The sequence below is a fragment of the Novosphingobium sp. Sphag1I genome (genome assembly GCF_056279125.1).
In genome coordinates this window covers 168,324-222,544 of record NZ_JBWBQS010000008.1, presented here as the reverse complement: position 1 = coordinate 222,544, position 54,221 = coordinate 168,324, and the positions used below count along the sequence as shown (strand labels likewise).

Genomic DNA, 54,221 nt, shown 5'->3' with positions numbered 1-54,221 from the left:
CGCCATTCATATCTGGGCGGCATCAGCCCCCTCGCATTCGAGGCCAAGGTGGCATAGTGAGATAGGTGACCGGCACAAATCCGTTACAAGTCCAGATGGCCAGCACGGTGGCGGCGCGGATCAGCATGGGGGTGGCGGCATTGATCGGCGCGTCGATCAGGCTCGGGATCAGCGAGCCATAGGTGCGGCGCATGACGCGCGAGCCGATAGGCGTGGTGAGGATATCAACTACCGACTGCGCCAGATGCGCATCGCCCGAGAGGGGCTTTCCTGTGGTGGCGTCCATTCCGTTCATGACGGAAGGACATGACCCGACGCGCGCGCGTGGGGTAGGGGGCGGGGGCGTAACCCGGCGGGTTACGGGGGATGCGGTGGGCTATGGGGGAGTTAGGGGGCGGAGTTTGCGACGTTCCTACGGTTTGCCATTCGCAAATCGAACGGCAAAGGTTGCCTTGGCAGCTGCTTTAGCTGCTTCCGAGCGCCATTTGCTCGGCGATATGGCCTCGCCAGACCGCGCAAAGCAAATCAGTTTGGCCGACTATGCCCACGAGTTGACCGGCACAGTCGACGATCAAAGCTTCTTTGTAAACACCGCCCGATAGCAACGGAAGTAGCTCGTCGATGACTGTATCCGGTGAGGCAACACAGGGTGAAGTGTCCATCAAATTCGCCACAGTTTGGGTAATATCCCCTACTAGCAAAGACTCGATACGAATCAGCCCTTCGAAGCGACCGCTTGCGTCCACCACAGCAAGCACCGGTAGGCGGTCTGCCGCAAACATCTGTTGGGCCTGCGCCAGCGTGGCATCTACTGGCAGTCTGGACAGGTGGGTTTGCATGATCTGCTCACAGCGGATTTCGCCATGAAGCCGCCGCCAAGCCCGGCCTTCTACCTGCCTGAACAAAGTGTCGAGATCGGCCGGACTGACATCGATTAACTCGTCATATTGCGCGAGTACGCTTTCGATGTCAGCGACCGAATAGCCAGCCCTGGGCGGCGTGGCGGCAAGATAGCTGGCGGCGCGGTGTGGGTAATTGCCCCTCACCGCGCCATGGTATATCCAACCTAGCGTGACCAGCAGCACGCTGTTCAAGCCCACAGGCACCCATGCGAATTGCCAGCCCGCCGCCGTAATCGCATGCCCTCCGATTACCGCCGTCAACGCGCAAGCGCCGCCGGGAGGATGCAGGCAACGCGCCAAGCTCATGACGGCAATTGCACTGGCAACCGCAGGCGCCGCAGCGAGCATCGGATCTGGCAAAATCTTGAGCCAGAGAATGCCGCATAAAGCCGAGAGCACATTACCCCCAACAATGGCCCAGGGTTGGGCCAATGGGCTGTTGGGCACGGCAAACAGCAAAACCGCCGATGCTCCCATCGGTGCGACCAGGAAAGGCAGCGACGAAGACTTGCCCAGCCACTGTGCGGAGATGACAGCAGTGAGGACGATTCCAAACAACCCTCCAAACGCCGCCAAGCCAAGCCGGGGCGCGGTTGTTGCCGGTTGAATGCCCAGCCACAGCCATAATCTGGTTGGCCAACGCGCAATTGGTTCGGCATCGGTGCTTGAGATCGGAGCGTCGCTCATCAGCAATTCCGCGCTTGCAAAGTTGGCGGCACGTTCAGTGGTTCCTCGGCATGGATTGTCTGTGCCCTAGGCGGCGTGGAACAATTTCACAAGGCCACGGCTTTTGTCCCAATCGGATGACGGTTCAAGTTGAAGCGCTGCTGGAAAGCCGGGCGCGAAGCCAATGTGGTCTGAGGCTATACATTTGTTAAACAGCTACCCCCGATACAGCCGCACCCGCCTGCACCCCGCCATGCCTGTGCCTCTTCAGGCTGATCCCGCCCGCCACCACATCGCCATCGGCGGTGATTGTGCCGGTCACATGCACCATTTCCGCGTCCAGCGTGATGGTGGTGGCCCTGATCGTGGCAGTGGCGGCATCGGGCAAGGTGGCGGCAAGATGGTGGGTTTCGGGATCATAGGACAGGATCGCGCCATCGGCAAAGGCGATCAGCTCGGTCAGCGTTGAGGCGGGGGCGGGGTGGTTGTCATTGTTGAGGCCCGCCAGCGCGACGCCATTGCCGATCTGGCCATTGGGGCAGAGGAGGAGGCATTCCTCGCCCACGGTTGGCGGTGACCAGCGGCGGGTGGCGCCAGCGCGCAGGGCCAGCCAGCGGATGGGCGGGCTTTCGATGGCGCCATCGTCGGCATCGGGATCGCCAAAGCGCACCCGGCAGCGTGGGGGCGAAAGCGTGACCGCGCTGATCACGCCCAGGCGGATCAGGGTCGTGGGATCGAGGGGGATGTCATCGTCGCTCATTCGCCTGCCCCACGCGCCCAGTCATGCGCGGCCTGCGCATAGGCCCAATCCGCGTCACAGGTCAGCCAGTCGGCGCGGGTGATCCAGACGCGGGAGATGTCCGCCATGATGGCGTCGGGGGCGGGGTTTTCAGGAAGTGCGGGATCGTCGGTTTGACCGGCGGCGGCGTGATGGGCGGGGGCGTTCGTCCGCAAGCCGTGGCCAGCAGCATAGGAAGCAAAGCGGCCAGTGGCGCCAGAGGCCAGCGCCGTGTGGTTCGTGTCTGCATGATCGGCGTCCTTTTTCGATTGCGCCTGATAGGCAGCCCGCGCGGCGTGGGCTGTGCGGCGCTCGGCATTGAGCGTGGTTTGCGTGTTCCGGGCGGTGCCTTCCCATTGCGCGGCGCGGTGGGCCTGCCACCCGGCCAAGGCCAGAGCGATCAGCGCCATCGCGGCCCAGATGCGCGCAGGCGAGGCTGCGATCCAGCGCAGGAGCGCCAGCGGCCAGCGCCAGAGCGATCCGGTGATCAGCGACAGGATGAAGCGGGCGATGGCGCGGGTCATGCCGCATCCCTCAGGCAAATCGCCTGCTCCCTTTTGCGGCGCGCCACGATGCCGGGCACGACGCGCCCGCCCGCCTTGTTGAACCAGGTCAGCGCATCGCAGGCCCCGCGGATATTTCCGGCGTTGATCCGGGCGCGCATGGTGCTGGTGCAATAGGTCGGCCACCCCACATTGTGGGCCAGAGACAGCGCCGCGTAGCGCACATTATCCCGGCGCTGGATGGTCAGGGCGAGCCCCGGCGTGCAGGCCATCACCCGCGCCGCATCCGCCGTCAGGCGCGTGATCAGCATTGAGGCGCATTGCTCCTCGGTAAACTCGCGGCCCACCTTGATCCCTTCGCCGGTAAGCCCGTCGCAGGCCGTCGCCACACCCACCATGTCGAGGTAGACTCGCAGATATTGCTTGCCGCTGATATGCGTGATCGTGGCGGTCCCGGCTTGAGGCGAGACGGTGACCGCCACCGTCCGCCCGCTCTCTTCCTTGGGAACTTCGGTCAGCACCAGTTGCGTGGTGGCCGGTCCGATCAGCGCCAGCAGGGCCACGATCAGCACGACAACCCCGCCGCGCTTGGGCTGGGCACTTTCAGGCAGCGTTGCCATGGAATTTCCCCTTCACCCAACGGATCGCACGGCCAGTCGCCAAGTTGACGCCCACGTAAAAGGCCAACCAGGCGCAATGGATCATGATGTCACTGGCCATCGCTCTTGCTCCCCTGCTGGATCAACCGTGCGATCGTGGGCGCGGCAAAGACGGCGACCCCTGCCAGCGCCGAGGCCAGCGGGCGCCAGCGTTCGGGCACATAGGCGACAAGGCCGGTCAGGATCTGGGGCTGGGCCACCAAGGCCCCGGCCACGACGCCTGCCAGCGCGGCCATGCGTACCGACCACCAGCGCCAGCACGCACGCGCATCTTCAACCAATGTCATCGGGAGCCTCCTGTTTGCGGGCGCGGGGGTTTTTGATCCAGCCAAGCTCGATCAGTTTTTGCATGGCGGTCAGGCAGACCACGACAAGGCCGCCCAGTTGGATGAGGTGAGGCAACGCCTCCCAGAATTGCGCCAAAGCCATCACCATCAGGGCAAGAATTGTGTCCCACCAGCCGCGCCAATGCGGCGCGGCCAGCGATGCGGTTGCCAGCGGGGGCAGGGGCGGGAGGTCAGCCATCGCAGAACTCAGTAAATCTGGCCCAGCACGGAAAAGTTCACCGGCCCCGTGATCTGGCCATCCTGCCACGGCCCAAGCTGGCCCTGAATGGCAAGGCTGACGGTTTTATCATCGGGCACCCCGTCAAGCCATTGGGCCACAAATTCGCCCGCGACAGTGGGGAAACCGGGGCTTGTGCCGCTGGCGGCGGTGATTTGGTCGCGGGCCTCGGCGGGCGAACCTGAAACGGAAAAAGCAAAGGGCGTGATCGACACGAGAAGTCTCCTTATTGAAGGCGGATGATGGGCTGGACGTAGAGGCGCAAAGTCACATTGACGGCGGTGGCGTTGGGGATGGCCATGCCGACGCAAGGGCGCACATAGTCCGACCCGGAATTGAAATAGCTGGCGCTGAATGTCCGGCCGAACAGGCGGAATGTGGCGTCGGGCGTAAAGGCAATGCCGCGCTGCAAAAGCCATGTGTCGGCGGAATTGTAACAGGCGGCCTGAAGCACGAACGGCCCGGTCGATCCGTCATAGCCTGCGCTGGCCGTGACGCCGGTAAAGTCGCCCGCCATCACCCGCACACCGACTTGATAAAGCCATTGCGCGCTGGCCACAAAACCCAGCGCCCGCGCCGCTTCAAGGTAGAGCGCCCAGCCGTTGCCGTTGGTCGTGGTGCCTGCGATGGCGATTTCCGCAAAGGTGCCGTATTGATCTTCGCCCACGCGGTTGATCGTGGTCGTCAGCCCGCCCGCCACCGTGCCCAGCGACCAGCCTGTCGGCAAAGTGCCCGCCGCCCCGCCAATCAAGGCGCGGTTGCGCGGGGCCACCGGCCAGCGCTCCAGCATTTTGGCGCGGCCCAGCTTGCCCCGGCCCTTATAGAGGTAAAGCTCGCCCGAAACGAACGTGTCCGCCGTACCGCTGACCACGTTGTACCCATAGACCCGGACCTGCCATGTCGAGGGGCTAGCATGGGGCGGAATGAGAATGTGATAGGTGCCTTTGGTTGTGTTGCCCGACGCGGGCAGCAAGACGCGCCGCTGAAAACCCAGCGTCGAATTGGCATAGTTGAACAGGTCAATCACAACATGCGTCAGCGAACGGCTTGCCGCCTGTGCCAGCGAGATTTCCAGCACCGCAGGCCCGCCCGCCCCGCCATAGGGATCAACAAAGCCCGCCGACATGCCGCCGATGATTGAGGCATATTCCGACAGGCCATAAGGATCGGCCACGGCAACAGCGGTTGAACCGGAAAGATAGGTAAACAGGTTTGCGCTGGGCCACGAAACGATGGGGGTAATCATCGGGTCGTCAATGAATGGGTGGACCGGCATCCGGTTAATATCCCCCGGCCAAAAGCCCGCATAATCGCGCAAGGTGCCAATCTGGGCCGTGCAGAAACGATCCGGCACCCCGCCCGCGTTTTGCGCGAATTCAAAGTCGCTGGACGCGGACAACATGCTTGTCGTCTTGCCGTTGGGAAACTGGATGAAGTCGGTATAGGTGCCGCCAGTGAACTGATTGTCGCGGGCCGACCAGTTGACCAGTTCCGAAACGTAGGACTTGATAAAGGGCGCGTTCGGATTGGCGATGGACACCACCTTGTTGCCCACAAAATTGACCCCGCACAATCGCCCGGTGTCAGCCGTGCCGGGGCGGTAGGTGGCGCGGTCTGTGCCGGTCACGCCATCATAGGCCGCCACCAGAATGCGAGGATTGCCCGCGATCTGGCCTTCGTTGCCCATTTTGTTCCAGCCCACTGTGATCGCGTAGCCAGAATTGCCCAACGAACCGCCGCTGGTGTCAGGCACAAACCAAATATCGGCTTTGGTTTCGATCTGGCTTCCCAAACCGATGAAATCGTTGCGCAGGATGTTGACGTTGCCGCCCACGCGGTTGCCCATGACAATGTGATAGGTGTTCGGGCCAAAGCTGTTGTCGCAGACCATCACCTGATCGCACAGCCCACCCCACGCGATGCCGATGGTGCTGCAGCCGGTCATCCCGCCAAGGAAGCAGTCCTTCACCTTGAGGAAAGGGCTGTCAGACGAATTGTTGCTGAGCGCGCATTCGGTATATCGGTACATCATGCAGCGAGTGAACTGCACAAGGTTCTGCACGTTCGATCCGGTGCGCGTGTTTTTATAGACGCCCTTGCCGCCCAAAAACATGATGCCATCGCAGACCAGCGAATAGGGTGTGCCGGTCTGGTTACAGAAGTATTTGCCGTCAGGAATGCGGATCACCACCGTCCATGGAATGCGGGCAGAGATACGCAGCGAGCCGTTGTCGATGGTAAAGTCACCCGCATCATAGATGCCCGGTTCCAGCACGATGCCGTTCTGATATTCAAGCGGGCCAAAAATGCCGAGTGGTTCGTTAGACCGGCTTGCGATCATCGCGGCGATGGCGGCGTCCATGCCGTCTTGATCCGCCGCCGCGCTGGCCCCATCGCCCACCGCGCCGAGGTCGATGGTGGGCACGAGCACCTTGGGCTTGAGCCGGTCGGCATAGGTGGCGGTGGGAATAACGCCTGTCAGGCTGGACGAACTGGCCGAGTTCTTCCTGTAGATTTGGACCTGTCCATCGGCGACCACGGTGTAGAGCTTGCCCGAAAGCAGCGTGGTATCGGCCTGCGCATCTGCCGTGCTGGCATAGTTGGGATAGGGCAGCGTGGCGGGGACGGCCTGCGTATTGTCCAAAATGGTCTGCGCAGCATCGCGCGCGGCGGTGGCGGTTTCCACCATCGGCGCGGCCAAATCGGACAGGCTGGCGCGTTTGGATTGGCCGAATTTGACCACGGGCAAGGTTTCGGTGCCGTCGATGTCGGCGGCGTCCAGCAGGTCTAGCGAGGTGATTTTGACCATGGGGCTTACTTTCCGATGGCGCGCCAGAAGACCGCGCGGTCGAGGTCGTCGCTGAACACGTTGAATTGGGTGACGGAGACTTTGTTGCCGCCCACGCTGTTGCCGCTGACGGCGCCAGTGTTGGGGGTGCGGGCGGTGACCGACAGGTTGATGCTGGGCAGATCGGTGAAGGGGATGGGGAAGTCGAGCGAGGGCGGTGAGCTGGATTCCCCGGCGGTTACCTCGCCCCATTGTTCGATCAGGCCATTGGACATCTTGCGCCAATAGCCGTTGGCATTGGAGCCGAAGGTGGCGGCATCATCGACCAGGACAAAGGCGGCGGCATGTTTGCCGTCGAGCAGATCGGCGTCGAGATCGCTGCCCGCGCCATCGACGGTTTTGAGCAGGGTGAGGATGGCCGCGCCGGTGAAAGCCACGCTGTCAAAGGGGACATAGCCCAGACGCGAGACGATATCGGCGTACCACGCGCCGTGTTGGCCATCGAGCAGGTCGGCGTTGATGCCGCTGTCTGCGCCATGGACGCGCAGGATCTGCGTCAGCAGGGCGGCCTGCATCGCGGCGGGCGTCAGGGCGCGCTGGGTGTCGGTGCCTGCGCTGGCCTCGGCATCGGTGGCCAGTTCGACCACGCCCTGCCGCGTGGTGGTGGCGGGCGGGTTGATGAAATTGGTGTCGCCAAAGGTGATATTCTCGGCCTGTCCCTGCGCCAGTTTGATGTCGAGGACGAGGAAGGAGGCGGAAGGCTCTGCCTTGGCGGCGATCGGGCCGGGCTGTCCATAGACGGCAAAGAGCGTGCCATCGGCCAGATAGAGCGCAAAGCCGCGATAGGTATAGGCGTCGGCAGTATCATCCAGCGCGATCAGGTGCAGCGTGTCATCGCCCACTTGCTGGCCCGAAACATCGATCCGCTTGAATTCGCCGGGGAGCGCTTCGAGCGTAGAGGCCACGGTGAAGGCAGCATCGGTCAGGCCAAGCTGGGTGATGACCACCGGGCCGAGCGAGGGGCTGTCATCGCCGACAATGGCCGACAGGCCCGCCGCCGTCAGAGTGATGAGCAACGGGTCCATCAGATATACTCCCATCCGGCGCCATCATCGCCTTCGAGCGGTTCGCCATATTCGGTGGTGATTTTAAGAAGGTCGGCGGGGTCGGGGCCGATCATGGTGGCCATGGTGCGTTCCATGGCCCATGCGCGCGCCACGGCGGCCATGGGCAGGGTAACTTTGGCGCGCAGCTGTTGGCGCAATTGAAAATGGGCTCGGGCGGGCTTGACGCGGGTCAGGTCGCGGTAGAGTTCTGTGGCGAAGCTGGCGGTGGCCAGATCATCGAACGCGCCATCGAGCGGCAGGGTGCAGAAGAAGGTATAGGGGAGGCCGGTGCCGCCTTCCTCCCACCATTCCGTGAGCGTGATGCGGGGGTCATAATCGGCGATCACCGCCTGCGCAGCGGCGCGGCTGCCCCGGATCTTGGCATTGGGGATGGCGGCGGCGGTGGCGGCGCGGCGCTGTTCCTCGCTCCAGCTTGGCCGCCAGCGATCGACCGACAGACCCCATGCCAGCCATGGCAGGATGGTGGCGGGGATGGCATCAGGGCGCCACAGGTCGGTGAGCGGGGTGGGGATGGCGGTGATGCGCGCCATCGAGGATGCCAGCGCATGTTCGAGCGGGCGCGCGTTGGGCGGCAGGAGCGAGGGATTATTCGCCACGGCCCGCCACCGTCAGGGTGAGAGCGGTGCAGTGGCCGCATTGGGTGGCGTCCATCGGCATGTCGGTCGCCGGGGAGGTCAGCGCGATATTGGAGACGCCCGCGACGCCGATGGAGGCGAAGATGCTGGCGCGGTTGATGTCGCGGCCAATCAGCCTCGCATTGGCGACATAGGCATCGGCGGCGGCCTGCGCATTGGCCAGAACGACATCGCCATCCGGCCCGTCAAACAGGGTGAGCGCGGCGGTGATGGCGTAAGGGACGATCTGGGCGGATTGCACCAAGACCTGATCGGTGAGCGGGCGGGCGCCGGAGAGCGCGGCTTCAACATTGGCGATCTGTTCGGGCGTGGCGGCGCCGTCGCCGGAGGCCGACAGCAGCGAGACCAGGACAACACCGGGGCTGGGGCTGGTGACGCTGGCATCGGCGATGGTGCTGTCGGCGGAGCGGGCGTGATATTCGTAAGCGGATTCCGGGCCAGCCACGCTGAAAGCGTCGGGGGCAAGCTGGATGCGGGCCTTGAACGTGGCGTCGAGTTCGTCGGTCAGGCGGGAAACGCCCAGCAGCGCGCCCAGATGGTCGAGGTTGGTGCCGGTGGCATAGGCGAGCAGGCATTGCAGGGCGCGCTCGTTAAACTGTTGGCGGATCAGCAGTTCGCGATAGGCGGCAACCTCCAGCACTTTGACGGCGGGGTCGCTTTCTACCGTCGCGTCCCAAGTGGGCAGCAGCGTTTGAGTGTCCGCAATCAGCGCGGCGCGGATCGTCTCATAATCCAGCGCCTCCACCACCGTGGGGGCGGGGAGTTGCGATAGGTCGATTGCGGTGGTGCTGGTGGCCATGCGCAACCTGTGCATGGCCTTCGCGCGCGCGGGGAGAGGGCGGGGGCGTAACGCGGAGGGTTACGGGGGAGGGGGGAGGTTCGTCGGCTTCGGCCAGCGATCGAAAGCCGCATCGTGGGACAAAACGGTCGTTCGTCGCGTGAGCAGATCGCGTCTGACTACACTGAAATCCGCCATTCCTCGGAGCGAGTACACCCTTTCCTTGACCACCAAGCCGTAAAACGAACTGAGCGTGCAGGCGTGGGAATTGCAAAGGGATGTGAGTGACCTTTGCTGCGATGAATAGTCAGAGGACGTTGCCGGCCAACTGACGTTCTTCCGTTGGCCAATTCTGGCTATCGGAGAATGAACATGGAAATGCCTGAACCCCAACCCACATCCCCCACGCGTCAGGCCTGGAACGCTGGGCGCGCCGTTGGCGCGAAGCGGGCCCTAAAGCCTAAGCAAATTTGGGAGATCCGCTTCTACCTCAATCAGCGTCATCGCTTACGGGATCGGGCCCTGTTCGACCTCGCAATCGACAGCAAGTTGCGTGGCTGTGATCTCGTGCAGATGAAAATCGGCGACATTGTCAGTGGCGGGCAGATCCGAACACGCGCCATCGTGATGCAGCAGAAGACTGGCCGACCTGTGCAGTTTGAATTGCTGCCTGACGCCCGAGCCAGTCTGTTGGCATGGCTTGAACGCCGTGGAGGCACGGTGGACGATTATGTCTTTCCAAGCCGGGTCGATCGCAACGGCCATCTCAGTACCCGCCAATATGCTCGGCTTGTCGATGAATGGGTGACCGGGGTGGGCCTGATGCGAAGCGAATATGGCACCCACTCGCTGCGCCGGACGAAGGCCTCGATCATCTACCGGGCGACAGGCAACCTGCGCGCCGTTCAGATTTTGCTCGGCCATAGCAAGATCGAGAATACGGTGCGCTATCTCGGGATCGATGTGGAAGACGCGCTTGCCCTTGCCGAGAATACCGAAATTTGACCAAGTAGCTCCTCGCTGCTGGCGAGGAGCTAACTTTTATGCCCTGCAACAAAACCACGTTCCAAGCGAACAGTTCGAATGGAGGGTTCTGGACTGCCCGCTGCCACTTCCGTTTAGTGTGCCTCGCGAATGGATGAAGACTCAGACCCTGCCGTCAGGCGGAAAGTCAAATTGATGCGTTCACCAATCGGTTTGGCGGTGCGCATGACGGCGTGTTGCCAATGGCGTTGCATTGTGCCAGCCATGATCAGCAAGCTTCCATGTTCCAGCGTGATGCGTTTCACCTGCGTATGATCGTCTTTGCGGCGCATGTGGAAAACCCGTTCCGCCCCGAAACTGAGCGAGGCGATCACAGGCGCAGGCCCCAGTTCCGGCTCATCATCCGCATGCCAACCAATCGCGTCCTGGCTGTTACGATACAGGTTCGCCAGCATCGAGTTGAAACGCGCCGCGCAAAAGGCCTCTACGCGCTCACGCAGATGCGCAACCACGCCGCCCCATGGACGCGGCACCAGAACATGGGCCAGCGTGGAATAGGTGTGGACCACCTCGCCATGCCAACTGCTCAGGCGCGGCTGGGGGATGATCTGACCACGGATGTTGACGCTATGCTGCTCCCACGGGATTTCCGCGCGCAGGGCCGCAAAGATCGCGTCTGGGTGCAGGCCCAGATCGGGGCTGGGATGATAGACGACCCGCGCATCTGCCAAGACAATCGGGCGGATTTCGTTGAACAGGTCCATGGTCAGTCATTCTGCCCGATGCAGGGTGTCGGCAAGAAAGGTGGCAAAAGCTTCAACGCGGGGCAGGCTGGCGCGGTGGGATGGACGCACCAACCACAAGGCGCCGCGTTCACAGTGCTGATCGGGCAGCAGCGCAACCAGCCGACCATCTGCCAACGCAGGCGCGGCTGCATAATCGGGCAATTGCGCCACGCCCATGCCTGCCTGCGCCGCCAGCACCACCGCCTCGCCATCGTTGAACACCGCGCCCGCGCCCAATTCGCGATCCATCTCGTGGCCATCGAATGACCAGCGCTCCAATTGCCCGGTGGAAGGGTAGCGAAAGCGGATGCAGGCATGATGCGCCAGATCATCCGGAGCCAGCGGCGCGTCCCGGATAGCCAGATAGGCAGGCGCGGCGCACAGCACAAAACGGTGCGGCGCAAGGCGGCGCGCAATCAGTCCGCTGTCTTCCAATGTGCCGGTGCGCACCGCCAGATCATAGCCGCCCTCGACGAGATCCACCTTGCGGTCATCCAGCCCGATATCCAGTTCGATCCCCGGAAAGCAGGCCACAAATTCCGCCAAATGCGGAATGATGACCATACGCCCCAGCGTTGCGGGCAGGCTGACCCTGATCCGTCCCACAGGGGCGCCGCGCTGGGCCGCCATCATGCTTTCCATATCGCGCAAATCGTCGATCAGCCGCGTGGCGCGGGCGTAAAGCTGCTCACCTTCAAAGGTCATCACCACCTGCCGGGTAGTGCGGTTGAGCAAACGCAGACCAAGCCGCGCCTCGACCCGCGCCACCGCCTTGCCCACGGCAGATGGCGACAGGCCAAGCCGTCGCGCAGCCGGTGCAAACCCGCCAGCTTCGACCGTCGCTACAAAGGCGGAGAGGCCGGACAGCGATTCCAGATGAGAGATTGAGGACATCATGTCATGACTGATCGGATTTTAGGCGCCATTCCGTCAAGTGTGGAATTGCGACATAAGCAGGTTCTTCCTCTTTCTCCTTGGTGACTTATGCTGCGATCCTTGTTGCTGGCTTTGAGCATTGGCCTGACAGGCCTAACGACGGCGCACGCCGAACCGGCCATCAGCGTGCTGGGCCGCGATTATGTCTTTCCCAATGCCATCGCGGGGATGCCTGCCAAGCTTTCGGACTTTCCTGCCCTGCAGATCAAACATTTCACCACCAGCGACGGCGTGCGCATGACGTGGTGGGAGGCCGGAACAGGGCGGCCCATCGTCATCATTCCCGGCTGGTCGTCCAATGGGGCGGAATACGTGAATGTGATGTGGCTGCTGGCACGTAACCACCGTGTACTGGTACTTGATCCACGCAATCAGGGCCTGTCAGGGCGCGTGGACTATGGCGCGCGGATTGCCCGCTATGCCGCTGATTTGCATGAATTTCGCGCGGCCGCACAGGTGGGCGAGGCCGATTACGTGGGCCATTCGATGGGCGCCAGCGTGATCTGGAGCCACATCGACCTGTATGGCACGCAAGGCATGCGCAAGCTGGTCTTTATAGACGAAGGGATCTCCTTGATCGCCGGATCGGATTGGACCGACGAGCAACGCCGCGATGCAGGCGCGATTGCCGACAGCTATGATGGGTTCCGCTCTGCTCTGGCGCCAAAACCGGATGGCAGCGATCTGTTCACCCGTCTGATGCGGGATCGCACACCCTATTTCGAGAATTCACAGGGCTTTTCCGATGCCTTCATCCACAATGACATGGTGCATATGGGTCTGGTGATGCGCGACCATGCGGGCAACGATTGGCGCGACGTGATCTCTCATAAGATCGACCGTCCCACTGCCTTCTTTACCGGCGAATTGAGCGCCAATGTGGCCAGCCAGCACTGGGCTGCGCGCCAGATCCGGGATGCCCGCGTGTTTGTCTACACCGCCGCCGAACATGGCGATCACCTGCTGGCTTATAAAAACCCGGTCAAATTTGTGGCCGACCTGACCCGGTTTCTTGATCAGTAAAGGAGCATCCCATGCCCGTCGTTCGCGTCAGTTGGTTTGAAGGCAAAGACACCGCCCAAAAGGCCAAGGTAGCCGCCGACATCACCGACAGCATTGCCCGCAATACCAGCACGGATCCATCCTATGTCTATGTGATTTTTGAGGATGTGAAGCCTTCGGATTGGGCAGGAGCGGGGAAGCTGTATGCGCAGGAATAGCGCCATGGGTGTAGTCGCCGCGTTAGCGCTGGCTACCTCGGCACATGCCGCCGATCCAGCGCCGTCCGCGTTTCGGGTCAATGGGGTGGAACTGGCCAAAGATTCCGAAGGTCTGCGCCTGTCTATGCCGCGTCCATATTGGCAGGATCCGGCCCGCGAAGCCTTGGCCGACCGGGATTTCATGGCGTGGTTGCCGGTTGACTTTCACGATGGCGTGATCGAGGCCGAGGTGAAGGCGGGCCTTGCCCCCGACGCACCCGCATTTGCCCGCGGCTTTGTGGGGCTGGCGTTCCGCTATGATGGTGCGCGGTTTGAAAGTTTTTACCTGCGCCCCACCAATGGCGTGGCTGATGATCAGGTGCGGCGAAATCATGCCGTGCAATATGCGGCCTTTCCCGATTGGCGCTTTGACCGTCTGCGCCGCGAAAGCCCCGAGCGATACGAGACCGCCGCCGACATTGCCCCCGGTCGCTGGGTGCACATGCGGATCGAGGTAACGGGGGCGCAGGCCAGGCTCTATCTCGATCACCGTGCCTCGCCGGTGTTGATCGTCAATGATCTGAAGCTGGGTGCGGATTTGCGTGGCGGCGTGGGTCTGTGGATCGAAACGGCCACCATCGCCCATTTCCGCAACATCAAGGTCAAGCCGAAATGATCAAAAAGCTGGGGTTGGGCGGCGCGCCGCTGGGCAACATGTTCGCCCCCATCGACGAGGAAACCGCCGATGCCACCATGCAGGCCGCGTGGGACAGTGGCGCGCGTCATTTCGATACCGCGCCCGTCTATGGCGGCACGCTGGGTGAGCATCGCTTTGGCCGTTTCCTGCGCCAGATGCCGCGCGATGACTTTGTGATATCCACCAAGGTCGGACGACTGATGCGCCCCGGCCGGGAAAAATCAGCCGTGCCAAAGATCATCCACGGCCCCAGTTCGGACGAGGCGGGACTGTTCAAAGGCGGCCTGCCATTCCACGCGCATGTCGACTATGGCTATGACGCTGCCATGCGCAGCTTTGAGGACTCGCTTCAGCGCCTTGGATTGGACCGGATCGACATCGTCTATGTGCATGATCTGGGCGCAGATCATCTGGGGCCAGAGTGGGAAGAACATTGGCCGATCGCGATGAATGGAGCCTTCCGCGCCTTGCAGGCGTTGCGCGATCAGGGCGTGATCCGCGCATGGGGCATGGGCAACAATGTGATCGAGCCATGTCTGCGCGCGCTGGAGCAGGCCGATCCTGATATCATCCATATTTCTGGACGCTATACATTGCTGGATCGTAGCGCGGAGGGCCTGCTGGCGCAGTGCCTACGGCGTGGTGTGCCGGTGGTGCTGGGCGGGTGCTATAATTCCGGCATTCTGGCCGATGGGCCATATGACGATTACCGCCCCACCAGTGCGCAGCGGATTGCGCAGCGCGATCGTCTGGCGCAGGTGTGTGCGCGTTATGGAGTCAGCCTGAAGGCCATCGCGTTACAGTTCTGCGCCCGCCACCTTGCGGTTCAGGCCATCGTGCCGGGGGCCAAATCGCCGCTCAAGGTGCGCGAAAATGCGCTGATGCTTCAGGACACAATCCCGCCAGATCTTTGGACGGAGATTGAAAAGGGCGTGTCCTAAGCCGTGTAGGCTGGATTTCCAAAGGCAGATGTCGAATAAAACCGCCATTCCCGGTGCGGCATTGAAACGGCGTGATCTGGTCGCCTGCTGCCAGCGACGATCGCCGCGTCGTGGGACTTTCCTGCCGGTCGATGCCGCTACTGGTATTCTCCGCCTATGCCGGAACCAGCCCGTCAACGAAAGCATGCATGTTCTCTTGCTTCCGGTTTGGACCGAGGACATACCACCTTGGACGCTCGATACGGCCGCTCGATGATCCTCAGTGACTTCAGTTTGGCCCCTCGGCTGCTTCTAACCGGATATAGTCATATTGCATGGTGCCCTTCTTGCCCGAAGGAAGAACTAGCGAGAGACTGATCGTGTTTGGCCCGCGCCTCAACACGCCCGCAGGAATGGCCACCCGCGTTTCGGCGAAAGCACCATGGCTGCCCAGACGGATGGGCGCATGGCTGAGTTGCGGGGCCGTATAGGTGGCGATGGTCCGGCCATTGACGGCAATGCTCAATGGCGCCTCCGCCGAGGCCAGCGCGATATAGAGCGAAGCTGGTCCGGCCTTGGCCATGGAGAACCTGATCGTCCATGGCTGCGAACCGGATTGGGCATAGCGCCAATCTTTGCGCCAGTCGCTCTTGCCCACGGTATAGGTCACAGGGCCTTGCGCCATGGCCTGCGTGTATTTCGCCCATTGCGTGTAATCGAAGGCGCCTCCGGCAAATTCATGCGTGTCGCGGTCCGGGATGCCGATGTCCCACAATGTCTTGCCCAACCGTGGCGGGGTCCATTGCACAACGCCCAGATCAAGCGCAGCGCCTGCGGCCACCACGACATCGCGGCCCGTGAAAGTGCCAATATTGCCCGCACCAAACGCATGCAGATGGTAAGTGCCGGGCAGCACATGGGGAATGCGGAAGGTGCCATCGGCCGCGGCCCTGACCCAGAACTGATAGGTGCGGCCCTGCAATTGAAAATCGGTGCCGTCATCGTCGGGTGACAGGCCGATCCATGCCCCGGCAGCGGGTTTGCCTGAATCGCCGACCTTCAACCTGCCGCTGACGGTGCCGCGCCCCGCTTCCTGCGCATAATTGGCGCTGCGGAACCAGCGATAGGGCCATGCGGACTGCTCGGCGGCAGCCTGCGCCTGTGCATCGCGCCACAGCGCAGCTGTCACCTTGGACGACGGATCGTCGGTTGGGCCATCATAGCGGTTGGCGTAAACGAAATAAGGGCCGTAGGTCTTTTGGAACGCGCTGCCCTGCGCCATAATCAGCTGATTGCCCATGCTGTAATGCGACCCATTGAGCATGTTGAGCAGCGTGTGATCCATATGCGCGGTCAGTTCGCGCTTCATCGGGCCGCCATTGTAATATTCGTGGCTGGGCACTGTCATCCATATCCCGACGCGTTTGGTCGTGCTGCTCCAGCCCCACACGTCAAGGTCGCCCAGATCGGCGCTATAGGCATATTTGCATTCAAACTGGCCCGCATAATCGCCGGTGGTCAACAAGGTGACCTCCTTGGGCGCGCCGGGAACGCGTTGAGCCGCCGCCATATCCTCCACCGTTGGCATCTTGCGCTGATGCAGGGCATCCACGCTCAGCCAGTCGAAGATCGGGCTGACATAGGCGTTGGAGCGAAATTCGCCCAGATCGGTGCGTGGATAGGCAGCGGGATGATCGAGCATGGCGGAAACGTAATAGCCCTGCGCGCCGCGTGTCAGGCTGTAATGAACATCAAGATCCATCGCCGCATCGCCGCTCTTGCCCGACCATGGGCTGTGGATGACCACTTCGGCATAATCGCCATGGCTGGCGGCGGGGCTGACGCTCAGGCTTGCCGTCCCATGCGGGCCGCCATAGGTCGGGGCGTTCCAGCTCCAGTAGAATTTGCCCCCGCCATGGCCGCCTGCAAACAGGTTTATGCCTTGATAGGTAAAGCTGGTGATCGAGGCATCGCTCTTGTCGATACGGATCGCCACAATGCCATTGTCGAGCAGGATAGCGCCGCCCTCGTCGCGGACCGTCACATCGGGGCCTTTGCCAGTGCCGCCGCCGGGAATGTTGGCAAGGCATGGGCTGGCCATCAGCGCGGCGGCGACCAACAGGGATGGGAGATGTCTCATCATTTGTAGCGGTAGACCTTGAGCTTCTGGATACCGAACTGGTCCGGCGGCAGGCGCAGATAGCGGCCTTGCCCGCTCTCATCGCCATTGAGCCAGCGACCGCCCCGCCATTGGCCATCGACAAATTCGCCCTCGACGATCTGCTCTATGCCAACGCGGTATCCCGAAGGGGCGGCATCGGCAAAGCGCAGAATGATGCCCCGGCCCGCCACCAGAAATTCGTCCTTGCCGGTCTGGATGATCAGGCCGCCATGCGCGCGAATGTCCTGCGTGTCCTTGGGCGTGCGGGAATCGACCATGGAGGCGGTGATCGTGAAACCGCCCAGAGTGAAAGTCTGCGGCGCCTCGTCCAGCGTCCCTTCATAGCTTATCGGTGCCCGTAAACCGCGCATCGTGCCCTTGCCCTGATGGGCCAGCACCAGCGGCGCAATCTGGTGCAGCACCCGATAGGCGTTGGTCAGCGGATCGCGTTCCGGATGCGGCATCAACTCGATGGCAAAGGGGCCAAAGCCGATGCCGTCGAGTTCGCCCAGCGTGTAAAAGGCATTGCCGCCGGCATCGGGCTGGCCTGCGCGATTGGCTTCGGGCACAAAGACGGGATTGTCGGGCCGTTTGAACTGATTGGCCCAATAGACATAGTTCGGAAAATAGGCGTCCAGCCCGATCATGTCGATGGCGGGGCCGCCCGCCTTCCAGATGTCGAACAGATGCGGCAGCGGACCGGCGCTGGGATATTGCCCCGGCTTTTGCGTCGGGCGATTGAGCGCCACATTGACATACATCGGCAGATCATACGCCGCCTTGCCCGCGCGGGTCAGATCGTTGGTAAAGGAGGCAAAGCCCCATGCCTGAAAGATTTCCTGTGCGGCAATGCTCTGACCAAACACCTCGGCCCAGGTGCCCGTGGTCTTATAGCCCCCGGCGGCCCAGGCATCGCGGACATAGGGGTGAAGGCTCGCCTTGTGCTTTTGCAGATAGTCCGTCAGGGACTTGGGCACCTGCGCCGCATAGGCCCGCTGCGCCTGAGGGCTGTAATCGCGCACCACCGGCAACATGCCGATCTCATTCTCCACCTGCATCATAACGACGGTGTGGTTGGTGTCGAAGGCCTTGATATGCGCCATCAAGGCGCCAAAAGCCTGCTGGTCGGCCTTGAGCGTGTCGGGGTCATAGGGGCTGAGAATATCCTGCGCCACGCCCTTGTCATCCTGCGCTCTGGCGTAGGTCTGATAGTCTTGCTTGATGAAAGCGGGTGCATAGCTGGACATCGAGTTTTTCCACGCGCCGAACCACAGGATCACCAGCTTGACGTGATGGGCTTCGGCCTGCCGGATCAGACCTTCGACGGGGGTGAAGTCGAAATGGCCTTTGCGAGGCTCGATCTGGTCCCATTCGACCGGGGCAAAGATCGTGTTCACGCCGATGGTCTTGAGCGGCGCCCAATGCGCGTCGAGATAGTTGAGGTCCGAAGCCGTCGAATTGGCCAGTTCCCCGCCCAATATCAGCAGCGGCGCGCCATCAACGACAAGCTGCGTCGCGGTGCCCTGCCTGCGCAGATGCGGCGCTTCGCCCGCGAGCGCGTGCTGGGACGCGGTCAAGCTCAGCACAGCGAGTGCGGTTATCAAGCGGTGTTTCATTATCCTCTACCTCGTAATTGCATATGAATTATTATTTTTCAGCAATTTATAATTTTTCTGCGTCAGCTTGGCGCAGCCGCAATTTCAAAAGCAATGGCCAGCGAACATCATCATTGTCGGAGCGGTAAAGTGGGGAATGGGGCACATCACGAGCTCTGCGGCCCGATATGTGTAGCATCCGTCATCCCTAAATCAACGCAGCCAGCCCTTTGGAAGTCCTTATCAAAGTTTCATATTTCGACACAAGATTCCGATTTATGGGATTTGTGAGGCCATGGCAATCATAAATCACAAACCGATCATCACAAAGGAATCCCGCGAATGATCAGTCCGCGATTTGGCGGAAGTGGAATGACAAAAATGACGGCGGGGAGGATTTTCGGTGGGCCAGTCGAAGATCGTGAGGGACCGCTTTGAAGGCGGCAGTGATCGTCATTGCGAGGTGCGCGGAATGGCCGGTGTTGGCGTAGACTGACGTACCCGGCACTACACCGGAACGGCTTGATCTGGTCGATTCCCGCCTCAACCCTCCAACATTTCCCCGGCCACCATCAGCGCCAGATCCTCATCCTCGCGGCCAAAGCCCAGCAACCGGCGCTCGGCATATTTGGCGCGGATCTTTCGGCCATTGCGCAACCGGCCCACGGTGACGGTCTGGCCGAACTGGCTGACTGAGCCGACGCGATCGGCGGTGTTGGAGACTGGGCTGATTTCGACGCCATCGGGGGCGGCATCGATGCGCCATTTGGCCAGTTTGCGCAGGCCCTTGAACATCTTGCCGCCCGCGCCTCTAAGCAGGCGCCCGCGTTGATCGAGGCGGGGTTTGCGCGGGGCGAAGGGGGCGCCGTCGGGATCGACATTGGCGCCGATGCGTTTGAGGTTGGCGCGGCGCAGCAACTGGCCCAGCTTGCGGGTGGCTTTGCGGCGCTGGGCCGGTTCAAGCCCTGCGATGATCTGGCCGAACCATTCCTCCAGCCGAGCGAGGTCATTCGCCATCGACGGTATCCCATGGCGGCAGGTCTTCGCCATTGACGGTGATCGAGGTGAGCGTGGGCATGGCGTCGAGGCCGCCCAGCGGCAGGTCATCGCCAAAGAGCGGGGTGGGTTCGGGCAGATAGGTGGCGGTGACGCCGGTGCTGGTCAGCGTGGCGGCGACATTCTGGCGCAGTTGGAGACGGAATTGGACATCGGATTTGCCATTGTCCAAAATATCAACCTCGAAGTCGAAGGCGTCGGCGCCCATGGCAAACAGGTCGGGCTGGTGGGTGCGCAGCCAGATCAGGATGGCGAGGGCAAAGGCTGCGATGTCCCCAGCGAATTCGATCAGCAGAACGTTCAACTGAAAGCTGAAGGCGAAGGACAGGTCGGATGTGTCGCGCGATTGGACCGCGCCGCGATCAACCCACATGATGAGGTTCTTGGGGGCCTTTTTCAGTTCGGGCATGGCCTCCATCAGGGCGGCGCGCAGGAGGTTGATTTTGAGCATGGCCGGAGTCCTTTGATGGTTGCGTGATTGGCGGCAAAAACCGGTGCCCACTTTTTGCCATCACGCTTCAATCCCAAAGCTGCACGATATCGATGGTGGCGGTCTGGGCGGCGCTGGCGTCGGGCAGGGTGACCAAGGTGCCACCCGGCAGGCGCGGGCCGATTTCGGCAAGGCCGGGGTTCATGTCCAAAACCTGTTCGGTCACCGCCGCCGTTTTGCCCAGGACGCGGTGGCAGATTTCATCGACGGTTTCGCCGTCCATGGCGTTGGCCGTTTGGGTCATTGGCCTGACGCCTGCATTTCACGAAGGGCCGGGCGGGCCATGATGATGCGTTGGGCCATGTGGATGGCATGCAGCATTTCGTGTTGATCCTGTGGATGCTGGGTGGGAAGGGCTAAAAAGGCATTCCAAACATTCCCCAACTGCTCGACCACTTTTCGTTCGTCGTCGGTCATTGGCCTATTTCCCGCGCTGGGAGGTGGGGGTATCCGCTTTCCACCAACAGCAACACCGCGCAGGGCGAAAGCGGCGACTTCTATTTCGACGAATTCTTCTGGGTCCACGGCTTTGCCCAGCTGCGCAAGGTGGCAGCGGCCATGGCGACGCTCACCATTTACAAGCGCACCTATTTCTCGACGCCTAGCACCAAAACCCATGAAGCCTATGCCTTCTGGAGCGGCGAGGAATGGAACCGGGGGCGCAGGAAGGGCGATCAGCGGGCTTTTGATGTCAGCCACCGGAACCTGCGCGCGGGCGCGCTCATGCCCGATGGTTCGTGGTGCCAGATGGTCACGCTCGACGATGCCATTGCGGGCGGGGCCCTTCCTCGATGTGCAATTTATACCGCATGCCTTTGCTGTGCCGTTCGAACAGTGCGCGCCCAAGGCGCATTTCCATCTCATGGATCATGCGGCTCAAGGCCGGCTGGCTCAGGTTTACCTGATCCGCGGCGCGGCCCAAGCTGCCCGTGTCGGCGATGGCGATGATGGCGCGCAGTCGATGTTCATCAAATGTCATGCAGAATTGGTATGCCTTTGGCCAAATAATGCAATGGCCGTTATGACATGAGCGCGCTAGTTTCGAAGCATAAAACAAAGGCGCGCCGGTTCGGGCCGCGCTGCATATTGCGGAGAGAATGGCCGACCATGACCACGGTCAGACAGATCACTATCGATGTGTTGCGAAAGCTGCGCATGACCCATGTTTTTGGCAATCCCGGTTCGACCGAACTGCCGATGTTCCGCGATTTTCCGGCGGATTTCCGCTATGTGCTGGGGCTTCAGGAATCGGTCGCGCTGGCCATGGCCGACGGTTTTGCGCAGGCCACGCGCAACGCGGCGTTGGTCAACCTGCACAGTTCGGCGGGCACGGGCCATGCGCTTGGCAATCTGTTTACCGCATATAAAAACCAGACGCCGCTGGTGGTGACGGCGGGCCAGCAGGCGCGCTCGATCCTGCCGTTCGAACCGTTTCTGTTTGCAGAGCGGGCCTGCGAATTCCCGCGCCCCTTTGTCAAATGGGCGTGTGAACCGGCGCGGGCGGCGGACGTACCGCGCACGATTCTGCGCGGCTATCGCATCGCCATGACGCCGCCCTATGGCCCGGTGTTCATTTCGGTGCCGGTGGATGATTGGGATCAACCCTGCGATCGGCTGGACTTCGGTTCCTTTGCGGCCAGCAATCCGGGTGATCAGAGCGAAATGGCCGAATTGGCGCAAAAGTTGAGCGAGGCGCGCGCGCCCGCGCTGGTGCTTGGGGCAGGGTGCGCACGCCAGCAGGCGTGGGATGCGGTGGTCCAATTGGCGCAGGCGCAAGGGATGGCGGTCTATGTTGCGCCCTTTGCCAGCCGTAATGTGTTTCCCGAAGATCATCGCCTGTTTCAAGGTTTTCTGCCCGCGTCGCGCGAAAGGATCGTGGAAACACTGGCGCGGCACGATCTGGTGATTGCCGTGGGCGGCCCGCTCAATCTCTATCATACCGAGGGCCATGGGCCTCATCTGCCCAAAGATACCAAGGTGTGGTTGATCACCGATGATCCGGGCCTCTTGTCCTTTGCGCCGGGGGACAGGGCTGTTCTGGCCGATCCGCGCCATGCGGTTGAAACCTTGGCGCGGCTTGCCCCTCCGCCATCCGCGAGGGTCGAGGTGGAGCGGCGCGATACGCGCCGTGCGCCCGATGCCCTCAACAGCGGGTTTGGCGAAGACCATATGATGGAGGCCATCGCAAGGCTGCGTCCCAAAGGCTCCGTCATTGTTGAGGAGGCCCCTTCCAGCCGCCCTGCCATGCAGCGCGGTTTGCCGATGCTCGATCCCGACAGCTTTTATACGACGGCCGGTGGCGGGCTTGGGTTTGGATTGCCGGCGGCGGTCGGCATCGCGCTTGCCCGGCGGCAGGATAAGGTCATCGCGCTGCTGGGCGACGGTTCGGCGATGTATGCGATTCAGGGCCTGTTTTCCGCCGCAAAACTGGGTGTCGCGGTCAGCTTCCTGATCGTCAACAATCGCTCCTATGCCGCGCTGCGCCAGTTTGGCGGGCATTTCGGGCTGGAAAAGGTCGAAGGTTCGGATCTCGATGGGCTGGACTTTTGCGCCATCGCACAGGGCCATGGGGTTGAGGCCCGGCGCGCGACAACACCCGAAGAGCTTGAAGCTGCGCTGCAATGGTCGTTTGACGCGCCAAAGCCGACGCTGGTCGAAATGGTTTTGGCATGATGCGCGGGGAGGGTTTGGATATGCATCAATTCTCCCTTGGCGCCTTGATCGACGATCGGCCCGAAGACGGCGTATTCCGGGTCAATCGTGCGTTGTTTCGGGATGCGGCACTCTTCGATCTGGAAATGAAGCATATCTTCGAAGGCGGCTGGGTGTTTGTCGGCATGGCCACCCAGGCCGAGCAGCCGCATGACTATTTCACCGCTGCCATCGGGCGGGTGCCGATCCTGGTCAGCCGGGATGGCGAGGGGCAATTGCATTGTTTCATCAACGCCTGCCCGCACAAGGGCGTACGCCTTGTGCAGCGCCAGTGCGGACAGGCGCGGCGGCATGTCTGCCCCTATCACAGCTGGACCTTTGACAGCGCCGGGGCCAATCGCGGCATCAAATGGGAAAAGCGCGGCTGCTATGGCGAAGGTTTCGCGCGTGAGGATCACAATCTGGCCCGTGTGGCGCGTTTTGGCGAATATCGCGGCTTTCTGTTCGCCAGCCTGAATGCCGATGTCCCTTCGTTGGATGAGCATCTGGGCGAGGCGCGCAAGCTGATTGATCTGGTGGTAGATAAGAGCCCCGAAGGCGTTGAACTGGTGCCGGGGCGCGTGCGTTTCACCTATGCGGCCAATTGGAAGATGCAGCTTGAGAATTGCTCGGATCAGTATCACTTCACATCAACCCACCCCAGCTATATCCGCATTCTGAACGAGCGCGCCCAAGAGGAAACCGCGCAAGTGGTGACCGCCAGCCTGAGTAATGCCGACTTTTGGAAAGAGGATGCCAGCGGGATCACCGGCGGCACCTATTGCTTTGACCATGGCCATGTTCTCAACTGGGGGTTGATGGGGGTGACGGCTGCGCTGCCTGAATTCGAGCGGGCGGATGCTTTGGCCGAGGAACTGGGCGTGGCCCGGCGCAACTGGATATTCAACATGCGCAACCTGACGCTTTTCCCCAATATGCAGATCGCCGAAAACGCATCGAGCCAGTTGCGCATGATCCGGCCGATTGCGCCCAACCTGACCGAAATGCAGACATGGTGCATCGCCCCGCGCGGCGAGAGCGCCAAGGCACGGCAATTGCGTATCCGTCAATATGAGGACTTCTTCAACCCCACCGGCATGGCGACGCCTGATGACACGGTGTGTTACGAGGAAGCCCAGACCGGCATGGCCGAGCAGGCAAGTGAGTGGCTGCAAGGCCATTCGCGCGGGCTGGGCGCATCGGTGGCGGGCGGCAATGATTTTTCCGAGGCTTTGGGCATGGACCCAGCCTCCAGCGTGCTGGCCGATGCGCAATTGTGCGACGAGAGCTTGTTCCGCAATTACTATCGCGCTTGGGCGCAGCGCATGGCGCCGGTGCTGTCATGAGCGGCGAATCCACCCAATTCGCAGAGCTTCTGACCCGTGAGGCGCTGTTGCTTGATCGCGGCGCTTATCAGGAATGGCTTGATCTCTACACGCCCGACTGCGTGTTCTGGATGCCGGCATGGCGCGACGATGGCACGCAAACCCAAGACCCGGATAGGGAACTGTCCCTGATCTATTATCGCGGGCGCCGCAATCTGGAGGACCGGGTCAAGCGCATACAATCCGGCCTTTCGGTCGCCTCCTCGGTCATGCCGCGCGTGTCGCATATGATCGGCAATGTGCTGGTCGAGGCGTCGGATGGCCAGCGGGCGCGTATTGCTTCGGTTTTCACGGTCCATGTCCATGATGTGCGCACGTCGCGGGCCCATGTGTTCTTCGGGCGCTATGAACACGAATTGGTGTTTGTGGAGGGCCGCTGGATGATCGCGGGCAAGGTCATTCGCCTGATGAATGACGTCATTCCCACCTTACTCGATATTTACAGCATCTGACGGAGCCGTGATGACCCAATTTCCCCAAACTGTCGCAATCATTGGCGCGGGCGCGATGGGCTGTCTGTTCGCCGCGCGCATGGCCGAGGCGGGGGCGCAGGTGACGCTGATCGATGTTGATACCGTGCGGCTCGATGGGATTGCCCGCGATGGTATTCGCCTGACCGATGACCGTGGAACCCGCGATGTTGCTGTTGGCGCCGCGCTGGCAAAGGACGTCATACAGGCGCCGGATCTCGCGCTGTTGTTCACCAAGAGCAACCACAGCGCGGCGGCCATTGCTTCGCTCGCGCATTGGCAAGGGCAAAGCCCCTTGCTGATGACCTTGCAAAACGGGATCGGCAATGCGGAACGTCTGGCCGAAGTTTTCGGGGCGGACCATGTGTTGCAGGGAACCGCGCATGTTCCGGCCGATTTCCTGCCGCCCAACGGTGTGGTGACACATGGGTTTGGACATATCCACTTTGGCGGCCTGACGGCGCAGGCCCATGCGGCGGCGTCCGGCATTCGCGACTTGCTGGAACGGGCCGGATTTGAGGCGGTTCTGGCGCATGATGTCGAGCGGGTTGTCTGGGAAAAAGTCGCTTTCAATGCCGCGCTCAATGCCACATCAATGATTTGCGAGGCCACCAACGGTCAGATCGACAACCCTTCCGGTCGGCGGATCGCCGGGGCGGTGGTGCATGAGACGGTCGCTGTTGCAAAGGCGCGGGGCCTGATACTGGATTCCGATGTCATAATGGCTACGGTCAGCGCTGCGCTGGTCGACCATCGCCACCACAAGCCCTCGATGCTTCAGGACCGCGAACATGGCCGCGCGACCGAGATAGAGGCGATCAATGGCGCGATCCTGCGTGAGGGCGAAAGGTTGGGCGTGCCAACCCCGGTTTGCGCGACCTTGGCCGATCTTGTGCGGCTGATCGAACAAAAGAGCGCTGTTTAGAGCGTTTTCCGATCATTCGGGATCGAAAAACGCGACTAGCCCGCGCGGCGCTTGAGCGTCGCTTTCCCGTTCGCGTCAGCTTGAACGGAAATCGCTCTAGGGTGTGAACTGTTCCTGCTTTCCCGGCGGCTGGGATGTGTGAGAGGGAGCTTTTGTCATGAGCAAGACCCATAAGCGGCATTGATGGGTGTCGATGGTTTAAACGATACTGCAATGACATCTTGCTCTGCTAGAATGCGGCAAAGCGATAAGCATAAGCCAAGCCCCCAAATTTCGCCGCGTTCAGGCAAGGGGGCTTAATTTTGCCGGGACGGGATGGATGGCGCAAGATTGCCTTACAAATTGCGGGCATAGCAGACTTGGCAGAGCGGTCATCAAACGCCGTGAGGAGTTGGTTGTTGACCTGCACTGCCACCTTAATGTGGCCGCCGCCGAACAATATGTTCGCAAGGAGGTTCCCGATGCCCCGGATCCACTGACATTTGTGTCTGCGGCATCGCGGGCAACCAACGCCAAATTGTTTGCCGAAATCGGCGCAAAATTGAACGGCATCAACGAACGCTTGCTGGACATGGACCGTTTAGGGGTCGATGTGCAGGCCATCAGCCCATCGCCGGGGCAATATTACTATTTCGCACCCCCGGAAGTAGGGCGTCAGGCCGCACAATTGGTCAATGACCGGATGGCGCAGGCAGTGACCGAGCAGCCCGATCGGCTGGTGGGCATGGGGACCGTGCCCCTGCAAAACACCGATATGGCGATTGCCGAAATGCGACGCTGTGTCTCGGACCTTGGGCTTCGTGGTATAGAGATCGGTTCGAATGTCGCCGGTCGCGAACTGGCCGGTGACGATCTGCGCCCCTTCTTTGCAGCGGCAGAGGAACTGGGCGTATTGGTGTTTCTGCATCCGCTTGGCTTCACGCATGGCGAGCGGTTGAAAGAATATTATCTCGACAACATTATCGGCAACCCGCTGGAATCCAGCATTGCGCTTAGCCACCTGATCTTTGCGGGCGTATTGGACGCCTATCCGCGCCTCAAGCTGTGCGTGGCGCATGGCGGGGGTTTCTTGCCGGGCTATTGGGGGCGTATGGATCATGCATGGCGCGTGCGCCCGGAATGCCAAATCCATGCGCGTCGCCCACCGTCAGACTATCTGCGCCAGATCTGGCTCGACACGCTGGTGTTCGACCGCAAACAACTCGACGCCTTGATCGATAGCCATGGGGCTGATCGGCTGTGCATGGGAACCGATTATCCCTTCGACATGGCCGAACCCGATCCGGTGGGGTTCCACAGCCACCTGGCCCCTGATGTGCGGGCCAAAATCCTTGGCCTGAACGCGGCCGAACTGTTGGGGCTGGAAGTGCGCAGTCTGACCGATAAAAGCGAAACATAGCGCGGCCGGGCGCAAGCCGTTGACGGGATATGCGCATGACTTGTGTTAAAAAGCCGAATGCGATTCGATAAACTTGACCTCAACCTGCTCGTCGCGCTCGACGCGTTGATCAGCGAGCAGAGCGTGACCGAGGCTTCACGGCGCCTCTACCTCAGCCAACCGGCCGTGACATCGGCGCTGAACCGCCTGCGGCAGTATTTTGGGGATGACCTGCTGGTGCTGGAAGGGCGCCAGATGCGTCTTACCTATAAGGCGGAAGAATTGGCTGCGCCCGTGCGGCAGGCTCTGGAGCTGATCCGAAGCGAAATCACGCAGCCCGGTCAATTCGATCCAAAGGAATCGTCACGTAAATTCGTGATCATCGCCTCGGATTACATTCACATGATCCTGCTTGCCGAGGTGATTGCCACTATCGCGCGTGAAGCGCCCAAAGTGATGATCGAAATCATCCGGCCCAGCACCGATGCCACCGAGCGGTTCGAGCGAGCCGAGGCTGATTTGATGCTGACCGTTGAGCCTTTCTCGCTGGCCCAGCATCCCAGCGTTCCGCTCTTTCAGGACGAACACGTGCTGATCTCATGGGTGGGATCGGGCCATGGCGATGTCATTTCATCCGAACAATTCCTGGCCGCAGGCCATGTCGCGGCGTCCTTTGGGCGCGACAGGCGGCCCGCGCTATCCGAACTCTCGCTTGAAAAATTCCGCGAACAGCGCCGGATCGAACTGGTCGTGCCCAGTTTTTCCGCGCTGGCCCAATCCGTGGTGGGGACCGAGCGGCTGGCCACCATGCATAGTAAACTGGCCCAGCATTTTCTGCCCTTCTACCCGATCCGCATGCACACATTGCCTGTGCCCATTCCACCCATCCAGCAGGTCGTGCATTGGCATAGGCTTAGAAACCGGGACGCCGGGATGCAGTGGTTGAAAGACCTGATCGTCGCACGCAGCGCGGCCAAATTCGGCCAACCCATAAATAACGCAGATAGATAGGGCGCAGCCTTTCGATTAGACGGATGAGAGCGCCGCCGCCATTGTTTCTTCCATCGGGAGAACAGATATGGCGATCAAAGGCCTCCATCACATTCATCTTGCTGTTCAGGATTTACCGGGCGGCGTTGCTTTTGCACAGGATTTCGGACTTCATATTGCCGATGTCCTGGGCGCTCGCACTTACCTGCGCGGTCTTGGACGTCATCCCTACCTTGTCGTGCTGGAACGAGCGGCCCAATCGGATTTCCGCGGTCTTTCGTTTGAAGCCGACAGCCGGGCCGATCTCGACAGAGCCATTGCCCGGCATGGCGCGGGTGCGATCCGCGAACTGGACGGCCCGGGGGGCGGCATTGCGGTGGATCTGCGCGATCCCAACGGCTTTGCCATTTCGCTCGTCCATGGTGTGGCCGATCGCACGCCTGATCCGTTGCCTCCGTCGCTTTTGCTCAATCAAGGGTATGAAAAGCCGCGCATCGGCAACGCTCAGGAAAAGTCGCCGCTGGGGCCGCCGCCGGTCATCCGTCTGGGCCATGTGGGCATCTATGTTCAGGACTGGAAAGCCGCCGACGCATGGTATCGCGACGTTCTTGGCCTGATCCCCAGCGATCTGATCCACGTGGGCGACGAGAACGTCAAGGTCGGCGGCTTCTATCGCCTTGATCGCGGCGATGAATTTGTCGACCACCATGTCGTTGGCATGTTCGGCCTGCCCGGCAAGCAAGGGCTGCACCACCTGTCATTGGAAGTGCCCAATTCCGAGGCGCAATTCATGGCGCACCGTTGGTTGGCCCAGCGCCAGCGCAACGAGGTCTGGGGCGTAGGCCGCCACCCGTTGGGCAGCCATGTCTTCGACGTTTGGAAAGACCCCAACGGCTTTCGTTACGAAACCTTCTCCGACACCGATTTGCTGAATGCCTCAGCGCCTGCGGGCCTGCACGCCATTCAGCAGATGGAAATGGACCTATGGAGTGACCGCGATGTCCAAATCTACTTTGCATGACCTCAAGCCGAAGCCGGCGCCCCAGCCCGAAGGCATCCATGAAGCCACAGGCCTGATCAAGGGCAGTTTTGGCATCGGCACTTACCGCGCCCATGGCAAAGTGTTCCCCGGTCTGGTTCAGGCAGACGGCGGGGTCCACGACCTTTCCTTGCACTATGCCGACACGCTGGCGCTGTTCGAGGATTGGGACCGCGCGCTCGATCTGCTGGCCGATATGTCGGCCAAGGATGCCGGGACCGACCTGCGCTTTGGCGATGTCGAATGCCTGCCCCCGGTCTCGCGCCCCAACATGCTGTGCGCCGGGTCCAACTATCGCCAACATGTCGCCGAGATGATGACCTATAACAAGTTCAATCAGGACAAGCGCTTGCCCGGCGAAAGCGATGAAAGCTTCTTCCTGCGCAATCTGGAGGAAGTCGACCGCCGCGCCCGCGAAGGCATGCCCTTCTTCTGGACCGGGCTGCACAGTTCGCTGTGCGGCGCGAATGACGAGATCCCGCTGCCGCTGGTGGGCGAACATCCCGATTGGGAACTGGAATTTGCCGCCGTTGTCGCCCGCACCGGCCGTTATATCCGCCCCGATGATGCGGGCGATCTGATCGCGGGCTATGTGATGGTCAACGATCTGGGCACCGTGGACGAATTCCGCCGCGCCGACGTGCGCTGGGGCCATGATTGGGTCAGCAAGCACCAGCCCAACTTCAAACCCGCCGGGCCCTTCATCGTGCCCAAGCAGTTCGTGGACCGCTCCAAGGTCCAGATCCGCATGAAGCTGAATGGCCAAATCATGCAGGATTGGCCGATCAGCGACATGATCTTCGAGCCTGAACAGATCTTGTCTTATGCATCGGAACGTATCCGCCTGATGCCGGGCGATTTCCTGCTGACCGGCTCGCCTCCGGGCAATGGCGCGATGCACAACAACCGCTGGATGCGTCCGGGCGATGTGCTGGAAAGCGAGATTACCTATCTGGGCCGTCAGACCAACAAAGTGGTGGCCGAAGAAACGCAGGGCAAGCCGACCTATGGCCCCTTCATCACGGAATGGACGACGTGACCGGCGCCATCCTGCCAGAAGCTGAGCCGACTTTGTCGGCTCAGCAATATACAAAAACCGCCGCGCTGCTGCATTGGATCATCGCGGCGCTGATCCTGGCCAATCTGGTCCTGGGTTTCATGTGTGGCTGGCTGGAATTGGCGTTTGAAGACACAATCATGAATCTGCACAAGGTTATCGGACTGCTGGTTCTGGCGTTAAGCTTTCTCCGGCTGGCATGGCGACTGAGCCATCGCCCGCCCGAACCGGTCAATACCGCGGCGTTGCAGCGCAGGGCCGCCGGGGCGGTCCACTTTGCGCTCTATGCTTTGATGTTGGCCCTGCCGTTTTCGGGATGGTTGGTGACATCCAGCTTTCCCAAGCGGCATCCCATCAGCGTCGGCCTTTTCGACCTGCCGTTCCTGCCCGTCGGCCCCAGCCTTGCGCGCGCCATGTTTGCCCATGGTGTTCACGAGGCGCTCTCGTTGGTCATGCTGGGCTTGGTGATGGGCCACATTATGGCGGCGCTCTATCACCAATTGGTTCTGCGCGACGGGCTGATTGCCCGCATGCGCTTGGGGAACGATGGCTGAGTGCATCCACCTATCCACGCCATCTATAAATGGGCTCTATGTTATCGATTTGACTGAAAGCGGCATCGGCCGATTAAATAGACCTGCAAAAAACGAACCGAAATGATCGGCGCAAAACCCGTTGGGAGGGAACAATGAAAGCATTATTACTGGTATCGACCGGTTTGGCATGCGCACTGTCGTTTGGCATGCCCGCTTTGGCCCAAGACAGCAAGGCCAATGCAACGCCAGCCAGAGATGGGCTGGCCGAAATCGTCGTGACGGCGCAGCATCGCTCGGAATCCTCGCAAAGGGCTGCGGTTCCGCTGGATGTGGTTTCAACCGCCAAGCTGCTGAATGCGGGCGTAACGTCAAGCACCGCGCTCAATGCGGCTGTCCCCTCGCTGTACGTCAGCCGGGGCGGCGGCGCGAACACCAGCTATTTCATTCGCGGCGTGGGCAATTTCACCAACAATGGCTATACCGATCCGGCCATCGCCTTCAACGTGGACGGCGTCTATTATGGCCGCCCCGGATCGACCATCGGCGCTTTTTACGATCTGGACCGGATCGAAGTTCTCAAAGGGCCGCAGGGCACCCTCTATGGCCGCAATGCCACCGGCGGCGCGATCAACGTGCTGACCGCCAAGCCGATATTGGGCAAATGGGCGGGGCGGGTTGCGTTGGGCTATGGCAATTACAACGCCATTGACGGCGAAGCCTTCATCAACGCGCCGCTGGGCGAAAACGCGGCGCTGCGCATCAGCGGCAAGGTGCTCGACCGTGACGGTTATTACAGCGACGGCACATCCGATGAAAAAGGGCACGCCGTGCGGGCACAGGTTCTGGCCAACCTGTCCAGCAATCTGACGGTCCGGATTATCGGCGATTATTCCCATATCGGCGGCATGGGGCCGGGCGCTACCTTTACCCACAGCATCAGGGCAACGCCCGGATCTGCGGCCACGGCCACGTCGCCGGCCAATTACACGATCACGCCCACCGGCCTTGATCCCCGCTCCGGCCTGCTCTCGCCCAGCAATGCTGCGTTCTTCTCGAACGTGTTCATTGGCGGGCCGGGCATCAACCCCGCGCCTCTGAACAGACCGTTTGTCCACAATGACTATTACGGCATCAGCGGCGAGTTGACATGGCGCACCGGCCTTGGCGATCTCACCGTCATTCCCGCCTATCGCAATTCCAGAGTGCGCAGTCTGTTCAACGGTCCCGCCTTTCGCGGCGGCCTGGTCCATGAAGATTCCGATCAATTCACGTTGGAAGCGCGCATCGCGGGCAAGCGGATCGGACCGGTCGATTGGCAGATCGGCGGGTTTTATTTTGACGAACACGTCAACGGTTCGCAGGTATTCAGCCAATATACCGTCAATTCGTTCCAGATTTTTCGGGCCAACAACAAATCCAGCGCCGCCTATGGCCGACTGACCCTGCATGCCAGTGATCGCCTGCGTCTGGTCGGCGGGATCCGCTTTACCAACGATGACAAGACTTTTGCGGGCGACGGCAAGAACCTGATCCAGATCTGCTCGACCCAGCCTTCGACCACATGCCTTGGCGGCCCGTCGGTTCCCGTTGCGCTGACCTATGCAGACCTCTCACGGATGATAACGCTGCCCACTTTGCCCGGACCGGCTAACGGGGTGGCGTTTGGGTCCACGGGCAATCGGCTTTTCTATACGCCGGTGGTCAACAATCAGAAGCTGAACCGTAACCGGACCACTTGGCGCGGCGCGGTGGAATTCGATGTTGCCCCGCGCTCGTTGCTTTATGCCAGCTATGAAACCGGCTTCCGTTCGGGCGGCTTCAACTTTGCGCTGGGCCGCGAAACCTATGAGCCGGAATATATCACCGCGTGGACGTTGGGTATGAAGAACCGCCTGTTTGACAACCGGCTTCAACTCAACCTCGAGTTGTTCCGCTGGAATTACACCAATCAGCAAGTGGCCCATTTTGGGCTCGATTCCACCGGCGGCAATTCGTTCTTCACCGAAAATATCGGCAAATCCCGCATTCAGGGCGTCGATGTGGATGTTCAGTTCAAGGCCGCCGCCAACACGCTTTTGCGCGGGTCGGTGCAGATCCTCGATAACAAGCTGACCAGCTTTACCTACAATACACAGCGCAACGCCACCAACAACGCGCTGCCCCCGGTTGTGGGCTGTGCCACATCGCCGGGCACCGCGCCGATCCCCGGATCGACCACAGGCGCCACAAGCACGGTTTGGGTCGTAAACTGTTCGGGCAATCCGGGGTTCAATTCGCCCAAACTGGCGTTTAACGTCGGTATAGAACAGACCTTCCCAATTGGCGCCTATGATGTGGTCGCCACCGTTGATGGCCGTTATCGGTCGAACCGCGTCACGTCGTTCGAATATCTGGCCTTTGAAAACTCAGGCGCCGATTTCACGGCGGATGCCTCGCTGCGGTTTGCGCCGCGCGAGGGCAGGTGGTCCATCACGGCCTATATGCAAAATATCGGCAATCGCCTGATCCCGACATTGTCTCAGTTTGCAGGGACAACCGGCAATGTCGTCGTGACCAGCTATGGCGCGCCGCGCACCTATGGCTTGAGGGCAGGCTACTCGTTCTGAACGAGCAATCGCGGCCACTTGGGGGGGGGCAGGTATTTCGAGGCCCGGCGCGCACATCGCCGCCGGGCCTCGGATCAAATGGCTTTGCCTAATGTTGCGAACCAGATTACGTGCTTGGCGCCCTTGCCGTTGCCGTGCTTGTCATAGCGGGCAAAGACCGTAACCTCGTCCACCGTAAAACCGGCGGCCTTGAGGCGTCGCGTAAAGGCTTCGTCACGCGCCGCAGACCAGATGGCCAGCACGCCGCCGGGCCGCAAAGCCCGGCCCGCCGTGCGTAAGCCCGCGCTGGCATAGAGCCGATTATTGCCCGCGCGCACCAATCCGTCGGGTCCATTATCAACGTCGAGCAGAATGGCATCAAACCCGCCCGGTGAGTTGGCGATGACATCGACAACATCGCCCTGCATGATTTCAACGCGTCGATCATCCAGACATCCGGCCGCCACCTCGGCCATCGGCCCGCGCGCCCAGGCAAGGATCTCGGGCACGATTTCCGCCACAGTGACCCGCGCGTCATCGGGCAGCTTGGCCAGCGCGGCACGCAAAGTGAAGCCCATTCCATAGCCGCCGATCAACATGCGCGGCCGCGCCGCACCGGCGATGCGCGTACAGGACATGACGGCCAACGCCTCTTCGGAGCCGCGCATCCGCGTGCTCATCAATTCGTTGCCGCCCAGCACGATCATGAAATCGCCGCCATGACGAAAAAGGCGTAATTCCTCGCCATCGGGCACCTGTGCCGTGCCAATCAACTCACGCGTAATCATACCGGTTCTCCTGCCGGCTGCCCGGTCGCTGCGTCCTTTGGCCAAGGTCAATGGAAATTACAATCGTCCAGTCAGTCGATGGATCGCACAGCTTTGCCTGTTTGGGGCCGTCACACAGGCAAGGCGGCGACTTCCTCAAGGCAGGCTGTTTGTCTGACGCAGCGCTTCGCCAAGGACGATGGCCGCGGTGGTGGCAAGGTTCATCGAGCGCACCTCTGGCCGCATGGGGATGCGTATGCGGGCGTGACAGATGTCGGCCACTTCGGCCGGAACGCCCGCGCTTTCCTTGCCAAATAACAGAACGTCATCGGCCATGAATTGGAAATCATAGGCAGAGGCAGAGCTTTTGGTGCTGAGCAGGACGAGGCGGCTGTTGCCTACCGTGGGCAGGAAGGTCTCGAAACTGGCATGGCGGACAAAGGTGACATGGTCGATGTAATCCATCGCCGCGCGGCGCACGCGCCGGTCGTCCCAGGCAAAGCCCATGGGTTCGATCAGATCGATCTGCGCGCCAAAGCACGCGCCAAGGCGCAGGATGGCGCCGACATTTCCCGCAATTTCCGGTTCGAACAGAGCAATACGCATGGCGCTTCCTTGGCCTTGGCCGGGCGGTCAGGCAAGATGGGATGCGGCATTTATTCACCATCGGGCGGCAGGATTTTGCAGGCCGACGCCGGAATCAAGCACATTGTTAACTGTCCTACTATATCGATTGTCATCGATGAATGCTGACCGATCTTCTTCCTTTGGATTGCCTTATGGTCTTGGTCGCGCGCTTTGGGCGGGGCTGGCCTATTTCTGTCTGGCGGCCATCACCATTGCCCTGACCAGCGATGGGCGCAATGATGCGACGATCTGGGTGGCCGATCCGGTTATCCTTGCGCTTTTGCTGCATTTACCGCGGGCGCAATGGAAGCCGGTGCTGATTGCAGGCCTGATCGCAAACCATCTGGCCAATGACGTGATGCGTGGGTTTGAATGGGGCCATATCCTGTACGGCGTCATCAATATGGGGCAGGTATGGGTCGCGGCCACCTGTCTGCGCCCCAGACTCACAACGCCCAGCCTGTTGTCGGATGTGCGCTCGCTGGGTGATTTCGTGCTGTGGGCGGGGGTGATTACGCCCGCGGTCGGGGGCGTTTTGGGGTCATTGGTGACCTTGGTGATCTATCAACAACCCTTTGTTCCATCCTTTGTTCGCTGGTTTTTCAGCAACGGGCTGGGCTTTCTGGTGGCGACGCCCTTTTTCAAATCGATCTGGGATGGGTCCTATGTCGAATGCTATCGCATAAAAACCGCGAATGAGCGGATGCGGATGATGGGCTTGCTGGCCGGATATACGGTGTTGGTAGCCCTCGTCTTTATGCAAACGGCGATGCCTTTGCTGTTCCTGCCGGTCAATGCGCTGGTCTTGCTGACCTTTCCTTTGGGCCGTCAGGGGGTCAAGGTCGCGATTGTCATTACCGCGCTTGTCGGCGCACTGGCCACCATGGAGGGGCATGGTCCGATTTCCTTGATGCATGGCGATCTTCTGGCCAAGTCTGTCTTCTTTCAATTCTATCTGATCATGACGTTGGCCACGTGTTTCACGGTGGCGGCGATCATTGCCTCGCGCGCGGAATTTTCGGCCAAGCTCAAGGATCGGGAAAATTCCATCCAGATGATTCTGGCCAACAGCCCCGATGCGGTTCTGGGTTTTGATGCCGAAGGTCGCTGCATCTTTGCCGGTGGTCCGACGACGGCGCTGCTGGGTGAGGATTCGGAAAAGCTGACGGGGCGGTCGCTGTGGCAATTGGCCGAAAAATGGCCCGATCTGGCCCCGTTCCTGCAGCGCAGGGAAACAGTGGTCGAATTGCAATCCCCACAGGGGCTTTGCGTCGAAGCCTCCTTTACCCCGCTTGATCAAAATGCGGGCGGATCCGGGGCGGTGGTGACGTTCCACAATATCACCGTGCGGGCGCTGCGCGAACGTGAACTGGAAAAGAAGGCCTATACCGATGACCTGACCCAGGTTCTCAACCGCGCCGGTTTCCACCACAGCGTTCAGGAAGCGATCCTTGAGGGACGCAAATGCACGCTGGCGCTGATCGATGTCGATCATTTCAAATCGATCAACGACCGCTTTGGCCATAACAGGGGCGATGAGGTTCTGGCCAAGATTGGCGAGTGCCTGCGCGTTGAGACGCGATTGACCGACGTTGTCGGGCGTATCGGCGGCGATGAATTCGCGGTTCTGTTCAACACGGATGCGCAAACCGCCGAAAAAGTGTGCAACCGCATTCTGGATAAATGCGGCATTCTGACGGCCTCGGTGCGCGACGGCCAGATGATGCACGTGACGCTCAGTTGTGGCCTTGCCGAAATGGTGCCGGGCTGGACCAAGGCTCAACTTTTCCGCAATGCCGATGAAGCGTTGTATGAGGTCAAGGGCGCGGGGCGCAACGCGGTACGCCTGCGAGCGTGAAGTATTCAACATGCGCCGCAAGGCCATGGGCGACGACATAGTCGTGGTTGCCATCACGCATGTTCAAATCCGGCATGATGTGGCTATTTGGGGATAGTCTATAGTTAGACTTGCCTTGATGGACCTATTGGCACTAGGCGCCCGTCAAGTGGATCGCGGCAACGCCGATCGCAGCCAGACAAAGGGATCAGCATGTTCAGTTTCTTGAAGCGTTTTTTCGGCAAAGTGGTGCAGTGGGCGCAAGCTCCGGCCATTGACGCGCCTGAAACGACACAGGATGACGTGCAGAGCGAAGGTTCGCGGATCGATACGCTGCGCCGCGCTTCGGTCCTTGCCGAAAGCCAGCCGGTTGAGTTTGCGCAGTTTCAGCCCGAACCGGCTGTGATTGAGCCATATATTCCGGGGCCGGGCGCTCATACGGAAGCCCCGCAGCCCACGATTTCGGACGATTTCCTGCGCGGTTCGGTCTTTGACGATGATGACGAAGAAGAAGAACTGCCCGGCGACAAGGCCAATCTGGGCATGGTGCCCAGCATCGGCAATCCCTATGCCTATATGATCGGTCTGGTTGATGAACAATATCATGCCGAAGCGGTCCATGACCTGCGCGAAGGCACGGTGGTGACGCTGGAACTGGAACCGGGCAATCCCCATGATCCCGCCGCCATTGCCGCGGTTGACCCCTATGGCCGCGTGATCGGTTATGTCAGCCGCGACAGTTGGCTGCGTGAGGCGGTCTATGGCGGCGGCTCGGGCTTTTCGGCCAAGGTCCTTGCGGTGGAAGAAGGCAGCCGTGGCTTTGCCGAAGTGGTGCTGGAGGTTGAGCCCAGCGAACAGCCCTTGCTGGAACGCGCATACGAAGGTTGAGCATATAGGCCCCCGGCGCGACGGGGGCCATTGTATGCGTCATGCGGGGCAAACCGGCACATCTTTGAGCGCATCGGTAAAGCGCTTGAGCCACCACATGACGTCTTCCTGTTCCACGCCCGCCATCAGGCGTTCCCAGCGCTGAATCCTCTCGGCCAGAGGCATGGTCAGCGCGCGGCCCAGAGCGTCGGAAATTTCCTCGGCGCTGTGGGGGTTGACCAGAATGGCGTCGGTCATCTGTTCGGCCGCCCCGGCAAAGCGGGACAGGATCAGGACACCCGGATCGGCGGGGTTTTGCGCGGCCACATATTCCTTGGCCACCAAATTCATGCCATCGCGCAGCGGCGTGACCAGACCCACCCTGCTGGCGCGATAGACACCGGCCAGCATGTCGCGCGGATAGCTTTGATTGACATAGCGGATCGGCACCCAATCGAGCGCGGCATGGGCGCCATTGATCTTGCCCGCCAGACTTTCCAGCGAACTGCGTATGCGCATATAGCTTTCCACCGCGCCGCGTGATGGCGGAGCGATCTGGAGCAGGACGACATTCTTGCGCTCGTCGGGATGTTCGGTGAGGAAGCGTTCATAGCCGAGGAAGCGTTCTTCCAACCCCTTGGAATAATCGAGCCGATCAACACCCACGATCAGATTGCGTCCGACCGCGCTTTCACGCACCCGTTCAAAAGTTTCCCGCGCCTTTTCACTGGCGGCCAGTCCGGCAAATTCATTGGCATCAATGCCCACCGGACAGACGATCAACCGAACCCGGCGCCCGTTGAGCGAGAGAACCTTGTTCTCATCCACGACCCCGCCCAATTCCTCCCGCGCATAATCGCAGAAGGATTCCAGCCATTCATTCGTGTGAAAACCGATCAGGTCATATTCCAGCAAGCCTTCGACCAGTTGCCGCGCTTCGGGCAGGGTGGAGAGCAGGCGGCGCGCAGGCCATGGAATATGCAGGAAAAAGCCGATGCGATTGGCCACGCCCCGCTTGCGCAATTCCTTGCCCAGCGGGAACATGTGGTAATCCTGAACCCAGACAATGTCCTCATCCTCGATCAGGGGGCGGACGGTGTCGGCGAAACGTTCATTGGCCCGTTGGTAGCCACCGGCAAAACTGCGCTCATATTCGGCCAGATCGATGCGGTAATGGCACAGTGGCCAAAGCGTGCGATTGGCATAGCCGTTGTAATATTCGTCAATATCCTGTTCTTCCAGATCGATCGTGGCGGTGGTGACGCCATCGACCCGCTGGAAATTGATATGGCCGGTGAATTCGGGCGTTTCCTGACCCGACCACCCGAACCATATGCCCCCATGTTCGCGCAGGGCCGCCGAAAGCGCGACGGCCAGGCCGCCTTGATTGCCGCCGCCGGGGCTGACGCGGTTGGAAATGACGATCAATCGGCTCATCGGACACTGTTCCATGGTTTGCTCAACAGGACGGCACAGTTGATCAAGCCGACAAGCGAGTAGGTTTGCGGGTAATTACCCCAGAGTTCGCCGGTGACGGGATCAATGTCTTCGGACAGCAGACCGGCCGGATTACAGCGGCTCAGCATTTCCTCGTAAAGGGCGCGGGCCTCGGCGCTGCGTCCGGTCAGATGCAGCGCTTCGATCAGCCAGAAGGTACAGACGTTGAACGCCGTTTCGGGCAACCCGAAATCATCCTCCGTCGCATAGCGCAGCATATGCGATCCGCGCCGCAGCCCCGTTTCAATCGCCGCCAAGGTCGAAACAAAGCGCGGATCATCGGGGGCCAGAAAACGCAGGTCCAGCAACTGGATCACACTGGCATCCAGATCATCGCCCGAAAATGTGGCGGACATGCGCTGTGTTTCGGGGCGCCATGCGGATTCTTCGATCCGGTCGCGGATATGGGCTGCGCGTTCGTTCCAATGGGTTGCGCTCGCCTCCAGCCCCAAGGCCGCGGCCGCATTGCCCAGACGGTCGCACGCGGCCCAGCACATGGCCGCGCTATAAGTATGGACCGATTGGCGGGTGCGCAATTCCCAAAGACCTGCGTCGGGCTTGTCGAACAATTCCCACGCACGTTCGCCGATTTTTTCCAGCGCTTCGAAATCGGCCACGCCGGATTGGCGCAACAGGCGTTGATCGAAAAAGGCTTGCGTGCTGGACAGGATGATCTGGCCATAGGCGTCGTGCTGGCGCTGGATATAGGCGGCATTGCCCGCACGCACCGGCCCCATGCCGCGATAGCCGCCCAGCTTGTCAGCAAAGCCTTCCTCCAGCCGCGCTTCGCCCAGAACGCTGTAGAGCGGTTGGACATCGCCGCCCTTGGTCGCGTCCACAATGTTGCGCAGATAGGTGAGATAGGATTCCAGCACATCCAGCGCGCCAAGCCGGTTGAGCGCCTGAACCGTATAATAGGCGTCGCGGATCCAGCAGTAGCGATAGTCCCAATTACGCTGTGACCCGGCATGTTCGGGGATCGATGTGGTCAGCGCGGCAACGATTGCGCCCGTTTCCTCATGCTGGCACAGTTTCAACGTGATGGCCGAACGGATCACCACATTCTGCCATTCCAGAGGGATGGCCAGACCGCGTACCCATTTGCGCCATTCATCCTTTGTCGCGGCCAGCATTTCATCCAGCGTGGCCGGTATCTCGCCCGAAAAGCTTTCATCCGGGCCAAGGAAGAAATGGAGGGGATGTTCAAGGCGGAACGTCAATTCCTGCGCCACCAAACCGACAGGCGCCGTCGTGCTGAGGCGCAGCGTCGTCGCTTCGGTGGGATAGCGGATATGGTTGGACCCGCCAATGCGGGCCTGTGACGGGCAGCCCCAATCGCCGGTCGGGCGAAGGCGCACCGTGATCCGGGGCGAGCCGGACACGGGCCGCACGATCCGGGCAAAGGCGCCGGGGCGATAGCTGCGCCCCAGTCGGCGGAAATAGGGGCAGAAATCGGTAATCTCGATCTCACCCCCATGCTCGTCGCGATGGCGGGTGATCAGGATGGGCGTGTTGCGCACATATTCCTGCGTGGTTTCAACACAGCCTTCCAGATCGATGGCCCAGAAGCCCGTGTCGGGCTCCTCACCGCCGACCAGAGCGGAAAAGACCGGGTCGCCATCCACGCGCGGCACACAGCCCCAGACGAAGCGCCCCGCCGTGTCGATCAGCGCGGAAACCTGACAATTGCCGATGGGCCAGAGGTCGAGGGTCTGGGTCACGCTACAGCCTCCTGCAGCCATGCCTTCAGCGCATCGGGCGAGGGCAGGCCATATTGCGCGGCGGTGCTGCGATGCGGCCCGATCAGAATGCCGTAACCGCCCAGCGCGCGAACCGCGCCGAATCCGGGTTCATCGGTCAGATCGTCGCCGGCAAAGACCGGCGTCGTGCCCTGCATCATCGGGCGATCCATCAGGCGGGTGATCGCGCTGCCTTTGTTGCCGCCGGCGATGCGCAATTCGACCATCATCCTGCCATGCTGGACCATCAGGCCAAATTCTGAGGCCAAGGCCTCGGTCAGAGCATGAGCCGCGCCTTCGGCCTGCGGCATCAGGCGGTAATGCAGGCCGACGCCGAAACTCTTTTCCTCTATCAGAACCTGCGGATAGGCTTCCACGAACAGTTTCATGCGTTCGGCGGCCAGATCGAGTTCATGGGGGCGGTTGGGGCGGGCAGAAATGCCATGCCATCGGTGTTCACAACCATGGCTGCCGGAAAGGGCCAGTTCGGCCGCCATGGGGCCGATGATGCGGTCGATCTGCTCAATAGAGCGGCCCGATATGATGGCGAGGCGACCGTGCAATTTTTGAGAAAGCTTTTGCAAAAGCTCTAATAGATATTCATCTGCCCGAACAGATTCCGGATCATCGACCAGGTCGAGCAAAGTACCATCGAGATCCAGAAAAAGTGTAGCTTCGTCCAGAAGGTCGGCTGGCGGGGGGGACAGCTTGTCTTGTACGCTAGCGATTATTCTTCTCCGGCTGAGGGCGAAAGAGTCGGGAAGCGACATCTTTTGCCAAAGGCGATGCTGGGTGTTGCAACTGCCTGCGGATAGGAAATGCGACGAACCGTTGAATGTTCCCGCCCGTCGCCCTTTGCGACGATGGGGTGAGCCTTGGGCGCGATCAACCGAGCCCAAAAGAAAAGCGCCCCGCACAAGGCGAGGCGCTTTCCTGTTTCAGCTATGCCTATCCGATTACCAGTTCAGGCTCAGCTTGGCATAGAGATAGCGGCCGTTGAAACCCCAGGGCGAGTAATACGGGAACGCAACCGCGCCATTGGTGGCCAGCAGGTTGGCCGGGGTCTGCTTGGGATAGATGTCGAACACATTGTTCGCACCCACCGACAGGCTGGCCATCGGCAGAACCTTGTAGCGCGCTTCCAGATCGATGATCGTCTTGCGCCCCGTGCTCAGATCGCCAGCCGCCGTCGAGGAAGGCTGGATCACATTGCCATAATAGGACGCACGGGCCGTCGCGCCCAGCTTGTCAAACGACCAGTCGACGCTGCCGACCAGCTTTTCGCCCGGCGTGCCATCGGTGATGGTCAGGATACGCTGACGCGCAAACAGAGTGGAAAGCGACGAGGTGGGATAGCTGTCAACGGTGATCTTGTTGATGTTGGCCGCCGCCGTCAGGTCAAACGTGCCCACCGATGCGGTGCGCAGCTTGTAATGGCCGACGATGTCGATACCCTTGGTCGTGGTGTGCAGACCATTGATAAAGAAGCGGGCTGCCGACACGCCATAGGTTGCCTGATCAGCGCTCGACAGGTTGATGTTTTCCGACAGGCCCAACTGGTCGCGGATCTTGATGATATAACCGTCGATGGTCAGGTCAAAGCCACCCTTGCGGAACACCGCGCCTGCCGAGAAGTTGGTCGACTTTTCAGGACGCAGCGCCTGACCGCCCAGCGCGCGCGCGATGTTGCTGGTCGAGGGGAAGGTGCCGGTTTCCACGATCGTCGGCACGGTCTGGCCGGGCAGCGTGGTCAGGACCGAAGCGGTCGAGGTGAAATACTGCTGTTGCAGCGAGGGCGCGCGAAAGCCCGTCGACACCGTGCCGCGCAGCGCGAACCAGTCGGCAATATCGGCGCGGGCCGAAAGCTTGCCGGTGGCAATGTCGCCAAAGTCGGAATAATGTTCGCCGCGAACCGCTGCGCCAAAGGTGAAGATGCTGGGCAGCTTGGCTTCGAGGTCCAGATAGATCGCGTTGCTGATGCGGCTGGTCTTCAGAGCATTGCCCGCCTGAAAGCCGATGAAGCCCTGCGCGCCGCTGGTCAGAACAGCACCGCCGTTGGGGCTGTTGTTGACCGGACCGCGGTTGTACGAGGTCGGCTCGCCCGCGATGATGCGATAGCCTTCGCGGCGCACTTCCACGCCCCATGCCACGTTCAGGTCGGTCCCGCCCAGCTTGTACAGCTTGGCCAGATCCATGCCGCCAAGAGCCTGATCATAGATCATCGCGCCGTCATAGAAGCTGGTCTGCGAGGCCGCGCCATAGGTCGAGTTGAGCGAACCCTGGGTGCGATAGTCCAGACGGTTGCGGCCATAGGAAGCCTTGATCGTCGCGTTCCAGTCGCCCATCTGGCCGCGCACGCCCGCCGTCACGGTCAGGTCCTTGGACAGGACCTTGATCTGGGGCAGGAAGCCGTTGGGATAGATCGAGAGAACATTGTTCACATTGCCCGGCTCACGCGCAAAGGCCGAACTGGTGCTGTCACGGAACTGATAGCCGCCAAAGGCAAACGCGGTCCAATTGGTGTCGCCGATCGGCAGCGCGGCGTTGACGTAGCCGGTGCCCTGCAAAACCTTGGGATCGCCGATGCGCGAACGCACCACCGCCGGGGTGGCCGGGGTCAGTGCGGTCGCCGTCTGGGTGCGCGTGTCGAGGTCCGAACGGGCCGTCAGGCCGCGATCCAGATATTCGCCCGTGACGGTCAGGAAGCCGCCATTGTTGCCCAGCTTGAAGCCCTGCCATGCGCCAACGGTCAGCGTGCCGCCGTCCGAGATGTGACGCGACGAACGGGCGCCGTTGAACTGCGTGTCATACTGACCATAGGAAACGGTCGCGCCGCCGCCATGGCTGGCTTCGCGCAGGCGCAGGTTCATCACGCCCGCGATGGCGTCCGAACCATACTGTGCCGAGGCGCCGTCACGCAGCACTTCGACCTGCGACAGGGCCAGGGTGGGGATGGTGTTGAGGTCGACAGCCGCCGAACCGCGACCCACCGAACCGTTCACGTTGAGCAGGGCCGAGGTGTGGCCGCGCACGCCATTGATCAGCACCAGCGTCTGGTCAGGCGAAAGACCGCGCAGCGTGGCGGGACGGATCGAGTCCGTGCCATCGGTACCGGCCGGGCGGGGGAAGTCGATCGAGGGGGCGACAGCAGCCAGCGAGGCACCCAGTTCGGTCGAACCCTGATGCGAAAGGCTTTCCAGCGAGAGGACATCGACGGGGGCGACGGAGTCAAGCTTGGTGCGGTTCTGGGCGCGGGTACCGGTCACGACGATGTCGGTGGCGGGTTCATCGGCGGCCCATACGGGGGTGCTGACGGCCACCGCCAATGCGGAGCCGACGCCAGCCAGAAGGGCTTGGCGGAGGTTGGTCATAGAAATGTCCTCATTCACTTGGCGAAGAAATTTATGTTTTTTCGATCGCTTGCCGGGGGGCGGCTCACGACCGGCATCTCTCCTAGACCCCGTTTGTCGGGCAGGACAACCAACAAAACATGGATTGTTACCAAGGAATCGGCTTGCAAGCGGAAAAAGGCGTATAAGGTGACATTTTTGCCGCAATTTTTGTTCTTTTGGCAGAATCCGTTGCGGCTTTATGCGCCAATATACGATTGCACATGAGGATAGATGTGCGACATATATGAACGGGATGACAGGTTTGTCGCGCTGTTCATCCGCTCTGTTTCCGGCTTTTCACCGCGTCCCGTGTGACGGCGCGTGCCAGGCGGCTTGACAACCCATAGCATAGACGGTCGAAACGGGGCCTTCCCTCAAGCAGGATGTCCACCATGAGCCACACCGACTTTCGCCCTGTCGTCTATCTCAAGGATCGTTGCCCGTGGTCGCTTAAATTCCGTCTGTTCCTGCTGGAATCAGGTCTGCGCGATAATTTCGAATTTCGCGAATTTGCCCCCGGCGATGATCGTGAAACGGCTATCCGCGAGGAATTGGGCCAGCATTTTGAACGGCCCACATTCCCCACGGTTCAGGTCGCACCGGGCGTCTATATGCGGGAATCGGACGATCTGATCGCCCATTACGCCGCGGCAAATGGTGTCAGCCTGACCGACCTGCCCACGCTGGACCAATATGTGCGCGGGCCATTGGTGACGATTGCCGAATTGCGTGCCGAGATTGCGCAATTAAAGAACTGACCGATCAACCTTGGGCCAGAAATGCCTTCAGGTCGCGCATGAAGGCGTCAAAACGATCATGGTGGGGCCAATGGCTGGCCTCATCATATTCGATCAGGCGCGCGTTGCGGAAATGATTGATGCGGCCATCCGTGACAGGATTGGGCATGAAACTCTCGCTGCCCTGAATGAACAGGATCGGGCATTCGACGGCCTGCCACAGGCTTTCGACATCAGCCTGTTGAAAATCGACGGCGGGAAAGATGTTGAGCCGGGGGTCGAATTTCCAGCTATAGCTGCCGTCCTCATTCCGGCGCAGCGCGTGATGCGTCAAGTGGCGCACCAGTACCTCGCTCAGATGGCGGTTCTTTTCCCGCATCCTTTCGCGGGCTTGCTCCTCGGTTGCATAACGGCGGACCTTGCGCAGCGGCGCGGCGCGGTGCAGGGCCACCCATTCGCGCATCCGCGCGGCAAAAGGTGTGATGGAAAGCAGCGAATTGGCTTGCTGCGGGACACTTAACCCTTCGATATTGACGAATTTGACCACCCGTTCGGGATAGATACCGGCAAAGCGCGTGGTGATCATCGCGCCCAGAGAATGGGCGCAGATCGTCACTTTGTCCTGTCCCAAAGCCTCGATCAGATTGGCAAAGTCAAAAATATAGGCCGCCATGTTATAGGCCGCATCGACCGACCAGGCGCTGTCGCCATGACCGCGCAGGTCGGGCGCGATGACATGCCATTCATCGGCCAATTCGCGCGCGATCCAGTCCATCGAACGGGCATGATCGAACCCGCCATGCTGAAGGATCAGCAATGGCGCGCCATGGTTGCCCCAGTCCAGATAATGCAAACGCAGGTTTTGGCTGGTGAAGAAACAGGATGTGGGTTGCCGATTATCAGTCATTGACCACCCATGGGCGAGACGGCAACCGGCGTCAACCAAGACAAAAATCGCAGATTTTCGGCCTTTTGGCCCCGTGGAACCCATTGCACGAGGGGGTGACGAAGGTTAACCTGACACTGTAACAGGGGGAAATGCGATTCCGATTCAGGCTTTGGCGGAGGCATTTCTTGCCGCGCCATTTTCGGATGATGGGTGGGACAAGGCGTTGCGGGCGCTGGCCAGCGCGACAGGATCGTCGCGCGCGCACTTGATTGCCATGAATGAGCGCCACGCCCGGTTCAACTGGATGACCGATGCGCCGCTTGAATATGGACAACTTTTCCTTGAAATCGAGGCTTATAAGCCCGAAGTCAATTACCGCATCGGCGCCATGGCCGCGCCGATGGAGGTTTCGTTTGAACGCGACTACGACCATTCTCGCCAGATAATGGGTACGAACGAGGTCTATCTGGACCATGTGCGCGAGATGGACGGCGAATTTGGATGTCAATCGGTCCTGATGCGCAATGATCAGTCCATGATCGGTCTGGCCATGTTGCATGGCCAAGCCGATGGGCTGACGACGATTGAGCAGCGTGATTTGTTTGCGCAATCCTTGCCCCATGTCCTTTCGGCGGTCAGGTTGCAAAACGCGATCGATCATCAGGGGACCGATCTGCTGTGCGGTTCGCTCGAAACGATGCGGGCGGCTGCGGTGTTGATTGATGGGGTGGGGCGGGTTTGCGCGTGTACGCAATCGGCCGAACGTACTTTGTCCGCAGGGGTGCTTCAAATCGTTCACGGACAATTGCATGCGGCCTCTGCATCCTTTGACCGGCATCTTCAAAATGCCATTGGCGCGGCCATTGCCTTGCAGCCTATTCCTGCCCATGATCTTTGGGTGCCGCAGGTTTCCCCGCCTCTGTTGGTAGAGGTCAATGCCTTGCCCATGCGGCCGTGGAGTTTGGGCTTTGCCCCGGCGGCCATTGTTACTTTGCGATCGCCGGTTCGCGCCGATCAGATCGACGGCTCGGTTCTGGCCGATGCTTTGGGTTTGACGCAGGCCGAAGGGGATGTGGCGGCGATGGTTGCGTTGGGCCAAAACCGCCAGATGATTGCCGCGGCCCGTAACACCAGTGTTCAGACAGTGACCACCCAATTGCGGTCGATTTTCCAGAAATGCGGGGTCAGGCGTGAGGCCGAACTGGTCAGCCTTGCGCTTCAGGTCGGGCAATTGGCCCGCGCCGTAAACAACGTTTGAAAACAGAGCCTTCCGCGCGGGGGCGGAAGGCTCCTCGGTCTTGGGGTTAAGCGGCGTTCTTGCCTTCGACCACGGTCAGAGCAGCCGGGCCGGCGGTGCCGATGGCGATCTTCTTGGGCTTCATCGCTTCGGGCACTTCGCGCAACAGGTCGATCACCAGCAGGCCGTCCTCAAGGTTGGCGGCCTCGACCCGGACAAAATCGGCCAGTTCAAAGCGGCGCTCAAACCCGCGCTGGGCAATGCCCAGGTGGAGATATTCGCCTTGCGGGGCGGTGTGCTCGTCATGCTTGCGGCCCTGGATCACCAACAGGTTCTGCTGTGCGGTGATGTCGATGTCGGCGGGTTTGAACCCGGCCACGGCCAGCGTGATGCGATAGGAATCCTCGCCCTTGCGTTCGATGTTGAAGGGGGGATAATTGTCGCCCCCGCCCGCACGATTGACGTTTTCCAGCAGGTCGAACAAGCGGTCAAAGCCAACGGTGTTGCGGCGATAGGGGGTGAAATCAAAACGGGTCATATCAAAAATCCTCTTGCGTTTGAGCAATTTTCGGTTCGACGAAAGCCCTTGTCGGCGCTTTCTGATTGTGGTCATGCCCGGTGCGGCGCATGACACGGATCTTGAGATATGTTAGCCGCGACCTATTTCAAGACCCGGACAAACGACAAAGAAGGACTTGTTTGATGACCACCCCCAAGGTCGAAATTTATACCCAATGGGGTTGCCCCTATTGCGTGCGTGCCAAGGCTTTGCTGGACAGCAAGGGCGTGGCCTATACCGAGATCGACGTGACCATGGATACGGCCAAGCGCCGCGAGATGGGCGAACGCAATCCGGGCGCGCGCACCGTGCCGCAGGTTTTCGTCAATGATCAGGCTTTGGGCGGCAGCGATGACATTCACGCGCTGGACGCTGCGGGCAAGCTGAACCCGCTGCTGGGCCTGTAACATGGCCCGCGTCGCCCTGCTTCAAATGACGAGCGGGATCGATCCCGCCGCCAATGCCGCCACGATTGTCGAGGCGGCGCGCGCGGCCAAGGCCGGCGGGGCGACGATGCTGTTCACGCCCGAAATGTGCGGTTTGATTGACCGTGACCGGGCGAGGGCGGCGCCCCATATCGTTCCGGCATCGCAAAACCCTGTCTTGGCGGCGGCGCAAAATGTGGCGGCGGAGCAGGGGATCTGGGTCGTGCTTGGCTCCTTGGCCGTCAAGGTTGAGGGCGAGGAGCGCGCCGCCAACCGCACCTTTGTCATCGATGCAACGGGGCAGATCGCCGCGCAATATGACAAGATCCACATGTTCGACGTTGATCTTGCAGCCAAGAATGGAGTGGGGGGTGAGAGTTGGCGCGAAAGCCGCGCCTATCGTCCCGGTGATCAGGTGGTGACGGTTGAAACGCCTGCGGGGCGGTTGGGGCTGGCGATCTGCTATGACCTGCGCTTTCCGGCCTTGTTTGAGGCTTTGGGTCGTGCGCGCTGTGATCTGATCGCCATTCCGGCTGCCTTTACGGTGCCCACTGGGGCCGCGCATTGGCACATCATGCAACGCGCCCGCGCCATCGAGGCCAGCGCCTATGTCGTTTCCGCCGCGCAAGTGGGCCAGCATCAGGATGGCCGCGCCACCTATGGCCACAGTCTGGTGGTTGACCCGTGGGGCGATGTCCTGCTCGACATGGGCGGGGATGCGGTGGGGCTTGCCTTTGCCGAAATCGAGCCGCAGCGCTTGGTCGAAGTGCGCGCCCAATTGCCCAGCCTTGTCAATCGCCGACCCATTCTTACATCCTGAACGCCATGATTGTTTATGATCTTGCCTGCCGTGAAAACGGCCACCGTTTCGAAGGGTGGTTCGCCTCTTCGGATGATTTTACGCGTCAACAGGCACGCGGTTTCGTCACTTGCCCGCAATGCGACAGCCATGATGTGATCAAGGCACCGATGGCGCCCCGGTTGAACCGCAAGGGCAATCAACAGGTGGTGGCGACGCCATCGCTTCCCGCGCCGACGCAGGCGATGGTTGCGCCTGCTGCTGGTCCGGCCCCGACGCCACCATTGCCGCCCGAAGTGCGCGAGAAATTGCAAGCCGCGATCAAGGTTGTGGTCGAGGCGCAGGCCGAAGCGCTGAAATCCTCGCGCTGGGTCGGCAAGAGTTTTGCCGAAGACGCCCGCGCCATGCATTATGGCGACAAGGAACCGGCACCCATTCACGGTCAGGCCAGCCCCGAAGACGCGCGCGCTCTGGTCGAAGAAGGGGTTGAGATCATGCCTTTGCTGGTCCCGGTCGCCCCGCCCGAAGAGATTAACTGAACCTTTTGTGCGCGCCAGTGGTTGCAAGTCAGACGACGCGCCATTATGGCCAAGCCGAGTGCATCCGTAGCTCAGCAGGATAGAGCATCAGATTCCTAATCTGAGGGCCATGGGTTCGAATCCCGTCGGGTGCACCATTTTTTCAAAGACTTAAGCCGCATTAGCGATTGGAATTCCAACATATTCAAAGTTGGAATTCCAACACGCATTGCCAAATTCGCTTAATGCGACTCTGCCGACACCTCATATTTCGCCCGCGTGGCCGCTTCATCCCAATCATCCCCCGCCTCATTCAGCACCTGAAACACGGTGCCATCCTCGGCGGTGATGTGGGCAATGTTCGGGTCATATTCCATTGCACTTCTCCAATCAGTTGGCCGAAAACGCGGATGACAGGTTCAGCAACCCTTGCGCCGACGCGCCGTTCACCAGTTTGACGCGGTACAGATTCGTCGAGCCATAGGCGCCCGTGACATCAACCGACAGGTTCGCGGCCACACCTGCCGATACAGCCACACTGCCCACCGTTCGCCAATTTGTGCCGCTGTCCACAGATTGTTCAATGGTCAGCGTTCCGGCCTGATCCGTAAACGCCCGCGCCTTGAATTTCGCCGCCCAACCCAAACTGGCCGTGCTTCGGCTTGTGCCGGTATAAGTGGCCGAACCACCCAGCGCCGTTGTGCTATCGGTATAGCCCACTGAATTGAGGACATAGCCAATCTGCGCGCTGGCCGCCGACAAGGCGACATAACCCGTCTGGTCCGGTACTGGACGGGCGCGCTTCTGGGTTGCGCTGATCGCAACGGTCCCGCTGCCATAGGTCGATACGCGGGCGCGGACATAGGCGCAAACCGACACAAATTGATAGATGCCTGTTGCGGTCGCTCCGGTGACAGGGTTGGAATAGGTATTGCTGGCAATATTCACCGGCAAAACCACCCAATTGGTGTTGTCGTTTGATTGCTCAAACGAAACAGTATTGCCGCTGCCGATATTGGTAATTTGGAAACTTCCGCCGCCAAATCCGGCCGTGTTCAACGTCATGACGGTTGCCGCACTGGTCACGCTGCCGGTGGTAACGGCGGCATCGCTGACGCCATCCGATGATGTCGCCAATGGATTGCCCGGTCCAAACGCTTCACCTGACGCATTCGTCAGCGCTGCCGCTGGCACCCGCGCAAAACCGCCCCGGCTGTCAGTCGTTTCAAATTCCACATACTGGCGCGCGTTGGGCGCGGCGAAACCCGTTGTCGTCATATCACTTTCCTTCCGAAGGTTTGGCCACCCCCGCCGCGATCAGGGCTTGGGCGTCGTTATGCACCTTGGCGATGCGGGTAATGGCTCTGGTGCAGCGGTCGAAGTCGTCACGACTGACCGCAACCATGACGTCACCAAATCGTCGATCCTCTCCGTCATCGACCGGGGCAGGGTGATCGGCTCCGGGCAAATCGGTATGGCCGGGGCCACACGAATTTTGGGGCCGCAACTGGTGAGCAAGAGCGTAAGCAGCGCCAGCCCGCAGGCCAGCCTGATAAAGCGACTGATCGGCATTGGATTTCTCCGCAATCGCCGCCGATGCGGCGGCGGGGCGATGGTTGACGGCGGCCTGATCCTTGGCGGCCTTATCGGCTGCGCTCTGCGTATCGGTCACCAGCTTGTGATAGGCGCCCTCCCACCTGGCGGCCGCGCGATGCTCGATCACGCCCCACACGCCCAGCGCCAGCGCCAGCGCCGCCATGGGATGGGCAAACAGCCATTTCAGCCCGCCGCCGATGCGCTGCCATCCCTGCCAGAGCTTGATGGCGGTCCAGATAGCAGGGATGGAAAACATAGCCCGCTCCCTTATGCCGCCGGAGAGAAATCGACGTAGAACTTCTGGCCCGGTTCGAACTGGCCATGCAGTGCCGGATTGGCGATCAGGATTTCCAGCGATGCCGAAGGGCTGTATTTGGCGAAGGTATTGTCTTCATCCAGCCCATCGGTTTCGGCATAGGATTTTGCGGCAACGGCATGGAACTTGATGGTTTCATTGCCGCCGTCATGCTTGGTCACGCTGGCAATCTGCAACTTGGCACGCATATTGGTCATGGGGTCATTCCTTTTTCCGTGAGACGAAAGCGGGCCGATTTGCGGCCGCCCTGATCGACATATTCCGCTAATCCAGCATCGATCAGCTGCCGGGCGGTTGAGGGCATGAAGGGCGCATGTTCGCCCTGGGCGAGGTAGATCCGGCCACCCTCCTTGCAGCGGGCCACGGCGGCATCGCCGCCATGATCGCGCATCCATTTCAGCGCGGCAGAGGCGGCGGCCTTCACACCGCCTCCTTCCGGCATTCCCGCCGGTCCACATTCCCGATCCGCAGGTTGATCCAGCCGCGGTAAAACACCTTCTGGCTGGGGTCGGCGCGCACGATGGCGTCGTACCGCTGGCGCTGGCGCGCATCGAGGTAATCGAGCATGGCAATGCAGGTCCAAAGCCCGCCCTTGCGCGCGCGCAAACGCGCCAGCGCGCCGACATCATCGGCCATCAACCGAGCCTTCGTCACCGGCAGGCGATAGCCGCCCAGCGCGTTCAACCCTTCGCGAAACCACGGCAGCGGCGTCTGCGGTCCCATGTTGACGCCGGTATCGACCAACTCGGCCGTGATCGCGGGCGAAAGCTCGATGATCGCCAGCGCTCCATTGTCGGCCATATACCGCCGGGCATAAATCTGATCGGCGCAGACCGGATGAGCGTCGTCGCAATGCTTGGGGAACGCCCGCATATCGCCCTGATAGCCTTCTTCCCGCGCGACCACCTCGGTCACGCCAAACCGGGTTGCCCCGCCACGATCCAGCTTGTGATTGGAAAAATCTCCTTCGCGGCCGTAAACCCCAAAAAGGATACCCGCTATCGCGGCCGTGATGACAATGGGCTTGCGCGCAACCTTGCGCGTGGCTGCGGGTTTACTGGCCATCGGCTTTCCCCTTCTCGCGAAACGCCACCAGCAACGCGCCGGCCACAATCCCGACATAGGCAATGCGCCGATCAAACCCGGCGTATTGCGGGGCCGCCTCGGCAACATAACCGGCCAGCGCGATCAGCACCGTTCCCGCCTTGGTCGAAACCTCGGCCCATTTCCGCTTGATCCACGCCATCATTCGCCCACACTCCTGCCCCGCCACCGATCGACAAACCGCAAACCCCACCATGCCAGCGTGGCCAACCCGACAAGCAGCGTGACGATGGGCGTCAAAACCTCGGCCCAATGCGATGCGGCCATGACCAGCGCCCCCGCGCTGGCCATCACATCGCCCGCCATCGCGATGCTTTTTTGATGATCCAATCTCATGCCCCTTTGCCCGCCATCACACCGTCCCCAGCGAAACACGGATGAACGCTGATCCGGTAAACTTGAATTGCGCGTCTGCGCCCGCCGCCATCGTGGCCAGCACTGTCCCCGCGCCGTCCGCGTTCCTGACGACGAAATTGAATGCTGCCGCGTCCACGCGCGACACACGGACAAGATCACCGCGCAATCTGTTGGCCGTCGAAAGGATCTGTGTGCGGTCTGCGGTCAACGGCGTGATCGTGGCGATATGCTCCGGCGTAACCCCTGCCGTCGCGGTGCTATCGGCATCGCCCGGATCAAACAGGCCCATGATGCGCCCGTCATGCGCGTTCTCGCACTGATAAACCCGCACAGTGCCGATATCGAAATTCTGCGCCGTCCCGCTGGCCCACGATGCGGGCAACGCCTGCACGTTCAAATTGAACCCGGTGTCCGACAGCGCCTTGAAATCGAAAACCTTATGCACCGTGCGCCAATTGGCCGTCAGTTCAACCGGGGCATAGGTAGCCAACAATGCGGGCGAGGTGCGCGACAATCCGATCTGCACATAGGGCAAGGGATTGCTGGCCGACTTGCGCAGTTCGATTTCCACATGCAACGGCTTCGTCTGGTCAAACCCGGCGATATTGCCGACATAGATCGCGCCTGTGCTGGCATTGTTGATCGTCACCGTGCGCGCCAGACCGGCCGCCCCGCGCGCATCCGCAATCACGCTGGCCGCTGTCGATCCTCCCCCCGCAAGGCTCATGGTCGATGCATGCGCGGCCAGCAGCAGCTTGTAACCGCATCCCTGCGTCCCGCCCACAACCGACTTGGCCGTGTCCAGCGCATCGCCCATCGGGTCGAACAGTGTGGTCGCCGGGTCGTAATTGGTCGCTTTACAGATCTGCCCGTTGACGTTCTCGAATGTCTTTGGCGTGGCCTCGATAATGATCTTGGGTACACTGGGGCTCAACAGCCCGGACGCAATCACCGCATCGGAAAATTGCAGGATATAGGGCTTGAGCGCACCGCCCAGCGTATTGGTGCGCTCCCAATGCATGGCGAACTGCGCGATGCAGGCTTTGACATAGCCGCCGCTCTCGCCCGAAACGCCGAACATGCCATTGCTTCGGATGATAGGCCGCACCACATATCCGCTGGTGTCGGTTTCGCTATGCACCCGCTGTGTGGGCAGCAAGGCCGGATTGCTGACGTCCTCGCGCGCAAACAGGTATCGCGGCGTACCCGGCTCGGACCCGATGCCGCGCCCCTCATTGCCAAATTTGCTATCGGCAAGGATGCAGCCAACGCCAGTGTTGACGTTCGAATCCGTGGCCACGCACCAGATATTGGCCGCGCGATAGGAAACGCCGCCCGCGTCCCACCCGTCGAAGTGGGCGCAGCGCAAAACCTTCAGGTTCGAGATATTGCCCGCATTCTGGCCGAACTTGAAATCATAGCGGACATTGCCAACGGTGCAGTCCTGGATCGTGACTTCATCGGTATAGCCGCACCACGCAATGCCGAACAGCGCGCCCGTTGTGCTGCTTGCGCTGGCCGTGCCCGCCGTGGGCGCGCCGTTGAAATTGCACCGCGACACCTGCAATCCGGGATGGTCCGGGCGATCCGATCCGATGGCGAAATCGCGAAAGCCGACGAAGGACACGTCGATGAACACCGGCTTGCTGGCCGTGACCAACCCGGTGGTGCCCTCCCAA

General features: G+C 60.9%; 59 protein-coding genes, 1 tRNA gene and 1 pseudogene (1 of these 61 only partly in view). 24 read left to right on the top strand and 37 right to left on the bottom strand.

Going from position 1 to position 54,221, the window contains the following annotated elements; translation table 11 throughout:
• Nucleotides 1-22: 22 nt before the first annotated feature.
• The 12 genes from ACZ9HU_RS11705 to ACZ9HU_RS11650 all read right to left on the bottom strand — a co-directional run bounded on the left by ACZ9HU_RS11705 (nt 23) and on the right by ACZ9HU_RS11650 (nt 9,421).
• A complete protein-coding gene (locus tag ACZ9HU_RS11705; RefSeq protein ID WP_476105120.1) occupies nt 23-295 on the bottom strand; it encodes a GPW/gp25 family protein in 273 nt (90 codons plus the stop codon).
• 169 nt (nt 296-464) lie between these two features.
• Complete coding sequence (locus ACZ9HU_RS11700) at nt 465-1,589, bottom strand: HPP family protein (protein WP_476105118.1); 1,125 nt, start codon at nt 1,587-1,589, stop codon at nt 465-467.
• A 187-nt stretch (nt 1,590-1,776) separates the two neighbouring features.
• Nucleotides 1,777-2,328: a phage baseplate assembly protein V gene (locus tag ACZ9HU_RS11695; RefSeq protein ID WP_476105116.1), complete on the bottom strand. Its 552-nt coding sequence runs from the start codon at nt 2,326-2,328 to the stop codon at nt 1,777-1,779.
• Nucleotides 2,325-2,870, bottom strand: a complete 546-nt coding sequence (locus tag ACZ9HU_RS11690; RefSeq protein ID WP_476105113.1) for a hypothetical protein — start codon at nt 2,868-2,870, stop codon at nt 2,325-2,327. The genes ACZ9HU_RS11695 and ACZ9HU_RS11690 overlap by 4 nt, the downstream gene beginning before the upstream one ends.
• Nucleotides 2,867-3,469 carry a lysozyme gene (locus ACZ9HU_RS11685; RefSeq protein ID WP_476105112.1) on the bottom strand — a complete coding sequence of 201 codons (603 nt, stop codon included), beginning with the start codon at nt 3,467-3,469 and terminating at the stop codon, nt 2,867-2,869. The genes ACZ9HU_RS11690 and ACZ9HU_RS11685 overlap by 4 nt, the downstream gene beginning before the upstream one ends.
• 89 nt (nt 3,470-3,558) lie before the next feature.
• Nucleotides 3,559-3,795, bottom strand: coding sequence for a DUF7940 domain-containing protein (locus ACZ9HU_RS11680; RefSeq protein ID WP_476105111.1), 237 nt, complete (start codon nt 3,793-3,795; stop codon nt 3,559-3,561).
• Complete coding sequence (locus ACZ9HU_RS11675) at nt 3,782-4,033, bottom strand: hypothetical protein (RefSeq protein ID WP_476105110.1); 252 nt, start codon at nt 4,031-4,033, stop codon at nt 3,782-3,784. The genes ACZ9HU_RS11680 and ACZ9HU_RS11675 overlap by 14 nt, the downstream gene beginning before the upstream one ends.
• Before the next feature lie 8 nt (nt 4,034-4,041).
• Nucleotides 4,042-4,287, bottom strand: a complete 246-nt coding sequence (locus ACZ9HU_RS11670; RefSeq protein ID WP_476103402.1) for a hypothetical protein — start codon at nt 4,285-4,287, stop codon at nt 4,042-4,044.
• An 11-nt stretch (nt 4,288-4,298) separates the two neighbouring features.
• Nucleotides 4,299-6,881, bottom strand: coding sequence for a hypothetical protein (locus ACZ9HU_RS11665; protein WP_476105108.1), 2,583 nt, complete (start codon nt 6,879-6,881; stop codon nt 4,299-4,301).
• Nucleotides 6,882-6,886: 5 nt separating this feature from the next.
• Nucleotides 6,887-7,945, bottom strand: coding sequence for a gp53-like domain-containing protein (locus tag ACZ9HU_RS11660; protein ID WP_476105106.1), 1,059 nt, complete (start codon nt 7,943-7,945; stop codon nt 6,887-6,889).
• Nucleotides 7,945-8,583 carry a phage tail protein I gene (locus ACZ9HU_RS11655; RefSeq protein ID WP_476105104.1) on the bottom strand — a complete coding sequence of 213 codons (639 nt, stop codon included), beginning with the start codon at nt 8,581-8,583 and terminating at the stop codon, nt 7,945-7,947. The genes ACZ9HU_RS11660 and ACZ9HU_RS11655 overlap by 1 nt, the downstream gene beginning before the upstream one ends.
• Complete coding sequence (locus ACZ9HU_RS11650; RefSeq protein ID WP_476105102.1) at nt 8,573-9,421, bottom strand: baseplate assembly protein; 849 nt, start codon at nt 9,419-9,421, stop codon at nt 8,573-8,575. Before ACZ9HU_RS11650 ends, ACZ9HU_RS11655 begins: the two co-directional genes overlap by 11 nt.
• Nucleotides 9,422-9,772: 351 nt before the next feature.
• Between ACZ9HU_RS11650 and ACZ9HU_RS11645 the strand changes: the two genes are divergently transcribed.
• The gene (locus ACZ9HU_RS11645) at nt 9,773-10,405 is read left to right on the top strand and encodes a tyrosine-type recombinase/integrase (RefSeq protein ID WP_476105129.1); all 633 of its coding nucleotides are present in this window, start codon (nt 9,773-9,775) and stop codon (nt 10,403-10,405) included.
• Nucleotides 10,406-10,518: 113 nt separating this feature from the next.
• Here the strand turns inward: ACZ9HU_RS11645 and ACZ9HU_RS11640 are convergent, their stop codons facing one another.
• Complete coding sequence (locus ACZ9HU_RS11640; protein WP_476105100.1) at nt 10,519-11,148, bottom strand: alpha-ketoglutarate-dependent dioxygenase AlkB family protein; 630 nt, start codon at nt 11,146-11,148, stop codon at nt 10,519-10,521.
• 6 nt (nt 11,149-11,154) lie between these two features.
• A complete protein-coding gene (locus tag ACZ9HU_RS11635; RefSeq protein WP_476105098.1) occupies nt 11,155-12,066 on the bottom strand; it encodes a LysR family transcriptional regulator in 912 nt (303 codons plus the stop codon).
• Nucleotides 12,067-12,153: 87 nt separating this feature from the next.
• Between ACZ9HU_RS11635 and ACZ9HU_RS11630 the strand changes: the two genes are divergently transcribed.
• The 4 genes from ACZ9HU_RS11630 to ACZ9HU_RS11615 are packed head-to-tail and all read left to right on the top strand — an operon-like array spanning nt 12,154 to nt 14,942.
• Entirely contained in the window at nt 12,154-13,128 is a 975-nt protein-coding gene (locus ACZ9HU_RS11630) for an alpha/beta fold hydrolase (RefSeq protein ID WP_127712090.1), read from the top strand.
• 11 nt (nt 13,129-13,139) lie between these two features.
• The gene (locus tag ACZ9HU_RS11625; RefSeq protein ID WP_476105096.1) at nt 13,140-13,325 is read left to right on the top strand and encodes a tautomerase family protein; all 186 of its coding nucleotides are present in this window, start codon (nt 13,140-13,142) and stop codon (nt 13,323-13,325) included.
• A 4-nt stretch (nt 13,326-13,329) separates the two neighbouring features.
• Nucleotides 13,330-13,980: a LamG domain-containing protein gene (locus tag ACZ9HU_RS11620; protein ID WP_476105094.1), complete on the top strand. Its 651-nt coding sequence runs from the start codon at nt 13,330-13,332 to the stop codon at nt 13,978-13,980.
• The gene (locus tag ACZ9HU_RS11615) at nt 13,977-14,942 is read left to right on the top strand and encodes an aldo/keto reductase (protein ID WP_476105092.1); all 966 of its coding nucleotides are present in this window, start codon (nt 13,977-13,979) and stop codon (nt 14,940-14,942) included. Before ACZ9HU_RS11620 ends, ACZ9HU_RS11615 begins: the two co-directional genes overlap by 4 nt.
• A gap of 268 nt (nt 14,943-15,210) precedes the next feature.
• Here the strand turns inward: ACZ9HU_RS11615 and ACZ9HU_RS11610 are convergent, their stop codons facing one another.
• From ACZ9HU_RS11610 to ACZ9HU_RS11590, 5 genes are all read right to left on the bottom strand, one after another.
• Entirely contained in the window at nt 15,211-17,064 is a 1,854-nt protein-coding gene (locus tag ACZ9HU_RS11610; RefSeq protein ID WP_476105090.1) for a polysaccharide lyase family protein, read from the bottom strand.
• Nucleotides 17,061-18,686, bottom strand: coding sequence for a GH35 family beta-galactosidase (locus ACZ9HU_RS11605; protein WP_476105088.1), 1,626 nt, complete (start codon nt 18,684-18,686; stop codon nt 17,061-17,063). The genes ACZ9HU_RS11610 and ACZ9HU_RS11605 overlap by 4 nt, the downstream gene beginning before the upstream one ends.
• Before the next feature lie 534 nt (nt 18,687-19,220).
• Complete coding sequence (locus ACZ9HU_RS11600; RefSeq protein ID WP_476105086.1) at nt 19,221-19,694, bottom strand: phage virion morphogenesis protein; 474 nt, start codon at nt 19,692-19,694, stop codon at nt 19,221-19,223.
• Nucleotides 19,684-20,184, bottom strand: a complete 501-nt coding sequence (locus tag ACZ9HU_RS11595; protein ID WP_476105084.1) for a phage tail protein — start codon at nt 20,182-20,184, stop codon at nt 19,684-19,686. The genes ACZ9HU_RS11600 and ACZ9HU_RS11595 overlap by 11 nt, the downstream gene beginning before the upstream one ends.
• A 67-nt stretch (nt 20,185-20,251) precedes the next feature.
• Complete coding sequence (locus tag ACZ9HU_RS11590) at nt 20,252-20,467, bottom strand: tail protein X (RefSeq protein ID WP_476105082.1); 216 nt, start codon at nt 20,465-20,467, stop codon at nt 20,252-20,254.
• Nucleotides 20,468-20,589: 122 nt separating this feature from the next.
• Here ACZ9HU_RS11590 and ACZ9HU_RS11585 point away from each other — a divergent pair.
• Nucleotides 20,590-20,931, top strand: a pseudogene (locus ACZ9HU_RS11585) (terminase large subunit domain-containing protein); the annotation flags it as partial.
• Between the two features lie 43 nt (nt 20,932-20,974).
• Here ACZ9HU_RS11585 and ACZ9HU_RS11580 read toward each other — a convergent pair.
• A complete protein-coding gene (locus ACZ9HU_RS11580; RefSeq protein WP_476105081.1) occupies nt 20,975-21,202 on the bottom strand; it encodes a helix-turn-helix domain-containing protein in 228 nt (75 codons plus the stop codon).
• Nucleotides 21,203-21,330: 128 nt separating this feature from the next.
• Between ACZ9HU_RS11580 and mdlC the strand changes: the two genes are divergently transcribed.
• The 10 genes from mdlC (at nt 21,331) to ACZ9HU_RS11530 (ending at nt 33,300) form a co-directional block, all read left to right on the top strand.
• Nucleotides 21,331-22,896 (top strand): benzoylformate decarboxylase, encoded by a 1,566-nt coding sequence (mdlC, locus tag ACZ9HU_RS11575; protein WP_476105079.1) that lies wholly within the window; start codon nt 21,331-21,333, stop codon nt 22,894-22,896.
• Between the two features lie 20 nt (nt 22,897-22,916).
• Complete coding sequence (locus ACZ9HU_RS11570; RefSeq protein ID WP_476105076.1) at nt 22,917-24,260, top strand: aromatic ring-hydroxylating oxygenase subunit alpha; 1,344 nt, start codon at nt 22,917-22,919, stop codon at nt 24,258-24,260.
• Nucleotides 24,257-24,751, top strand: a complete 495-nt coding sequence (locus ACZ9HU_RS11565; protein WP_476105073.1) for an aromatic-ring-hydroxylating dioxygenase subunit beta — start codon at nt 24,257-24,259, stop codon at nt 24,749-24,751. Before ACZ9HU_RS11570 ends, ACZ9HU_RS11565 begins: the two co-directional genes overlap by 4 nt.
• Before the next feature lie 10 nt (nt 24,752-24,761).
• Nucleotides 24,762-25,694 carry a ketopantoate reductase family protein gene (locus tag ACZ9HU_RS11560; protein WP_476105071.1) on the top strand — a complete coding sequence of 311 codons (933 nt, stop codon included), beginning with the start codon at nt 24,762-24,764 and terminating at the stop codon, nt 25,692-25,694.
• A gap of 391 nt (nt 25,695-26,085) precedes the next feature.
• Nucleotides 26,086-27,093 (top strand): amidohydrolase family protein, encoded by a 1,008-nt coding sequence (locus ACZ9HU_RS11555; protein ID WP_476105069.1) that lies wholly within the window; start codon nt 26,086-26,088, stop codon nt 27,091-27,093.
• Nucleotides 27,094-27,150: 57 nt separating this feature from the next.
• Nucleotides 27,151-28,083: a LysR family transcriptional regulator gene (locus ACZ9HU_RS11550; protein WP_476105067.1), complete on the top strand. Its 933-nt coding sequence runs from the start codon at nt 27,151-27,153 to the stop codon at nt 28,081-28,083.
• A gap of 67 nt (nt 28,084-28,150) precedes the next feature.
• Nucleotides 28,151-29,083, top strand: a complete 933-nt coding sequence (locus ACZ9HU_RS11545; RefSeq protein ID WP_476105065.1) for a VOC family protein — start codon at nt 28,151-28,153, stop codon at nt 29,081-29,083.
• Entirely contained in the window at nt 29,061-30,140 is a 1,080-nt protein-coding gene (locus ACZ9HU_RS11540) for a fumarylacetoacetate hydrolase family protein (protein ID WP_476105064.1), read from the top strand. Before ACZ9HU_RS11545 ends, ACZ9HU_RS11540 begins: the two co-directional genes overlap by 23 nt.
• Entirely contained in the window at nt 30,128-30,712 is a 585-nt protein-coding gene (locus tag ACZ9HU_RS11535) for a cytochrome b (RefSeq protein ID WP_476105063.1), read from the top strand. Before ACZ9HU_RS11540 ends, ACZ9HU_RS11535 begins: the two co-directional genes overlap by 13 nt.
• A gap of 134 nt (nt 30,713-30,846) precedes the next feature.
• Entirely contained in the window at nt 30,847-33,300 is a 2,454-nt protein-coding gene (locus ACZ9HU_RS11530; protein WP_476105062.1) for a TonB-dependent receptor, read from the top strand.
• 74 nt (nt 33,301-33,374) lie between these two features.
• On the opposite strand, the gene ACZ9HU_RS11525 is transcribed toward ACZ9HU_RS11530, so the two are convergent.
• Nucleotides 33,375-34,067 (bottom strand): spermidine synthase, encoded by a 693-nt coding sequence (locus ACZ9HU_RS11525; protein ID WP_476105060.1) that lies wholly within the window; start codon nt 34,065-34,067, stop codon nt 33,375-33,377.
• 135 nt (nt 34,068-34,202) lie between these two features.
• Nucleotides 34,203-34,652: a tRNA (cytidine(34)-2'-O)-methyltransferase gene (locus ACZ9HU_RS11520; RefSeq protein WP_476105058.1), complete on the bottom strand. Its 450-nt coding sequence runs from the start codon at nt 34,650-34,652 to the stop codon at nt 34,203-34,205.
• Between the two features lie 136 nt (nt 34,653-34,788).
• Between ACZ9HU_RS11520 and ACZ9HU_RS11515 the strand changes: the two genes are divergently transcribed.
• The gene (locus ACZ9HU_RS11515) at nt 34,789-36,531 is read left to right on the top strand and encodes a sensor domain-containing diguanylate cyclase (protein WP_476105056.1); all 1,743 of its coding nucleotides are present in this window, start codon (nt 34,789-34,791) and stop codon (nt 36,529-36,531) included.
• Nucleotides 36,532-36,723: 192 nt separating this feature from the next.
• Nucleotides 36,724-37,398: an HIRAN domain-containing protein gene (locus ACZ9HU_RS11510; RefSeq protein ID WP_476105054.1), complete on the top strand. Its 675-nt coding sequence runs from the start codon at nt 36,724-36,726 to the stop codon at nt 37,396-37,398.
• A gap of 39 nt (nt 37,399-37,437) precedes the next feature.
• Here the strand turns inward: ACZ9HU_RS11510 and ACZ9HU_RS11505 are convergent, their stop codons facing one another.
• The 4 genes from ACZ9HU_RS11505 to ACZ9HU_RS11490 form a co-directional block, all read right to left on the bottom strand.
• The gene (locus ACZ9HU_RS11505) at nt 37,438-38,814 is read right to left on the bottom strand and encodes an alpha,alpha-trehalose-phosphate synthase (UDP-forming) (protein ID WP_476105053.1); all 1,377 of its coding nucleotides are present in this window, start codon (nt 38,812-38,814) and stop codon (nt 37,438-37,440) included.
• Entirely contained in the window at nt 38,811-40,595 is a 1,785-nt protein-coding gene (locus tag ACZ9HU_RS11500; protein WP_476105051.1) for a glycoside hydrolase family 15 protein, read from the bottom strand. The genes ACZ9HU_RS11505 and ACZ9HU_RS11500 overlap by 4 nt, the downstream gene beginning before the upstream one ends.
• Nucleotides 40,592-41,383: a trehalose-phosphatase gene (gene otsB / locus ACZ9HU_RS11495; protein ID WP_476105050.1), complete on the bottom strand. Its 792-nt coding sequence runs from the start codon at nt 41,381-41,383 to the stop codon at nt 40,592-40,594. The genes ACZ9HU_RS11500 and otsB overlap by 4 nt, the downstream gene beginning before the upstream one ends.
• A gap of 186 nt (nt 41,384-41,569) precedes the next feature.
• Nucleotides 41,570-43,984, bottom strand: coding sequence for a TonB-dependent receptor plug domain-containing protein (locus ACZ9HU_RS11490; protein WP_476105048.1), 2,415 nt, complete (start codon nt 43,982-43,984; stop codon nt 41,570-41,572).
• Nucleotides 43,985-44,397: 413 nt separating this feature from the next.
• Between ACZ9HU_RS11490 and ACZ9HU_RS11485 the strand changes: the two genes are divergently transcribed.
• On the top strand, nt 44,398-44,763 hold the full coding sequence (locus ACZ9HU_RS11485; protein WP_476105047.1) for a glutathione S-transferase N-terminal domain-containing protein: 366 nt from the start codon (nt 44,398-44,400) through the stop codon (nt 44,761-44,763).
• Between the two features lie 4 nt (nt 44,764-44,767).
• On the opposite strand, the gene ACZ9HU_RS11480 is transcribed toward ACZ9HU_RS11485, so the two are convergent.
• The gene (locus ACZ9HU_RS11480) at nt 44,768-45,649 is read right to left on the bottom strand and encodes an alpha/beta fold hydrolase (protein ID WP_476105045.1); all 882 of its coding nucleotides are present in this window, start codon (nt 45,647-45,649) and stop codon (nt 44,768-44,770) included.
• Nucleotides 45,650-45,800: 151 nt separating this feature from the next.
• On the opposite strand from ACZ9HU_RS11480, the gene ACZ9HU_RS11475 reads away from it, so the two are divergent.
• Nucleotides 45,801-46,889, top strand: coding sequence for a helix-turn-helix transcriptional regulator (locus ACZ9HU_RS11475; RefSeq protein WP_476105043.1), 1,089 nt, complete (start codon nt 45,801-45,803; stop codon nt 46,887-46,889).
• A 46-nt stretch (nt 46,890-46,935) separates the two neighbouring features.
• Here the strand turns inward: ACZ9HU_RS11475 and ACZ9HU_RS11470 are convergent, their stop codons facing one another.
• Nucleotides 46,936-47,406: an Hsp20 family protein gene (locus tag ACZ9HU_RS11470; RefSeq protein WP_476105041.1), complete on the bottom strand. Its 471-nt coding sequence runs from the start codon at nt 47,404-47,406 to the stop codon at nt 46,936-46,938.
• A 164-nt stretch (nt 47,407-47,570) separates the two neighbouring features.
• Between ACZ9HU_RS11470 and grxC the strand changes: the two genes are divergently transcribed.
• The 4 genes from grxC (at nt 47,571) to ACZ9HU_RS11450 (ending at nt 49,327) form a co-directional block, all read left to right on the top strand.
• Entirely contained in the window at nt 47,571-47,834 is a 264-nt protein-coding gene (gene grxC, locus ACZ9HU_RS11465; protein WP_476105039.1) for a glutaredoxin 3, read from the top strand.
• A 1-nt stretch (nt 47,835) separates the two neighbouring features.
• Nucleotides 47,836-48,672: a carbon-nitrogen hydrolase family protein gene (locus ACZ9HU_RS11460; protein WP_476105036.1), complete on the top strand. Its 837-nt coding sequence runs from the start codon at nt 47,836-47,838 to the stop codon at nt 48,670-48,672.
• Between the two features lie 5 nt (nt 48,673-48,677).
• Nucleotides 48,678-49,190 carry a DUF1178 family protein gene (locus ACZ9HU_RS11455; protein WP_476105034.1) on the top strand — a complete coding sequence of 171 codons (513 nt, stop codon included), beginning with the start codon at nt 48,678-48,680 and terminating at the stop codon, nt 49,188-49,190.
• A gap of 60 nt (nt 49,191-49,250) precedes the next feature.
• Nucleotides 49,251-49,327: transfer RNA gene (locus tag ACZ9HU_RS11450), tRNA-Arg, on the top strand.
• An 84-nt stretch (nt 49,328-49,411) separates the two neighbouring features.
• On the opposite strand, the gene ACZ9HU_RS11445 is transcribed toward ACZ9HU_RS11450, so the two are convergent.
• The 9 genes in view from ACZ9HU_RS11445 to ACZ9HU_RS11405 are tightly spaced (at most 22 nt apart) and all read right to left on the bottom strand, a layout consistent with a single transcriptional unit that may run on beyond the window.
• A complete protein-coding gene (locus ACZ9HU_RS11445) occupies nt 49,412-49,546 on the bottom strand; it encodes a hypothetical protein (protein ID WP_476105033.1) in 135 nt (44 codons plus the stop codon).
• 13 nt (nt 49,547-49,559) lie between these two features.
• Complete coding sequence (locus ACZ9HU_RS11440; RefSeq protein ID WP_476105030.1) at nt 49,560-50,447, bottom strand: hypothetical protein; 888 nt, start codon at nt 50,445-50,447, stop codon at nt 49,560-49,562.
• Between the two features lies 1 nt (nt 50,448).
• Nucleotides 50,449-51,021 (bottom strand): hypothetical protein, encoded by a 573-nt coding sequence (locus tag ACZ9HU_RS11435; protein WP_476105029.1) that lies wholly within the window; start codon nt 51,019-51,021, stop codon nt 50,449-50,451.
• Nucleotides 51,022-51,032: 11 nt separating this feature from the next.
• Nucleotides 51,033-51,278: a hypothetical protein gene (locus tag ACZ9HU_RS11430; protein WP_476105028.1), complete on the bottom strand. Its 246-nt coding sequence runs from the start codon at nt 51,276-51,278 to the stop codon at nt 51,033-51,035.
• A complete protein-coding gene (locus ACZ9HU_RS11425) occupies nt 51,275-51,505 on the bottom strand; it encodes a hypothetical protein (protein WP_476105026.1) in 231 nt (76 codons plus the stop codon). The genes ACZ9HU_RS11430 and ACZ9HU_RS11425 overlap by 4 nt, the downstream gene beginning before the upstream one ends.
• Nucleotides 51,502-52,146, bottom strand: a complete 645-nt coding sequence (locus ACZ9HU_RS11420; RefSeq protein ID WP_476105024.1) for a glycosyl hydrolase 108 family protein — start codon at nt 52,144-52,146, stop codon at nt 51,502-51,504. Before ACZ9HU_RS11420 ends, ACZ9HU_RS11425 begins: the two co-directional genes overlap by 4 nt.
• Complete coding sequence (locus tag ACZ9HU_RS11415; RefSeq protein ID WP_476105023.1) at nt 52,136-52,330, bottom strand: hypothetical protein; 195 nt, start codon at nt 52,328-52,330, stop codon at nt 52,136-52,138. The genes ACZ9HU_RS11420 and ACZ9HU_RS11415 overlap by 11 nt, the downstream gene beginning before the upstream one ends.
• Nucleotides 52,327-52,515, bottom strand: coding sequence for a hypothetical protein (locus tag ACZ9HU_RS11410; RefSeq protein ID WP_476105022.1), 189 nt, complete (start codon nt 52,513-52,515; stop codon nt 52,327-52,329). The genes ACZ9HU_RS11415 and ACZ9HU_RS11410 overlap by 4 nt, the downstream gene beginning before the upstream one ends.
• Nucleotides 52,516-52,537: 22 nt before the next feature.
• A protein-coding gene (locus ACZ9HU_RS11405; protein ID WP_476105021.1) for a hypothetical protein crosses the window boundary here: on the bottom strand, nt 52,538-54,221 show its 3' portion. Its footprint extends 1,139 nt past the window's final position; 1,684 of the gene's 2,823 nt are visible here — the last part of the coding sequence; its start codon lies beyond the right edge, outside the window — the gene reads right to left on this strand; the stop codon is at nt 52,538-52,540.

What these genes read in the sequence shown, in the direction of transcription:
- ACZ9HU_RS11705 (WP_476105120.1), bottom strand. Translation starts at nt 295, where the DNA reads ATGAACGGAATGGACGCCACCACAGGAAAGCCCCTCTCGGGCGATGCG.
- ACZ9HU_RS11700 (WP_476105118.1), bottom strand. Translation starts at nt 1,589, where the DNA reads ATGAGCGACGCTCCGATCTCAAGCACCGATGCCGAACCAATTGCGCGT.
- ACZ9HU_RS11695 (WP_476105116.1), bottom strand. Translation starts at nt 2,328, where the DNA reads ATGAGCGACGATGACATCCCCCTCGATCCCACGACCCTGATCCGCCTG.
- ACZ9HU_RS11690 (WP_476105113.1), bottom strand. Translation starts at nt 2,870, where the DNA reads ATGACCCGCGCCATCGCCCGCTTCATCCTGTCGCTGATCACCGGATCG.
- ACZ9HU_RS11685 (WP_476105112.1), bottom strand. Translation starts at nt 3,469, where the DNA reads ATGGCAACGCTGCCTGAAAGTGCCCAGCCCAAGCGCGGCGGGGTTGTC.
- ACZ9HU_RS11680 (WP_476105111.1), bottom strand. Translation starts at nt 3,795, where the DNA reads ATGACATTGGTTGAAGATGCGCGTGCGTGCTGGCGCTGGTGGTCGGTA.
- ACZ9HU_RS11675 (WP_476105110.1), bottom strand. Translation starts at nt 4,033, where the DNA reads ATGGCTGACCTCCCGCCCCTGCCCCCGCTGGCAACCGCATCGCTGGCC.
- ACZ9HU_RS11665 (WP_476105108.1), bottom strand. Translation starts at nt 6,881, where the DNA reads ATGGTCAAAATCACCTCGCTAGACCTGCTGGACGCCGCCGACATCGAC.
- ACZ9HU_RS11660 (WP_476105106.1), bottom strand. Translation starts at nt 7,945, where the DNA reads ATGGACCCGTTGCTCATCACTCTGACGGCGGCGGGCCTGTCGGCCATT.
- ACZ9HU_RS11650 (WP_476105102.1), bottom strand. Translation starts at nt 9,421, where the DNA reads ATGGCCACCAGCACCACCGCAATCGACCTATCGCAACTCCCCGCCCCC.
- ACZ9HU_RS11645 (WP_476105129.1), top strand. Translation starts at nt 9,773, where the DNA reads ATGGAAATGCCTGAACCCCAACCCACATCCCCCACGCGTCAGGCCTGG.
- ACZ9HU_RS11640 (WP_476105100.1), bottom strand. Translation starts at nt 11,148, where the DNA reads ATGGACCTGTTCAACGAAATCCGCCCGATTGTCTTGGCAGATGCGCGG.
- ACZ9HU_RS11635 (WP_476105098.1), bottom strand. Translation starts at nt 12,066, where the DNA reads ATGATGTCCTCAATCTCTCATCTGGAATCGCTGTCCGGCCTCTCCGCC.
- ACZ9HU_RS11630 (WP_127712090.1), top strand. Translation starts at nt 12,154, where the DNA reads ATGCTGCGATCCTTGTTGCTGGCTTTGAGCATTGGCCTGACAGGCCTA.
- ACZ9HU_RS11625 (WP_476105096.1), top strand. Translation starts at nt 13,140, where the DNA reads ATGCCCGTCGTTCGCGTCAGTTGGTTTGAAGGCAAAGACACCGCCCAA.
- ACZ9HU_RS11620 (WP_476105094.1), top strand. Translation starts at nt 13,330, where the DNA reads ATGGGTGTAGTCGCCGCGTTAGCGCTGGCTACCTCGGCACATGCCGCC.
- ACZ9HU_RS11615 (WP_476105092.1), top strand. Translation starts at nt 13,977, where the DNA reads ATGATCAAAAAGCTGGGGTTGGGCGGCGCGCCGCTGGGCAACATGTTC.
- ACZ9HU_RS11610 (WP_476105090.1), bottom strand. Translation starts at nt 17,064, where the DNA reads ATGATGAGACATCTCCCATCCCTGTTGGTCGCCGCCGCGCTGATGGCC.
- ACZ9HU_RS11600 (WP_476105086.1), bottom strand. Translation starts at nt 19,694, where the DNA reads ATGGCGAATGACCTCGCTCGGCTGGAGGAATGGTTCGGCCAGATCATC.
- ACZ9HU_RS11595 (WP_476105084.1), bottom strand. Translation starts at nt 20,184, where the DNA reads ATGCTCAAAATCAACCTCCTGCGCGCCGCCCTGATGGAGGCCATGCCC.
- ACZ9HU_RS11590 (WP_476105082.1), bottom strand. Translation starts at nt 20,467, where the DNA reads ATGACCCAAACGGCCAACGCCATGGACGGCGAAACCGTCGATGAAATC.
- ACZ9HU_RS11580 (WP_476105081.1), bottom strand. Translation starts at nt 21,202, where the DNA reads ATGACATTTGATGAACATCGACTGCGCGCCATCATCGCCATCGCCGAC.
- mdlC (WP_476105079.1), top strand. Translation starts at nt 21,331, where the DNA reads ATGACCACGGTCAGACAGATCACTATCGATGTGTTGCGAAAGCTGCGC.
- ACZ9HU_RS11570 (WP_476105076.1), top strand. Translation starts at nt 22,917, where the DNA reads ATGCATCAATTCTCCCTTGGCGCCTTGATCGACGATCGGCCCGAAGAC.
- ACZ9HU_RS11565 (WP_476105073.1), top strand. Translation starts at nt 24,257, where the DNA reads ATGAGCGGCGAATCCACCCAATTCGCAGAGCTTCTGACCCGTGAGGCG.
- ACZ9HU_RS11560 (WP_476105071.1), top strand. Translation starts at nt 24,762, where the DNA reads ATGACCCAATTTCCCCAAACTGTCGCAATCATTGGCGCGGGCGCGATG.
- ACZ9HU_RS11550 (WP_476105067.1), top strand. Translation starts at nt 27,151, where the DNA reads ATGCGATTCGATAAACTTGACCTCAACCTGCTCGTCGCGCTCGACGCG.
- ACZ9HU_RS11545 (WP_476105065.1), top strand. Translation starts at nt 28,151, where the DNA reads ATGGCGATCAAAGGCCTCCATCACATTCATCTTGCTGTTCAGGATTTA.
- ACZ9HU_RS11540 (WP_476105064.1), top strand. Translation starts at nt 29,061, where the DNA reads ATGTCCAAATCTACTTTGCATGACCTCAAGCCGAAGCCGGCGCCCCAG.
- ACZ9HU_RS11535 (WP_476105063.1), top strand. Translation starts at nt 30,128, where the DNA reads ATGGACGACGTGACCGGCGCCATCCTGCCAGAAGCTGAGCCGACTTTG.
- ACZ9HU_RS11530 (WP_476105062.1), top strand. Translation starts at nt 30,847, where the DNA reads ATGAAAGCATTATTACTGGTATCGACCGGTTTGGCATGCGCACTGTCG.
- ACZ9HU_RS11525 (WP_476105060.1), bottom strand. Translation starts at nt 34,067, where the DNA reads ATGATTACGCGTGAGTTGATTGGCACGGCACAGGTGCCCGATGGCGAG.
- ACZ9HU_RS11520 (WP_476105058.1), bottom strand. Translation starts at nt 34,652, where the DNA reads ATGCGTATTGCTCTGTTCGAACCGGAAATTGCGGGAAATGTCGGCGCC.
- ACZ9HU_RS11515 (WP_476105056.1), top strand. Translation starts at nt 34,789, where the DNA reads ATGAATGCTGACCGATCTTCTTCCTTTGGATTGCCTTATGGTCTTGGT.
- ACZ9HU_RS11510 (WP_476105054.1), top strand. Translation starts at nt 36,724, where the DNA reads ATGTTCAGTTTCTTGAAGCGTTTTTTCGGCAAAGTGGTGCAGTGGGCG.
- ACZ9HU_RS11505 (WP_476105053.1), bottom strand. Translation starts at nt 38,814, where the DNA reads ATGAGCCGATTGATCGTCATTTCCAACCGCGTCAGCCCCGGCGGCGGC.
- otsB (WP_476105050.1), bottom strand. Translation starts at nt 41,383, where the DNA reads ATGTCGCTTCCCGACTCTTTCGCCCTCAGCCGGAGAAGAATAATCGCT.
- ACZ9HU_RS11490 (WP_476105048.1), bottom strand. Translation starts at nt 43,984, where the DNA reads ATGACCAACCTCCGCCAAGCCCTTCTGGCTGGCGTCGGCTCCGCATTG.
- ACZ9HU_RS11485 (WP_476105047.1), top strand. Translation starts at nt 44,398, where the DNA reads ATGAGCCACACCGACTTTCGCCCTGTCGTCTATCTCAAGGATCGTTGC.
- ACZ9HU_RS11480 (WP_476105045.1), bottom strand. Translation starts at nt 45,649, where the DNA reads ATGACTGATAATCGGCAACCCACATCCTGTTTCTTCACCAGCCAAAAC.
- ACZ9HU_RS11470 (WP_476105041.1), bottom strand. Translation starts at nt 47,406, where the DNA reads ATGACCCGTTTTGATTTCACCCCCTATCGCCGCAACACCGTTGGCTTT.
- grxC (WP_476105039.1), top strand. Translation starts at nt 47,571, where the DNA reads ATGACCACCCCCAAGGTCGAAATTTATACCCAATGGGGTTGCCCCTAT.
- ACZ9HU_RS11460 (WP_476105036.1), top strand. Translation starts at nt 47,836, where the DNA reads ATGGCCCGCGTCGCCCTGCTTCAAATGACGAGCGGGATCGATCCCGCC.
- ACZ9HU_RS11455 (WP_476105034.1), top strand. Translation starts at nt 48,678, where the DNA reads ATGATTGTTTATGATCTTGCCTGCCGTGAAAACGGCCACCGTTTCGAA.
- ACZ9HU_RS11445 (WP_476105033.1), bottom strand. Translation starts at nt 49,546, where the DNA reads ATGGAATATGACCCGAACATTGCCCACATCACCGCCGAGGATGGCACC.
- ACZ9HU_RS11440 (WP_476105030.1), bottom strand. Translation starts at nt 50,447, where the DNA reads ATGACGACAACGGGTTTCGCCGCGCCCAACGCGCGCCAGTATGTGGAA.
- ACZ9HU_RS11435 (WP_476105029.1), bottom strand. Translation starts at nt 51,021, where the DNA reads ATGTTTTCCATCCCTGCTATCTGGACCGCCATCAAGCTCTGGCAGGGA.
- ACZ9HU_RS11430 (WP_476105028.1), bottom strand. Translation starts at nt 51,278, where the DNA reads ATGACCAATATGCGTGCCAAGTTGCAGATTGCCAGCGTGACCAAGCAT.
- ACZ9HU_RS11420 (WP_476105024.1), bottom strand. Translation starts at nt 52,146, where the DNA reads ATGGCCAGTAAACCCGCAGCCACGCGCAAGGTTGCGCGCAAGCCCATT.
- ACZ9HU_RS11415 (WP_476105023.1), bottom strand. Translation starts at nt 52,330, where the DNA reads ATGATGGCGTGGATCAAGCGGAAATGGGCCGAGGTTTCGACCAAGGCG.